This is a genomic window from Antarctobacter heliothermus (assembly GCF_002237555.1).
Lineage (GTDB): Bacteria > Pseudomonadota > Alphaproteobacteria > Rhodobacterales > Rhodobacteraceae > Antarctobacter > Antarctobacter heliothermus_B.
On record NZ_CP022540.1, the window covers coordinates 2381206 to 2435355 of the forward strand.

Consider the following 54150-nt stretch of genomic DNA (forward strand, 5'->3'; position numbering starts at 1 on the left):
CATCTGGTTGGCAGAATAGGTCTTTTCGAGTCACGCCCAGACCACTGTTGCAAGGACGTGCTTGCAACTGACCATAACAGTAGAGGCACAATAGCAAATAACTGCGTGACTTGTTCCGCATTGGACCTGTCGCGCTTTCGTGCCGCCCCAAAAGCTCGTTAGGGGGCACAAGACGCTGTGCTGGAGGTCGGGAGCGGGAATTCACGCTGGTTAGCGCAGGCGCGACATGTCGCCCTTGATGCGCCGGATCGGGATTGAGGATTCAAGCGAGGCGACACCGGGGATCTTGGTCAGGCGAACCGTCAGGAACTGTTCGAACTCTTCCAGATCCCGCACAGAGATTCGTAGCAAGTAATCCCTGTTTCCGGTCATCAGCCAGCAATCTACGACCTCGGGACATATTGCGATTGCACGCTCGAAATGCACCAGACGGCTGTCGATCTGGCGGTCGAGCTTGACCGACACAAAGATGCTCATCGAGAAGCCCAGCTTCCTTTCGTCCACATGGGCGCTGTACCCCTTGATGATGCCGCTAGCCTCCATGATGCGGATGCGCCGGGAGCAGGGCGATGGCGACAGGCCGACCTGTTCGCTAAGTTCCTGATGCGAGATTCGGGCATCGGTCTGCAACGCGTGCAGGATCTTCAGGTCTGTTTCATCCAGTGTCTGTCTCATCCACAATCCCCTTAGCTGATTTCTCGAAAAATCATTGAATTTTTAGCGGATGCAACCAAAGAATCTACTTTTTCTGGCCAGTTTGTCATTTTCAGTCAAGCGCCTTGTGGCATCCTGCGCGCTGGCAAGGAGGACCACATGACCAAGATCAGCACCTTTCAGGACGAGGACGCCATTGAAACCGCCGAGTGGGTCGAGGCGCTCGACTCCCTGATGCAGGTCTCGGGCCCGGACCGTGCTCAGTTCGTTCTGAACAAGGTGCAGGACCATGCGCGTAGGTTGGGTGTCACCACTGCGGGGCTGCCCTACTCGTCATACCGCAACACCATTCCGCTGGCACGTCAGCCCGCCTATCCCGGCGATATGGCGATGGAAGAGCGCATCACTTCGATCATCCGGTGGAATGCGCTGGCCATGGTGATGCGCGCCAACAAGGCGTATGGCGAGCTTGGTGGGCATATTGCCTCTTTTGCATCCGCGGCCGAGATCTTCGAAGTGGGTTTTAACCATTTCTTTCGCGCCAAATCGGACGAATTCGGCGGCGACCTTGTCTACTTTCAGCCCCACTCTGCGCCGGGGGTCTATGCCCGCGCCTTCCTCGAAGGACGGCTGAGCGAGACGGATATCTCCAACTATCGGCAGGAGGTGCCTGGCAAGGGGCTGTGTTCCTATCCGCATCCCTGGCTGATGGACGAGTTCTGGCAATTGCCAACCGGCTCCATGGGGATCGGCCCGCTGTCGGCGGTATACCAGGCGCGTTTCATGCGATACCTGCAGGCGCGGGGGATGGCAGAGACGCAGGACAGGCATGTCTGGGGCGTGTTCGGTGACGGCGAAATGGATGAACCCGAGTCCATTGCGGGGCTTACTCTCGCCGCGCGCGAGGGGCTCGACAATCTGACCTTCATCGTGAACTGCAATCTGCAGCGTCTGGACGGTCCCGTGCGCGGCAACGGCCAGATCATACAAGAGCTGGAATCGCTGTTCATCGGCGCAGGCTGGAACGTGATCAAGGTGCTCTGGGGGTCCGAATGGGACAACCTTTTTGCTCGCGACACAGACCACGCCCTGCTGCGTCGTTTCGCGGAGACCGTTGACGGCGAGTATCAGAATCTCGGGTCCAAAAACGGCGACTACAACCGCACGAAATTCTTCGACGCCGATCCGGCCACTGCGCGCCTGGTCGCGCATATGTCGGACGAAGAGATCCACAAGCTGAAGCGTGGCGGACACGACCTGAAAAAGCTCTACGCCGCCTTTGCTGCCGCGAAGGCACATAAGGGGCGTCCGACGGTCATCCTCACCAAGACCAAGAAAGGCTACGGCATGGGGGGCGCGGGGGAATCGCGGATGATCGCGCACCAAGCCAAGAAGCTCGATATTGAGGCGCTGAAGGCGTTCCGCGACCGGTTTGCCCTGCCGCTGACGGATCAGGCGGTCGAGAGCCTTGCGTTCTTCCATCCCGGTGAAGACAGCCCCGAGATCGCCTATCTGAAGGACCGCCGTGCGGCGCTTGGCGGCTATCTGCCACGGCGACCGGACCGTGCGGATTCCATGGCACCGCCGCGCCCGCCGCTTGAGAAATACGCGAAGTTCGCCATCTCGGCGGATGGCAAAGAGATGTCCACCACCATGGCCGCGGTGCGGATGATGAGCGGGCTGCTGAGGGACAAGGCCTTTGGCCCGCGCGTGGTCCCGATCGTCGCGGACGAGGCCCGCACCTTTGGCATGGACAATCTGTTCCGACAGATCGGTATCTATGCGCCGGGTGGACAGGCTTATGAGCCCGAAGATGCGGGTTCCATGCTCTACTACAAGGAGTCTGCCGATGGACAGCTGCTGGAAGAAGGGATCACCGAGGCCGGCGCAATCAGCTCTTGGACCGCTGCGGCCACCGCCTATTCGACCCACGGAACGGAAATGCTGCCGATCTACATCTACTACTCGATGTTCGGTTTCCAGCGGGTCGGCGACCTGATCTGGGCGGCGGCGGACCAGCGTGCTCGCGGCTTTCTACTGGGCGCCACGGCGGGTCGCACGACCCTTTCGGGAGAAGGGCTGCAGCACCAAGACGGCTCCAGCCATCTCTGGGCGGCGGCGGTCCCGAACTGCCGCGCCTATGACCCATGTTTTGCCGGTGAACTGGCAGTGATCATGGACCACGGCATGACCCGGATGCTGGACGAAAAGCGCGATGAATTCTTTTACATCACGGTCATGAACGAAAATTATGCCCAGCCCAACCTGCCGGACGGGGCCGCAGAGGGCATCGTCAAGGGGATGTACAGGCTGGAGAGCCGTGCCGGCGACGGGCCGCGCGTGCGGCTGCTTGGCTCCGGCACCATCTTGCGTGAGGTGATCGCGGCTGCCGGAATCTTGGAGGGGTATGGCATTGCCGCTGACATCTTTTCCGTTACGTCGTTCAGCGAGCTAGCCCGCGACGCGGCGGAGGCTGATCGGAACACGCGGCTTGGCACGCCCGCGACATCTCACCTAGAGACCTTGTTGCCCGGACGAGCGCCTGTGGTTGCGGCCAGCGACTATGTGCGCGCCGTGCCAGGGCAGATCGCGCCCTATCTAGATATGCGGATGACGATACTTGGCACAGATGGGTTTGGTCGCTCTGCCAGTCGTGCAGCGCTGCGCCGGTTCTTTGAGGTCGACCGCCAGCATGTGGCGCTGGCTGCCATCGACGCGTTGGTCCGCACCGGAGAGGTCGAGGCGGCGTTGCTTCAGAAAGCATCTGCCGACCTGGAGATCGATCTGTCGGCCTCCGCCCCCTGGCAGTTGTGAGGGAGGCAAAGATGACCCGAATGATAGACATTCAAGTACCCGATATCGGCGACGTTGCCGATGTTCCCGTGGTTGAGATCGCAGTGTCCGTGGGCGATGAAGTCGCGGCCGATGACACGCTGCTGGTGGTGGAAACCGACAAGGCGACGCTTGATATTCCCAGCCCGGAGGGGGGGCGGATCGCCGCGCTGAAGGTTGTGCCGGGGGATCGCGTCAGTCGAGGAACATTGATCGCGGTAATGGAAGTCAGTAGCGCCGCCGCTGAGGCGTTGCCCGAACCGCCCGAGGCGGAAGCAAAACCTGAGACGCCAAAACCGATTTCGACACAACCGGAAGGGTCGCGGCCTGTCGTTGCATCGCTGCAGACTGAAGCAGCTGCTATGCCAACCGGTCTGGGTAAGCAGTCCCATGCGACGCCGTCGACTCGTAAATTTGCACGCTCTCTGGGGGTGGACGTTGCCTCGGTGCCCGGCACCGGCCCAAAGGGGCGGATCCTGCGCGAGGACGTGGAACGCTATGTAAAGATGCGCATGCAGAACGTCGCCACCGGTCAGACCGGCGCAGGAAATCTGCCGCTGTCCGAGCTTCCAGAGTGGCCCCGGGTCGACTTTGCCCGGTTCGGACCGGTGGAACGCCAACCGCTCTCACGCATTGCCCGGTTCTCTGGTCCAGCGCTTGCGCGGAATTCGCTGGTAATTCCGCATGTCTGCAACTTCGACAAGGCCGATGTCACCGAGCTGGAGCAGTTCCGCAAGGAGTTGAACGCCGAGGCGGGATCGACTGATGCGAAGATTACTATGCTGGCTTTCACGGTGAAGGCGGTGGTCGCCGCGCTGAAAGCTTTTCCGCGTTTCAACGCTTCGCTGGATGGCGATGAGTTGGTGGTCAAATCCTACTGGAATATCGGGGTCGCCGCCGACACGCCTGACGGTCTTGTCGTGCCGGTCGTCAAACAGGCCGATCAAAAGGGGCTGCGCGATGTCGCCGCAGAGATGTCGGAACTGGCAGGCGCGGCCCGCGTCGGAAAACTGAAGCCCGCCGACATGCAGGGGGCCACCTTCACCATCTCGTCACTGGGTGGGGTCGGCGGCACCGGGTTCACGCCGATTATCAACGCCCCGGAGGTCGCCATCCTCGGCATGACTCGTGCCGAGATCCAGCCGGTCTGGGATGGCGAGTCATTCCGGCCGCGTCTTGTTCAGCCGCTGAGCCTGAGTTGGGATCACCGCGTCGTCGATGGCGTTCTCGCCGCGCGATTCCTGGCCCATGTCTCTCGCAGTCTGGGTGACTTTCGACGCCTCTCGGTCTGAGCGGTCACCCGAGCCGGGTTACCGTCACAGTCGCACGATCAACGGAAAGATATCCCCCTTGCGTGTCGCCGAAACGGGCCGCGCCGGGGTCACGTCGCCGGACTGCGGTAGCTTTCGAAGTTGCCGCACACGCCGATAGACTGCCCAGAGACATGCCGGGCGCGATCAGAGGCAAGAAACGCCGCCATATCGGCGATCTCTTCCATTTCAACCATGCTATGCATCGAGATGTTGTGCAGGAACTTCTGCATATAGGCTTCCGGCTCCATGCCTTTGGCAAGAGCTTGTTCGGAGATCACGCGCAGCCCGCGCGGGCCGTTGACGAAGCCGGGCAGAATGGAATTCACCCTTACACCGACCTCACCCAGTTCCATCGCCAGGGTTTCGGTCAGGCCGCGCACGGCATGTTTTGTGACCGAGTATGGCAGGCGCAGGGGCATCCCCATCCGTCCGGCAGTCGATGACATGTTGATGACGGCGCCGCTGTTCTGCTTTCGGAAATAGGGGGCGGCGGCGCGCGCCATGTGGAACATACCACTGATGTTGACCCCCATCACGTCCGCCCATTCGCTATCTGCGATCTCGTCGAAGGCTTTCGTGGGCCCCGAGACGCCGGCATTGTTGACGAGAACATCCAGACGGTCAAAAGCCGCGCCAAAATCCTCAAATGCCTGGGCCACATCGTCCGGCCGGGACACGTCGGCACGGACGAGGATCGCGCCAGGCAGCAGATTGTGCACGTCATCCAGTGCCGCCTGCGATACATCGCAGAGGCACAGATCGGCACCGAGTTCCGAAAAACGCTTTGCGATGGCCAGTCCGATGCCGGAGGCACCGCCGGTGATAATCGCCGTCTTGCCGGTCAGATTCATTTTCAGTCTTTCCGTGATTTGCTTCGTTTTGGCGTCTTTGTTTTCTTGGCTGTGCCCGTGTTCACCAGTTCCATGTTTCGGCGGAAGTAGCGGGCGGAATACCAAATATCACCGGCCATGGCACGCGCAGCGGTTCGGTGGTCATTGACGAGACAGGCCTCGATCAGCCTTTCGTGGAACAGGGTGCCGGCCCGGAAGAAGGGAAGGGGGTCTTCCAGATTCCGATGCGCATTCATCAGATAGGGGCTGGCCCGTAACCATAGACCGTTGATGATATCCATAAGCTGGGGCATCTGGGCTATTTCGTAGAGTGCGAAATGGAACCTGAAGTTCGATTTCATGATCGCGTCCGAATCGTTTTTCTCGATACCCCGAATCATCGTCTTATTCAGTTTTTGCAGTGTCCGGACATCTTCAGAACGGGTCCGGCGGGCGGCTTCTCCGGCGGCTAAACCCTCGACCGACATGCGGACGCGGGTCAACTCGCGAAACATCTCGGTGGTGAAGGGCGTGACCTGAAATGTGCGATTGGGAAGTTGCACGAGCGCGCGCTCTGCAACCAGTCTTTGCAGGGCTTCCCGCACGGGCATCGGGCTGGTGCCCAAGCCTGCGGCAAGGTTGCGGATTGTCAGGCTTTGCCCCGGTGAAAAAGCGCCATCGAACAGCCCCTCGCGAAGACGCTGATACACCTGCGTCTGGATAGTTGCAGACTCAATCTGTCCCAGATTCGCCATAGGTCAAAACTCCTCGAACATCAGTGTGCACCACCAACTCACGAAATCACTAGCACGATTTTTCGCGCTGTAAAATCGTGATCACGGATCACAAATATCTTGACGGCATTTGCTCGGCGCGGCTAGTCATGAAGCAATTCGAGGCACCACGTTCGGGAGGAGAATCATGGAGCCGCTTGCCATAATCGGCTGTGGATTGATCGGTCGGGGTTGGGCTGTCTGCTTTGCTCGCGCTGGGGTTTCGGTGCGTCTTTGGGACCCTACGCCGGGTGTGGCCGACGCGGCCATCGACTGGATCTCCACAACTCTGGCGAACATGGCTGATGCGGGTTTAACCGACGCCCAGGATGTCGCCGCGATCGCCAAGAAAGTCACCGTTTGCCAAACATTGGCAGAGGCTGTGGACGGCGTGCGCCACGTCCAGGAATGCGCGCCGGAAAAGATTGAGATGAAGCGGTCGCTTTTCGCTGAACTCGATCGGCTGACGCCCCGGGGCGCGGTGATTGCAAGCTCTGCCTCTGCGCTCATGGCCTCTTCTTTCACTGAGGAATTGCCGGGCCGCGGACGGTGTCTGGTGGCACATCCAGTCAATCCGCCACATCTGGTTCCGTTGGTCGAGGTCGTTCCGGCCCCTTGGACAGAGCCGGAGGTGGTTGAACGCACAGTCGCGCTGATGGCGGACATCGGACAAAAGCCGATCCGGCTGGACCGGGAGATCGACGGCTTTGTCCTGAACCGACTTCAGGCCGCAATCTTGGACGAGGCCTTCCGCCTCGTCGATGATGGGTACGCCGATGCCGAAGGTGTGGATGCCTGCATTCGTGACGGGCTGGCGATGCGGTGGGTCTTTATGGGCCCGTTCGAGACCATCGACCTGAACTCTCCCAAGGGGGTGCGGGAATATGTCGAGCGCTATCAGCCCATGTTTCGCGGTCTGACCAGCACCATGGGCACCAGCGCCGACTGGTCCGGTCCGGTTCTGGACCGGATCGAAGCTCAGCGACGCGAGAGACTAGAAGAATCCGAACTGCCGGAACGGCAGGCGTGGCGTGACAGGCAGCTTATGGCGCTGGCCGCGTTCCGACGCCAGCAGGCCGACGCCGGGAAACCCAAAGTCAGGACAGAGCTATGAGCCGCGACCCAGTTATCATCACCTGCGCCGTAACCGGTGGGATTCACACGCCGACGATGTCGCCACACCTGCCGGTAACACCGCAAGAGATTATCGACGACGCCCTGGGTGCCGCAGGGGCAGGGGCATCGGTGCTGCACCTTCACGCCCGCGACCCCGAGAACGGTCGCCCGGATCAGAGCATCGAAGGCTTCATGCGCTTTCTGCCGCAGCTCAAGCAGGCGACCGGGGCGGTCATCAATCTGACGTCGGGCGGCTCACCGCATATGTCTCTGGAAGAGCGCGTGCAGCCTGCGAAGCAGCTCAAGCCGGAAGTGGCCTCGTTGAACATGGGGTCGATCAATTTCGGTCTGTTCCCGCTGGTCGACAAATATCCAGAGTTTAAACACGACTGGGAGCGGGAGCATCTGGAGGCCACCCGCGATGTCGTGTTCAAGAACACGTTCAAGGACATCGAATATATCCTGAAGAGCTGCGGTGCCAACGGCACCCGGTTTGAGTTCGAGTGTTACGACATCTCACACCTCTACAACCTCGCCCATTTTGTTGACCGGGGTCTCGTGAAGCCGCCTTTCTTCGTGCAGTCGGTGTTCGGGATTCTCGGCGGAATCGGTGCGCATCCTGAGGATGTCTCGCATATGAAACGCACGGCGGATCGCCTGTTCGGTGACGATTACCGATGGTCGGTGCTGGGCGCGGGTGCAAGCCAACTGCGTGTCGTGGCCCAGGCCGCGGCCATGGGCGGCAATGTACGGGTGGGGCTTGAGGATTCGCTTTGGGCCGGTCCCGGCCGCATGGCGACATCCAGCGCCGAACAAGTCCGGCTGGCCCGGCAGATCATCGAGGGTCTCGGGCTCACCATCGCAAGCCCGGACGAGGCGCGCAAACTTCTGGACCTCAAGGGGGGCGCGGAAGTCGGTTTTTGAAACCAACTACAACCCGGGTCGAATGATCGGCCCGTCATCTCGGGGAGGAGAAAACATGAAAAGAAGAACAGTGCTAAAAGGCATGGCCGCAAGCGCAGGTGCTGCGCTGGGTATGAATGCCACCTATTTGCGCGCGCAATCCGGACCGATCCGTGTTGGCGTGTCCTACGCCCTGACCGGCGTCGGTGCGCCCGTGGGCACGCAGTTCCTGCAAGGAACCGAAATCGCCGCCATGCAGGTCAACCGGGCTGGCGGCATCAACGGTCGCGAGATCGAACTGATCGTGCGCGATGACAAGTACAACAGCGCCGAATCCGTGGCCGTCACCCGCGAATTGGCTGGTGATGGGGTGAACCTGATCATCGGCGGCTCGCAGACCGTGACGGCCCTTGGCATCGCGCCGCTGGCGCCGGAACTGGGTGCTCTGATCGTGATCGCGGGCGCCGCCGGGATGCCGGTGACGCACCAGTTGTTCAACAAGAACATCTTCCGCACCGTGTCTAATAACTACACCCAGTACGGTTCTTTCGGTCGGTCTCTGATCGAAAGCCATCCGGATGTGAAAACCTGGATTTCGATGGCGCCTGACGGCGACTTTGGCCGCGATTCCGCTTTGTTCTTCGGCAACGCTGTCAAGAAATACTCCGTCGAAGCCGCCGGAGAAGAGGCGACCGTTCTCGATACGATCTACACGCAGGGGACGGCGACGGACTTCCGTACGCAGATCAACGCGCTGATGTCTTCGGACGCCGAGGGGCTGTATATCGGGGTCGCGGGCGCGGCGCAGATCAGCTTCTTCCAACAGGCACGCTCGGTCGGCCTGTACGACAAGTTCAAGGTCATCGGCGAGGTCGGCAACGGTGAAGTCACTGGCAAGGCGATGGGGCGGAACACCTATCCCAACCTCTGGTCTGTGTCCTATTGGAACCACGGGCTAGAACCTTTTAAGAGCAACCCGCTCAGCCAGCAGCTATACGACGACTATGTCGATCTGACCGGGGATCCGTTCCCACCGGCACTGATCATGGCCGGGCAGCGCAGTGCGATGGGCCTGTTCGATGGCATCCGCAAGGCGGGTTCTACTGAGACCGAAGAGGTCGTCGCGGCCATGGAGGGCATGACCTTCGACACCCCCGCTGGCCCCTGTTACTTCCGTCCCGAAGATCACCAGATGCTTTGCACCAACTATTACTCGCAGATGGGGCCCTCTAGGGAAGAACCCTACTATGATGTGATGCAGATGGCACAGATCGACGCCGCCGAAATGGTCGAACCCGCCAATCCGGGGAAGCCTTTCTCTCTCGGCGAGATCGAATGATGCTTTCCCAGGCTGTATTTGTCCTGTTCAACGGTCTGGCATCCGGGATGGCTTTCTTCCTGGTTGCCGCAGGCCTGACATGGGTTTTCGGAATCCTCAAACTCCTGAACCTCGCGCATGGTGCCTTTTTCATGCTGGGGGCATATATCGCCTACACGATCGGGGGGTCCTGGCCGGAATCGGTCTGGGCCTTCCTCGGCGTGGCGCTGCTTTCGGCCATGGCCGTCGGAGCCCTCGGGTATCTGACCGATCTGATTGTTCTGAAACGATTGAGAGGTGTGGATTACCACTATGCCCTCATCGCGACGTTCGGTCTGATGCTGTTTTGCGAAGGGGTCGCCAAGGCGATCTGGGGCACTGACTATTTTGCCGTCATGCCGCCGCCCGAGGTCGACCGCGCCATCGTTATCGGCGGGTCTTATATCTCGCTCTACACGATTTTCGTGATCGGGCTGGGCATCCTGACGTTCTTGGTGCTTGAAATCATCATGCACCGGACCTGGGCGGGCAAGATCATGCGCGCGGTGTCCAATGATCCCTGGATGTCGGGGACCGTCGGTATCAACGTGCCAATGGTGCTGATGCTGTCCGTGATCGCAAGCTTCGCGCTTGCAGGCTTTGCCGGCGGCATTCTTGTTCCCAACCAGGCCTTGTCGACCCATGTCGGCGCGTCCTTCGTGCTCTTTGCGTTCCTGGCAGTCGTGATCGGTGGCTTGGGCAGCATTCGCGGCACGTTCATCGCCTGCATCATGCTGGGCATCGTCGAAAGCGCCAACGCGACCTTCCTTTCACAATATGGCGGCATCGCAATCTATGTGCTGTTGGCCGTTTTCCTCGTCTGGAAGCCGAACGGCCTTTTCCCCGCACAAGGAGCCACCTGAAATGGGTCAGAGGACTTTAAACATCGGCGCCACAACTGGCACGCCGATAACCGTATGGCTTGGCCCAGTCGCGCTGACCATTCTGGTTGTACTACTGTACTTCGCCCCGCATCTGGTCAATCCCGGCATACTCTTCGTCGTCGGGATGACCCTGATCCAGTCGGTCTTTGCACTGTCATGGAATCTGCTGTTCGGATATACCGGACTGCCGTCCTTTGGTCATGCCGGGTTCTACGCCATCGGTGCCTATTTCACCGGTGCCGCGCTACGCTACGATTTCCAACTGCACTTTCTGGTGACGCTGGTAATCGCTGGTTTGCTGGGCGCGCTTGTCGCGCTGGCAATTGGCGTCGTCGCGCTGAAGCGGCTGACGGGCATATTCCTTGCGGTTCTCACGGTGGCGTTGACCGAGGCCTTGGGCAAGATCATCGGGTTCTCGCCAGCGCTGGGTGAGCAGGACGGGTTGGGCAACATCCCGCGTCCTATCATGGACTTCGGACTGTTCACTGTCGACCTGACCCACGGGGACGATTACTACCGTTTCCTTGTGGTGGCAGTGGTGGCGATCGTTGCCGGACTCTGGTGGGTGGTGCATTCGCGATTGGGCCGGGCGTTCAGAGCGGTGCGCGACGACGCGGATCGCGCGCGTTTTGTCGGCATCGACGTGCTGCGCTACCGGGTTTACTCCTTCATGATCTCGGGCGGTACAGCGGCGCTCGCGGGTGCTCTGTCCGCCCCATTGACCCGCATCGTGACGCTGGATCAGGTCAACTGGCTGGCGTCCACGCAACCAATCCTGAATTCACTGCTTGGTGGCTTCACCTCCTTCTGGGGGCCGATTGTTGGGTCCGTCGCCTTTTCCACCATCAACTACTGGACACGGAGCTTCCCGGGTCTGTCGGAAATGATGGTCGGTGGCATTCTCGTGGTGGTCATCCTGGTGGCGCCCACCGGCATCGTTGGCATGCTGGGCAAGCTGCGAGACCGGTTCACAAAGAACGGAGACAAGGCATGACTGCGACACCGCTGCTCGAAGCCCGTGACCTTTGCGTGTCCTACGGCGCATTCGATGTGATCAAGAGCGTCAGCTTTTCGGTTCCTGAACAGGAGGCAATGGCGATCATCGGGCCCAACGGTGCCGGCAAGACGACGCTGTTCAAGGCGCTGACCGGAGAAATCTCGTGCAAGTCCGGCACGGTCGCCTTCCGCGGCAGTGAGGTCACCGGCATGCCGGCCCACAAGCGGACGGCGGTCGGGATGGGGCGCACCTTTCAGGTGTCCCGCGTCTTCCTCGACATGACTGCGACCGAAAACCTGATCGTCGCCCTCGAATCCCGGCACCGCAACAAGCGAGAGCGGGTCGGCGGTTGGTGGCGGACCAGCCCCGCTGACCAGTTGCGGAATGAGGCAGAAGACCTGCTTGACCAACTCAATATCGGATATTTGCGCAACGAGGTCGCGGCGACGATCTCTCACGGTGACAAGAAGAGGCTGGAACTTGCCCTCGCGCTCGCCCTTGAACCGACCATCCTGATGCTGGACGAGCCGACAGCCGGGATGGCCCCTGCTGACCGGATGCAGATCGTCGACATGATCCTGGATATCCGCAAGCAGAAAGGCGTGGCGGTGGTCATGACGGAACACGACATGGACGTGATCTTTGCGATTGCCGACTCCGTCATGGTCATGAACTACGGCGAGGTCATCGCCTCTGGCACCGTCGACGAGGTGCGCAACAGTCCGACGGTTCGCAAGGTTTATCTCGGGGAGGATATGTACAATGCTGCAGGTTGAGAACCTGAATGCCTTCTACGGGCAAAGCCACATCCTGCACGGCATCAGCCTGGAAGTTCCGGATTGCGGTCGGACCACTGTGCTGGGCCGCAATGGTGCCGGCAAGACAACCTTGCTGAAATCCATCGCGAACTCTGGTCCGCGGGTTGATGGCAAGGTCGCAATCGGCAACGCGCCGACTGGCCGGACCGCTTGGTTCAAACGCGCCAAGCACGGGCTCGCTCTGGTGCCAGAGGATCGTCGGATCTTCACTCATATCTCGGTTGAAGAGAATATCGAATTGGGGCGTTTTGGCGCCTCGGCGGACCGGCCGATGGTGAAGCTCGATCAGATATACGAATGGTTCCCGATGTTGGGGCCTTTGCGCGCCCGGTTGGGCGGACAGCTCAGCGGCGGACAGCAACAGATGCTAGCGGTCGCCCGTGCGGTCGCCTCGCGTCCACGGCTCTTGTTGCTGGACGAGCCGACAGAGGGGCTTGCCCCCGTCATTGTCGAGGAACTGGCCGCCATTGTTGCGAAGATTTGCAACGAGCTCGACATCACCTTGTTGCTGGTGGAGCAGAACATCTGGTTCAGCCGGCAGACCACGGATCACGTCTATGTCCTCGACACGGGCACGGTGGCCTTCTCCGGCAGCTGGCAGCAGTTCGACGCAGACGAGTCCGTGCGCAATCGACATCTGGCAATCGCCTAAAGACATTCTGGGAGGAAAATCATGACACAACGCTTTGAAGGGCGGACCGCGCTCGTCACCGGTGGCGCGAACGGTATCGGCCGCGCCAGCGCCATCCGTTTCGCGGAACAGGGCGCAAAGGTCGCCATCCTCGACATCGAGGACGGGCCGCTGGAAGAAACCGCAGAGGCGATCCGCAAGGCAGGCGGCACAGTTTGCCCGATCGTAACCGATATGCGCAACCGTGAGACCGTCAAGGAAGCGATCGACAAAGCCACAGCAGAACTAGGCCCAATCGACCTGCTTCTGAACAATGTGGGCCAGACCGCACGCAAGAACTCGTCAGAATTCCTCGACTCCGTACCGGAAACCTGGGATTTCGTCATCGATCTGAACCTGATGGTCACCTTCTATGTGACTTGGCTGATTGCTCCGGGAATGCGCGATCGCGGCTTTGGCAAGATCGTCAACATCTCTTCTGACTCCACTCTGATCGGTGACCGGACCATCGTCGATTACGCGGCGGCGAAATCCGGCGTGACCGGCTTCACCCGTGGTCTTGCCCGCGAACTTGCCCCGCATGGCATCAACGTGAATGCTGTCGCGCCCGGCGTTACCAACACGCGCGGCCCCAAGCAGCTTGCGAAAGAGGTCTACGAGGCGGCGCTGCGCGAGATCCCCATTGGCCATTTCGCGGAACCCGAAGACATCGCCAACGCAATCACCTTCCTTGCCAGTGACGAGGCGCGCTGCATCACCGGGCAACTTCTGGTGGTCAACGGCGGCCGAATTTTCCACTGAGGAGAAAACAGATATGATGCACAACACAGGAAAAAGCTGGATCAACTACGATCTTGTCGGGCCGGACGACGCGCCGGTGGTCTGCATGTCGCATTCGCTGACCTCGGATTACGGGATGTGGGCCGAACAGGTCCCCATCCTGCTCAAGGAAGGGTTTCAGGTCCTGCGCATCGACACTCGGGGTCATGGTGGCAGCACGGCGACTCCCGGCGAATATACCATCGACGAGCTGTCGGGCGACATTATCAGCGTGCTGGATGCGTTGGGCTTCACAAGCGGCGTCCACATGATCGGCCTGTCCATGGGCGGCATGATCGGTCAGGTCATCGCTGCGGACAGACCTGGTCGTTTTGCCTCGCTCATGGCGTGTTGCACGGCGGCAAGCTGGACCGGCGATACCGAACTGATGCAAGGGCGGATCAAGGCGGTCCGGGAATCCGGCTCGCTGGAAAGCATCGTGGCCGCCAACATGGAACGCCGCTACGGTCCTGGCTTTCAAAAGCAGCGCCCGCTGCGCTGGAATGCTCTGCGGGATACGTTTCTGGGCACGTCTCTCGACGGCTACTTTGGCTGTATGAATGCCTGCTTGACACATAACGTGCTGCCGCGGTTGGGGCAGGTGGATGTGCCGACGCTGGTCCTTGCGGGGTCCCAGGACCCGACGACACCACCTGCGGACAACAAGATTATCGCCGACGCCATCCCCGGGGCGCGCTACGCCGAGATCGAGGGCGGGTATCACTTTCCGAACGTCGAGTTCGCGGATGAATTCAACCGCATCATGGTCGACTGGCTGAGAGAGGTGCGCGGCTGATGCCGCGCACGTCGCTTCAATGGTAGGTGCGTCCGTTGTCTATGGCGAGCGCGATACCGGTGACGGCAGAGGCTTCTTGCGACATGAGGAACAGAATGCCGTTGGCAATCTGGTCCGGCTCGCAGAGCCGCTTCATCGCGTAGACCGAGGCCAACGCCGCACGTCCCTCCACATCGTCGGGAGAGACCCCCGCATCGGTCATCGGGGTCACCGTGGCGCCCGGGCAGATCACATTGACGCGGATCTCCGGAGCCAGCTCTTTGGCGATGCTCTTCGAGAACATCATCGCAGCAGCCTTGGACGCTGCATAGGCGGAACCTGTCAACGACGGCGACAGCGCCTGCGCCGAGGCGATGTTGACGATTGCCGCATCGCCTGTCTTGCCCGCCTCGCGCAGATAGGGCAGCGCGGCTTTGCAGATGTTGAACGTGCCCAGCACGTTCACGTCCAGAACCTTGCGGAATTCCTCCGTCCCCAGGTCGTCGATGCTGGCCATTGTCAGGATACCGGCGGAGTTCACGATTCCGTCGAGCCCTCCAAGATCCGCAGCCGCCTGGGCAACCACCTTTTCAGCCGCAGCCGCATCAGTGACATCCAACCCATAGGATGTGCCGCCGGCGGCTTTTGCTGTCGCTTCAGCCGCCGCAACGTCAAGGTCGACCAGCGCCAGCGCCGCGCCTTCGCGTGCGAAAATCTCGGCGGTTTCGCGGCCGATCCCAGATCCCGCACCAGTGATCAAGATCTTTCGACCTTTCAATCTTTCGGACATCTCTCCTCCTTCAGAATGTTCTCGTTGCGTTGTCGCATTACTCTGCCCCGATCTCAGGGCCGGGTTCCAATACCTTCGGGGGCCGGGTTCGATACCCGGCTGGCATCATGAACCTGCAGACCCGGCATATGCGCTATTTCGTGGCGGTCGCGGAAGAGTTGAATTTCCACCGCGCCGCCGACCGTTTGCACATGTCGCAGCCCGCCTTGTGGCGCCAGATACGCGACTTGGAAATCACGCTTGGCGCCACCCTGTTGAACCGCGATCCGCGCGGGATCTCTCTTACCGCTTCAGGCGCGGCCTTTCTGGAGGACTGCGGTGACATCCTTGAACGGATGGAGCACAGCTGCCAGCGCGCCCGCAGGATTGCGAACGGGCAGGGTGGCACGCTCAACATCGCCTTCAACGAGATCGCAGGACGGCGGGCGGAATTGCCCCGGTTCCTGCACGCCTTTCGCGAATCCTTTCCCGGCGTAGACCTGCAGCTTCATGTTCTGATGTCGCAAGCTCAGGTCGACGCGCTCAGGTCAGGAGAGGTTGATGCCGGATTTCTGTTCCGGCAGCGCAGCGATCGCTCGGAATTTCAGTCCTGCCGCATCGCAGAAGACGGCTACGCGCTGGCCATGCCACGTGGGCATCCACTGGCGCGCACGCCGACGCTGATGCTTGCTGACTTGGCAGGCACGCCACTGATCATGCCGAATCCGCGGTCCAACGGAGCAGTGCATGACCGCGTGCAATCGGCCTTTCGCAAGGCAGGCGTGTCGCCGAAGGTTTCCCAGTACGCGGATAACGAGAACACAATCGTCAACTTGGTCTCTGCCGGGATCGGGTTGGCCTTTCTCAACACATCGTTCCGGCCGAGTGAACGGAACGGCGTGGTGTTGCGCCCGCTGGACGACCTATGCATGTCAGTGGATCTCGAATTGGCCTGGAAGGCGACCAACAGTAATCCGGCGCTGGCGCGATTCGTAGAGCTTGTCGGTTCTCTTGCTGGTGATCTCGAACTGATGGCGTCGCTGATGGAGACAGGAATGGGTTGAGGGCTTGATGCCCGCCGGGTATCGCCACCGGTCGCAGACGGTATTTGTGCAGTGTCGGGAACTCGGTAGCCTCTGGAGAAACGGGATCAGGCGGTCCGCCCAAGGGATCGCTGAAAGGGAGGAAATGATGAACGTGCAGAACACCATAGAAAACACCAATACGGAAACCATGCAGGAGCGGGCCAAGCGTATCGCGCCAATTATCCGCGCCGAGGCCGAGGAATCCGAGCGCATCGGCACCATGACAGCCAAGTCCGTGGCCGCGATGAAAGAGGCGGGTCTTTTCTGGATGCTGGTGCCCGAAAGCGTCGGCGGCTACGGCGCGCCCATGACCGATTGCATGCAGGCCTGGGAAGAGATTGGCGCGGCGGACGGATCCGCCGGATGGTCGCTGATGGCCAATTCCAGCGGAACAGCTGCCGCCTACGCCTATTGCAGCGACGAGGCCGTGGTCGAAATGTTCGGAACGGCGCAAAACCCCAAACGACCGATTATGGCCGGAATGCTTGGACCGGGCGGCGCTGGCAAAGAGACCGACACCGGAATCGACGGCAGTGGCAACTACAAGTTCGGCAGCGGTTCGCTGCACGCCGACTGGTTGGGTGCCGGCATGTTCCTGATGGACGAAAAAATCATGCGCAAGCTGCCCGACGGCTCACCCGCCGTGCGTGTTTGCTGGCTGCCGCGCGATCAGGTGGAATTCGACACCAACTGGGACGTGCTGGGCCTGAAGGGCACTGGCAGCGTTGACTACCGCTTGACCGACGTGACCATCCCGCACGGGTTCCACCACGAACGGACGGATGCGAACTCGCCGCGCAGCTGGCGGCTTTATGACATCGGCATCGCGGGGCTGGCGTGCGCGGGTCATACCGGTTTCGTTCTTGGTGTGATGAAGCGCGCGCTGGAAGAGGTTACGCGCATCGGCTTTGGCAAGAAACGCCCGGCCTATCAAACCGTTCTGGGCGAACAGCAAGTTTTCCGCCATGACTTCGCTTTTCACGAGGCGTCCTACCATGCGGCGCGCGACTACACGCTCCGCTTTTATGCCGAGACGCAGGCCTATCTGGAAAACGGTGGGGAACTGACCCCGGCGATGCGCGCCCGCTTTCGCCAGAACTGTATTTATGTGCACAAAGTGGCCGAAGAGGTTGTTCGGTTCTGCTACAAGATGGGCGGCTCGGAAGCGCTGCGCAACCCAAGCGACCTTGGCCGCTGCATGCGCGACATGTATGCCGCGACCCAGCACATTTTCGTCGATACGATCGCGTTGCAGGACATCGCGGTGCCGATCCTCGATGAATGGCGGGCGCTGGTCGAAGAAAATCGGCAGGCCTAAACACCATGGCCGAAGAATTGGTGAACATGCAGAACCGGCGCGTCCTAGTGACAGGCGCCGGGTCGGGTATCGGCGCGGCGGTGGCACGGCAGTTGGCCCGGTTGGGGGCCCGTGTCGCCTGTCTCGACCGAGACGGGGCAGCGGTCACGGCGCTGGCGGAGACTTTGCAGGCGGACGCGATCGCGATTGCCGCCGACGTCTCGGACGGGGCGGTGGTGGCCCGTGCGCTGGCCGAGGCGGACGAAAAACTGGGCGGGATCGACGGGGTGGTGAACTCTGCCGGGATCGTGTCGGTGAAGCCGGTCACGGAGCTGTCGCTTGACGCGTGGCGGGCCGTGATCGACGTCAACCTGACCGGCACCTTTATTGTCAGCCAGGCGGCAATTCCCTATCTCCGCAGGGCGACCAATCCCGCCATCGTCAATATTTCCTCGGCGCAGGCTCTGTCGCCTATCGCGGGCACATCGGCCTATTCCGCTTCCAAGGGCGGGGTGCTGAGCCTGACCCGCGCGCTTGCCGCCGAGCTGGGGCCGCAGATCCGGGTAAATTCTATCTGTCCCGGGCTGATCGACACACCAATGAACGAGTCGCTGAAGACCAAGGCAGACGACGGTCCGCCAGTGCCACTGGACCGCTACGCGCTGCGCCGTTGGGGCGATCCTGACGAAGTGGCAGCAACGATCGTGTTCCTCCTGTCTTCCGCCGCCAGCTATATGACCGGCGCGTCTTTGGCCGTCGATGGCGGGCGCACCTATCATTGAGGACGACATGAGCGGAATTTTCGATCTGACGGGCAAGATCGCCGTCGTGACTGGCGCGGGCCGGGGCTTGGGGGCCGAGATGGCCAAGGCCCTCGCCGCGGCAGGCGCACGGGTCACATTGGCGGGTCGCAGTCCCGAGCCGCTGGAATGTGTGGCCACCATAATCCGCGACGCTGGCGGTCACGCCGATTGCATGCCCTGCGACATCACCCGCGCCGACGACGTTCAGGCCCTTATCGAGGGGGTGCTGGCGCGCAACGGTCGGATCGACATCCTCGTGAACAACGCCGGCATCAACAGCTGGGCGCCTCTGACAGATGTCACCGACAGCGACTGGCACAGGATGTTGGACACACATATGACCGGCCCCTTCCTCGCCTGCCGTGAGGTGCTTCCGGGCATGATTGCGCAGGGCGGCGGCAAGATCGTAAACACCGTCTCCGTGGCAGCGCAGTTGGGACGGCCGAACGTGGTGCCCTATTCGGCGGCCAAGGGCGGGCTGGCGATGATGACACGCGGACTCGCTGCCGAGGTTGCTGGAAAAAACATTCAGGTCAACGGTATCGGCCCGGGTTATTTCCTGACCGAGATGAATCGACAGATCATGGACGACCAAGCCGCCTATGAGGCGCGCGTCGCGCGCATACCTGCCGGACGATGGGGCGATCCCGACGAACTGCACGGAACAATTGTTTTCCTGGCATCTCGCGCTTCGGATTATGTCTCTGGCCAGGTCATCTTTGTCGATGGCGGTCTGTCGACGTCATTTTGAAAGGAGTACTTTGTGCCGTCTGAAGAGATAACTATGACCGACAGCCAGACCTTCGTCGAGGGCATGAGCCGCCTTGCCGCTGGCGTCTCGTTGGTGACAACTATCGGGGAGGATGGCGCACCCCTTGGCATGCTTGCCACGGCCGTCACCTCCGTATCCGCGGATCCGCCTACGCTGCTTGTCTGCGTGAACCAGAGCGCCACCATGCATGCGGATCTGATCCGGTCGGGCACGTTTTGCGTCAACGTTCTGGGCGAGGCGAATGCCGAGATCGCCCGACGCTTTTCGTCTGGAGCCGACCGTGCTGCGCGTTTCGCCACCGGTGACTGGCGGCGCGTGGGAAGGGAGGCGCCGGTGCTTGCCGACAGTCTCGTCTCATTCAACTGTCGGATAGAGACGACGGTTCCGGGTGGAACCCATACAGTGGTTATTGGTCGCGTCGTGGACTTGGCCACGCCGCCTGTCACCGGCGGCCCCCTGGTCTATTTCGGCCGTGGATACCTACACGGCTGACGGCTGGACCGCGCCGCTGATCATGCCGTCACGGCCTTGTTCAATGTCTTGACGATCTCATTGATCTATTGCGCCCGATCGCTGTTAATCACGCCCGCGATACCTTTGTCGGTGAAATCGGTGAAGGGACGTCCGCAAATTGTTGCTGACTCTTCTCAACTAAATCTGCGGATTCGATTTGATCAGCAGCAAACCGAGACCGACCCAACTCCTTGAAACCAACGCGGCCCTTCGCAATTTTATGGGTGTGCGGGTGACTGGCAGTCGCAGCGCGTGCCGCCAGTCACCCATAGGTTTTTGAACAAAGAAGTAATTACAGGCCGGATCAGGCTGGCAGATCGTCTTCGAGGAAATAACGGATGTTGTCCTCAAAGCTTGCGTCGGCCTCCAACCCCAGACGAGCGGCCTTTTGTGGCCGGATGTCGTTGCGCCAGCCCTTGAGAATGGGCTCAATCTCGGGCTGCGGATCCCATGTGATCAATTTGGCCGGTTCCGGACCCGCGACGGCGGTCAGGGCATCGATCATCTGGCCGATGGTCCAGACCCTGCCCGGCATGGTCATGGTCTGGTTGAGGCCCAGAGCATCGCGCGGGATCTCTGCGCCTTTGATCAGGTTTTCGACGCATTTGCGCGGGCTGAGGTAGAAGTGGGGAAAATCTTTGTCGACCGGGCAGTTGGCGGTTTGCCCCTGCAGCGGTTCGCGAAAGATCGACGACATGAAACCAGAGGCCGCACGGTTGGGTTTTCCGGGGCGCACAGAGATCGTTGGCAGGCGAAAGCCGCGCCCGTCGATAAAGCCCTTGCGCGCATAGTCATTGACCAGAATTTCACCAATGGCCTTTTGCGCACCATAGCTGATCTGCGGGTTGGGCAGGGAGGAATCGGTGAAGGGCTGCGGCACCTCGCCGCCGAACACCGCGATGGACGAGGTGAAGACAAGGGCAGGGCAGGTGCCCAATGCGCGGGCGCGTTCCAGCACGTTGAGCGTGCCCATCATGTTGACCTTGTAGCCAAAGTCAAAGTCCTGTTCCGCATGCGCCGAAACTACCGCCGCCAGCAGGTAGATCACGTCGGTGCCATCGGGTATTGCCTGCGCGACCGACGCGGGGTCCGTGATGTCGCAGGTCAGCGTCTCGACGGTAAAGCGGGCCTCGACCGGCGCGGGATCGGTGATGTCGGCCAGCGTCAGCCGAGAGATCTCTGCATCGCGCAGCGTACCGCGTTTGGCGAGCGCACGGGCGAGTTTCTGGCCTACAAGGCCGGCCCCGCCAAGGATGACGATGTTCATGAGGATTCTCCTATCTCGAAGATCTGTGGCGCCAGCGCGCCGGGATGTTGGATGACCTCTGCGGCCAACTGGGCGGCGCGGGTCATGGCGGTGCCAAGACTGGCGCCGGTGGCGCGGGCGGCAAGAAAGCCCGCGCCAAAGCTGTCGCCTGCGGCGGTGCTGTCGACCACGCGCGCCACATCGGGCGGGGTACATGTGACGGTGCCATCGGTCTGGGACCAGCCGTGGCAGGGGGCCTCACCGTTCTTGATCACCACGCAAGACGCCCCAGCGGCGCGGTAGCGTTGCACGGTCTCTTCTGGTGTGGCGTCCTGAAAGGCCAGTTGTTCTTCGTCAAAGCTGGGCAGCACGGTGTCTGACACCGCCGCGCCCTGCAACAGGCCAGAGCGCATCGCCTCTGCACTGTCCCACAGGAGCGGGCGCAGGTTGGTGTCAAAGGCGATGTGGCTGCCTGCCGCGCGCGCGCGGGCAAGGGCGGCGCACAGTGACTTGCGCGCCTCGGGCGCCAGGATCGCAAGTGTGATGCCGGAAAACTGGATCACGGCCCGGTTGGCAAAGATGCTGTCGAGCCAGTCGGGATCATCGGCCAGTGTCCGTGCCGCCGCTTGGCCGCGCCAGTAGGAAAAGCTGCGCTCTCCTTCGCGGGTCTGGATCATGTAGAGGCCCACGGTGCGGTCCGGAATGCGGCGCAACGTGTCGGTGGCCACGCCCTGGCGTTCGATGAACTGTGCCAAATCGGTGGACATCGGGTCGTCACCGATCACGGTGCCATAGCTGACCGTCCAGGACGCGGGCAGCAGGCGGCGCGCGTACCACGCGGTGTTGAAGGTATCGCCGGCATAGCCAAGGCGGAACAGTCCGGGGCTGTCAGGGGCAGGGGCCATTTCGACCATGATTTCGCCAAGGGTCAGGAAACGCGTCATTCTGCGGCCTCTTGTTGGGTCACTGGAGGCAAGAGCTTGCCCGGGTTGAGGATGCCTTGCGGGTCGAACGCATGTTTGATGGCGCGCATGTAGGTCAGGGCAGGCCCGTGTTCCGTGGCCATCAAATCTTGCTTGCCAATGCCGATGCCGTGTTCGCCCGAAACCGTCCCGCCAAGGCGCAGCGCGGTTTCCGCTAATGTGTGGGTAAAGGTGTGGGCGCGGGCCATTTCATCGACGTCGTTTGGGTCAACCGACAGACCGGCATGGAAATTTCCATCGCCCACATGGCCAACGATAGTGGCGGTTAGGTTCAGGCGCAGGGCGTCGGCCTGTGATTGCGCAATGGCCTCTGCCAAATGGGAAATCGGGACGCAGACATCCGTCGGCCATATATGCTTGCCCTGTCCCAGCGCGGCAGAGGCATAGTGTGCATTGTGGCGCATGGCCCAAAGGGCGTTGCGGTCCTCTGTCGTGGTTGCGGCCTTCCAGCCGCGCGCGCCGCTGTCCTGCGCGATCTCCTCAAAGCTGGCCATCTGTTCGGCCACAGTTGCGGGCGCGCCGTGGAATTCCAGAAACAGGTGCGGTTCCTCGGGCAAGCCCGCGTCAGCATAGGCGTTGAATCCGCGCACCATCATATGGTCCAGCAGTTCGATGCGCGCCATCGGGATGCCGCACTGAATAGTGGCGATCACACAGGCAACGGCCTGTTGGACGTCTTCGAACCGGCAAGTGGCGGCGGTGATGCATTCGGGCTGACCGTGTAGGCGCAGGGTCAGTTCGGTGATGATCCCCAGCGTGCCCTCAGATCCGATCATCAGATGCGTCAGGTCATAGCCCGTCGCCGACTTGCGCGCGCGACTGCCGGACCGGATCACAGTCCCGTCGGCCATGACGACCTCGACCGCCAGCACGTTGTCGCGGATCGTGCCATAGCGGACGGCGGTGGTGCCAGAGGCTCGCGTTGCCGCCATGCCGCCGATACTGGCATCCGCGCCGGGATCGACGGAGAAAAACAAGCCCGTGGCGCGCAGGTTCTCGTTCAGTTGCTTGCGGGTCAGGCCGGGCTGCACGACGCAGGTCAGATCCTCGGACTGGACGCCAAGAACACGGTTCATTCGGCTCATGTCCAGACTGATGCCACCGTGCAGCGCAAGGTGCTGGCCCTCCAGCGAACTGGCCGCGCCATAGGCCGTCACCGGACAGCTGTGCTCGTGGCAGATCTTTAGGATCGCCGACACCTCGGCGGTGGTCTCAGGATAAGCCACCGCGTCGGGCGGGGTGTTAGGATAATAGGTCTCATTCTGGCCGTGTAGGCGGCGGTCGGCCTCCGATGTGGTCAGGCGGTCGCCTAGCAGATGCGCCAGTGCGGCGATGGCGATGTCATTTGGCATCCAGAGCACCTCCGGCAGAAAATATGGCAAGGGCGACGACCGCTAGCATAGAGGCCGCCATGGAATAATTGACGCCGCGATGAGCGGCTTGTGACAGGTTCAGCCGGTGCAGCGATGCCCCGGCGTAGAGCCAGGCAAGGTGGACGGAAATCCAAATAGCGTTTGCGATCAGCAGCTTGGCAGTGGTCTCAAAGGCAAGGTTGTCCGGCGCAAACGGAAAGCCCGCAAACAGCGTGGTGTTGACGACGTAGGCCTTGGGGTTGATCGCCTGCAACAGCAGGCCAGACAGGACGGCGGGCGGGGCCTTGGCCTCGACAAAGGCGATCTTGCTGCCAGCAAAGGCGATGCGCGCGGCCAAGTACAGCAGATAGACGATAGAGGCGGCCATCAGCACGGTGCGGATGACCGGGACTGACAGGACGATCGCCGCCACGCCCGAGATCACGGCCAGCGCCACAAGGTTGGTGCCAATGAACAACCCCAAGACATAGGCCAGACCCGGACGAAATCCGTAGGCCGCGCCCAGACCGGCAGTGGACAGCACGCCGGGACCGGGGGTGATGATCAGGAAAAACACCGCAAGCGCAAAGGTCAGCATGGGGCAGGCCCCCGTGGTGCCGGCATAGTCTTCCTCCCGAGACGTGCTGGTGGGGTCCGCTTGCATGACGGCCCATTTGGTATACCATCTACACTCAAAACCAGCCGGGGCGGGAAGTCAACGGCGTGCGGGGGAGGCTGACGCCACTCGTGGCTATGAGCCACATCGCCCCGCCCACTGTCCCTCCTTTGGCGCGCAACAGGGGAGGTCGCGCATGTCTAGCAAGGTCAAGGTGGGGTTCATTGGTGTGGGGCTGATGGGCCACGGGATGGCGAAGAACCTGTTGGAAAAAGGGCATCCGCTGGTGGTCAAGGGAAACCGCAACCGTGCACCGGTTGACGATCTGCTGGCGCGCGGCGCGACAGAGGTGTCGACCCCGCGCGAGATGGCGGCGAACAGCGATGTCATCCACATTTGTCTGTCCAACGCGCCGCAGGTCGAAAGCGTCTTTCGCGGCCCCGACGGTATTCTTAAGGGGATGCGCGACGGTCTGATCGTGGTGGACTGCTCGACCTCCGATCCCAACGTGACACTGGCCTTGGCCGCGGAACTGGCCGAGCGCGGTGGACACATGGTGGATGCCCCGCTGGGCCGCACACCGAAAGAGGCCGAGGCAGGCACGCTGGACGCGATGGTCGGCGCAGACACAGAAGTTTTCCAGCGCATCTTGCCGGTGATGGAATGCTGGGCGGGCAACATCAACCACGTCGGCCCGGTCGGCGCGGGCCACAAGATGAAGCTGATCATGAACACCATCGCCATGAGCTATGCGGCCTTGTATTCCGAGGTGACGGCGCTGGGTGCCAAGGTGGGCATTCCGCCGGCAACGATCCAGCGGGTGATCGGGTCGTCTCGTCTGGGCAACGGGTTCTTCGACACCTTCATGAGCTACGCGGTGGACCGGGACCGGGACGCGCATAAATTCTCGATCGCCAATGCATCCAAGGACGTGCGCTATGCGCTGGCCATGGCGGCAGAGGCGGGGGCGCTGTCACCCATGGCCTCTGCCACGCGGCAGTATTTCGCACAGGTCGAGGCGCAGGGCTTTGCCGAGGACTATGTCCCTTTCCTGTCTGATCATGTGGCGCGGATGAACGGGCTTGATCTGGAAGAAGAGGCCAAAAAAGGTCGCGACTAGCCAGTCGCCCGCCGCACCAGAGTATAGCCAAGGTCGATGATCCGGTCGGCCAGCGGCTCTCCGGCGGTGGCCGCCAGCGTCAGGCGGGCGGCCTCGCGTCCGATGGCCTCTCCGTCGATGCGGATGGTGGTCAGCGCAAGGCCAGCGTCCCCCGCCACGTCGATATCGCCAAAGCCAGTGATCGCCAACGCGCCCGGCACGTCCAGCCCGCGCCGCATCGCCTCACACCATGCACCGACGGCCAACCCGTCGCTAACGCAGATCACCGCATCGGTATCGGGCCAGCAGGCCAGGGCCTGCGCCAAACCCCGCGCGCCAAAATCCGGCCCGCTCTGGCTGTCATCCGCAGGCAGGGACAGAATGCGCGGCTCCAACCCATCCAATGCGCCGCAATAGCCTGCTTCGCGCAGATCGGCGCGGGTGTCGTTGGCATTGGCGACCCGCAAAAAGACCGGATGCTTGCGGCCCGCGTCGATCAGGTGGCGTGTCATGTCGCGCCCCGCCGCCCGGTTTGAAAATCCCACGGCGGCAAAAATCGGATCGTCGGGCAACTCCCAAAGCTCGATCACCGGCAGGCCAGCGTTTCCCAGCAATCGCCGGGTCTGCGGTGTGTGGTCGGTGCTGGTTAGAACCAGCGCATCGGGGCGGCGCCCCAGCAGGGTCGAGACCATGCGCGCCTCCTTGTCCGGGGCATAGCGTGTGCTGCCCAACAACAGTTGCAGGCCTCCTGCGCTCAACCCTTCTTCCAGCCCGCGGATCGTGGTGGCAAAGACCGGACGATCCAACGTCGACACCAGCGCCCCCACCACGCGTGAGCGCTGTGACGACAGGGCCCCTGCAGTTTCGTCCCGAACATAGCCCAACGCGTCCACGGCCTTTTGCACCTTGGCAAGCGTATCCGGGCTGACCTTGGCAGGTGTGCGCAAGGCCCGGCTGACGGTGATCTTGCCCACCCCGGCTGCGCGGGCCACATCCCCCATCGTCACCCATTTTCGCGGATCGCTCATGATGCCCCCTTTGACAGGTGCCAGAATGCCGTGGTATCGATGCCATGGAAAGCATGGTATCGATACCATAAAGCGGGAGGAAATTACAGATGCTCAGCCAGAAACAACGGGAATTTTACGAAACAAATGGCTATCTGAAGGTCGAACAGGTTGTGACGCCATCAGAACTGGACGAATTGCAGGCGGTGACAGACCAATTGATCGACGAGTCGCGGCAGGTGACGCAAAGCAACGAGGTCTACGATCTGGACCGTGGCCACGCCCCCCAAGATCCGCGCCTGACCCGGATCAAACTGCCGCACAAACGGCATGCGATTTACGACCGGATCTTGAAACAATCAAAAGTGACCGAGGTGCTGACCGATCTGTTGGGGCCGAATACCTTTCTCAATACCTCCAAGCTGAACACCAAGGCACCAGGCGGCGGGGCAGCTGTGGAATGGCATCAGGATTGGGCGTTCTACCCGGCCACCAATGACTCGCTGCTGGCCTTTGGCCTGATGCTGCGGGATGTCACTCCGGACAATGGCCCGCTGTTGGTAATCCCCGGTTCGCACAAAGGGCCGGTGCTAAGCCACCATGCGTCCGGCGTGTTTTGCGGCGCGGTCAACCCAGAGGACCCGCAGTTCGAACGCGACAAGGCGGTGACCCTGACCGGACGCGCCGGGGATATGACAGTACATCATGTCCGCACCCTGCACGGATCGGCTCCCAATGTGTCGGACCGGGCGCGGCAAATCCTGTTCTACGAATGCGCCAGCGCAGACGCCTGGCCACTGTTGGGGGCGTCAAGCTATATCCACTCGCTAGGGCAGCGGATGTTCTGGGAGGACTTGCAAGACCGCATGATCACCGGCACGCCATGCCTGCAACCGCGCCTTGCGCAGGTGCCGGTGCGGATGCCGCTGCCACCTGCGCCGGACAACAGTTCCATCTTCAAAACGCAGGAAAGCGGCGGGGCCAAAAGCGCCTTCGCCTGATTTCGAGCAGGGAAAGGGGCGCTGCCCCTCTGCGCTGCGCGCATTCACCCCGGGATATTTCAAGACAGAAGAAGCCACTCCCCTGCGTTTCTTCTGTCCTGAAATATCCCGGGGGAGTCGACCGAAGGAAGACGGGGGCAGCGCCCCCTTGTTTACCCGACCTCCACCGCGCTGCCATCGGCCAGCATGGCCTCAATGTCCATGGGCGTGCGGAAACCGTCCTTGACCTTGGCTTCTAGCTCGGCCTCCAGCCGGGCGACGTCTTCGAGCTTGCTGATCACCGTGTCGATCTGGGCGAAGGGGATCACCACCACGCCGTTTCGGTCGGCAACAATCATGTCGCCCGTGGCCACATGACGCCCGCCCACATTTGCCGAACCGCCCAGCGTGCCGGGGCCCGAAACGCAAGGAGAGTTCGGGTTCAGGCCGGTACACCAAGACGGAAGGCCAGCGGCGACAATGCCTTCGTAGTCGCGCATCGGCCCGTCGGTGACAAAGCCCGCAGCGCCCGCATTCTTGAGCATCCCTGACAACTGGTCACCGATTGTGGCGCCGCCCTGATACCCGTGGCCCGCGTGGACCAGAACGTCGCCCGGGGTCAGCAAGTTGACCGCTGCCAGCGTTGCGATGATGTCGCCGGGCCCACTGTCGGCGACCAGGGCGGGTCCGGCGACAGCGCAGTCAAGGTCCCGGCCAAACCCCAGTGGTGCGATGTTTGTGTCCATCGCGCCAAGTCCGCCCATCGCGTCGCAAAGAAAGGCGGTTTCTACCCCCTGAAAGGCGGCGATCTGTTCGGGGGTCGGGCGCGGCGCGCCTTTGATCAGTGTCAGCTTGGGCGGTTCTTCGATCATGGTTGGTTGTCCTCCGGGGTGATCGGGTCGGGGTCGGGCAGCCGCCAAAGCAGACGGATATAGGCCAGTCCCGACGCGGTGGCGGTGCAGCGGCTTTTCTGTGTGCGGATCTCTTCGGCGGGGATGTCGCGCAGGATGGCCAGTTCCTCCATCCGGTCGCACTGCACCAGAGAGGACAGGAGATCGTACTTCAATTCGATCCCGGCCAGTGCGGCAATACGGTCTGGTGCGGCTTTGCTCAGGTGGTCCATGCGCGCCGCGATGGCAGCGGACCATTGAGCGCGGGCGTCCTCAAAGCAAAGGGTCGCCACCGCCGGAGTTTCTGTCGTGCCTTGCATACAGGCGGCATGAGCGGCATCGACGCAGCCGGTTGGCTTCGTGCCCAGGTCGATGGCTGTTGAAATGCAGGCGCGTACCGCATCGAGGTCCAGCGGGTCTTCGGCTTTGGCGGGTGTTGTGCAGGTCAAGACCAGCGCCAGTGACGCCGCGCCGCGTGCGGCGGGGGTCCATACCATGATGTTTCCTCCCGGGGCAGGGCGTTCTATGTCCTTGCCGTCTTTTGCGCTCTCGTGCGAGGTTGCTTGCAATTGGTATACCAAATTGAAATGCTCGCACAAGAGTTGAGACCCGTCAGAATCGGTGGGTGCCAGAGGGGGAGAATGGTCATGTCCGATACCCGCGCCAACAAGCGCTTTCGCTCACAAGAGTGGTTCGACAACCCGAACAACCCAGGGATGACCGCGCTTTACGTTGAACGGTATCAGAACAGCACGTTCACCCGCGAGGAATTGCAGGGTGAACGGCCCATCATCGGCATCGCCAACACCGGAAGTGATCTGGCCCCCTGCAACAAGATCCATGTCTTTCTGATGGACCGGATCAAGGCGGGCATCCGTGAGGCGGGTGGCGTGCCGATGGAATTTCCCGTGCATCCGATTCAGGAAACCGGCAAGCGGCCGACCGCAGCGCTGGACCGTAACCTTGCCTATCTGTCGTTGGTCGAGGTGCTGCACGGCTATCCGATCGACGGGGTGGTGCTGACGACGGGATGTGACAAGACCACGCCTGCCATGCTGATGGGGGCGGCCACGGTGGACCTGCCGGCCATCGCACTGAACGGTGGTCCGATGCTGGACGGCTGGTGGCAGGGTAAACGCGCCGGGTCCGGCACCATCGTCTGGGAAAGCCGCCGCCTGCTGGCTGAGGGCAAGATCGACTATGAGGAATTCATGGCGCGGGTCTGTTCATCGGCTCCGTCTCTGGGCCATTGCAATACAATGGGTACCGCCAGCACTATGAACGCCATGGCAGAGGCGCTGGGCATGTCCCTGACCGGCAACAGCGCGATCCCCGCGCCCTTCCGAGAGCGGATGGCCATGGCCTATGAGACCGGCCAACGGATTGTCGAGATGGTTCACGAGGATCTGAAACCCTCGGATATTCTGACCCGCGAGGCGTTCGAGAACGCCATCGTGGTGAACACCGCAATCGGCGGCTCGACCAATGCGCCTCCCCATCTGCAGGCGGTGGCCCGTCATGCCGGGGTTGATCTGCACGTCAAGGACTGGGAGACGGTTGGCTTTGACGTGCCGCTGCTGGTCAACATGCAGCCAGCGGGCGAATATCTGGGCGAAAGCTTTTTCCGCGCGGGCGGGGTGCCTGCGGTTATGGGCGAATTGATGAGTGCGGGGCGTCTGCACGTTAAGGCGATGACGGCCACGGGCAACACTATGGGCGCCAACCTTGCCGGGGTCGATAGTCTGGATACGGATGTGATCCGCCGCTACGACGCGCCGATGCGCGAAAAGGCGGGGTTCAAGGTGCTGTCCGGCAATCTGTTTGACAGCGCCTTGATGAAAACCAGCGTGATCTCACCGGATTTCCGAGCGCGTTTCCTGTCGACGCCGGGTCAGGAGGGGATCTTCGAGGCCAAAGCCGTGGTGTTTGAGGGACCGGAAGATTACCACGACCGGATCAACGATGCGTCGCTGGATATCGATGAAAAGACCATCCTGTTCATTCGTGGCGTGGGGTGCGTGGGCTATCCCGGCTCTGCCGAGGTGGTGAACATGCAGCCGCCGGACGCGCTGATCCGCGCTGGGATCAATCACCTTCCGACTGTGGGAGACGGACGGCAATCGGGCACGTCGGAGTCGCCGTCGATCCTGAACGCCTCCCCGGAGTCGGTGGTGGGCGGCGGACTGGCGCATCTGAAGACCGGCGACCGGGTGCGGCTGGACCTGACTGCGGGACGTCTGGACGCCCAAGTGGACGATGACGTATGGCAGGCCCGTATTGACGCTTGGGAAGCACCGGAAATCGTTCATCAGACGCCGTGGGAAGAGATCTATCGCACGCATGTGGGGCAGTTGGCCGAGGGCGGCTGTCTGGAGCTGGCCACTGCCTATCAGCGGATTGCCAAGGATCTGCCGCGCGACAATCACTGAGGGATGCGGGAGGTGAGGTTCGAGGGGGGCGCTGCCCCCCGCCTTCGGCACCCCCCGGGATATTTTCGGACAGAAGAAAACCAAGGAGGGCAAATGTCCAAAACGATAATCATTACCGGGGGCGCGCGCGGGATCGGCAAGGCTTGTGCGGAGGTTTTTCTGGATGCGGGTTGGCGCGTCGGGATTGTGGGCCGGACAGCGGACACTGTGCAGGATATGGCCGACCGTCATGAGAACGCGCTCGCGCTGCCCTGTGATGTTGTAGATGAGGCGGGGGTGGATGCCGCCTTTGACAAGGCTGTGGCCGAGTGGGGGCGGATCGATGCGCTGTTCAATAATGCCGGTGTATCGGTATTGGGGGGAACGATTGACGAGACCTCTGTCGCGGATTTCCGGCGGGCGATCGACATCAACCTGACCGGCTCTTTTATTTGCGCACAGGCGGCTTTTGCCCGGATGCGGGCGCAGGACCCACAGGGGGGCCGGATCATCAACAATGGGTCGGTGTCGGCCCATGTGCCGCGCTGGGGGTCGACCCCTTATACGTCGTCGAAACACGCGATCACCGGGTTGACGCGGTCGATTTCTCTGGACGGGCGGCCATATGGGATTGCTTGTGGGCAGATCGACATCGGTAACACGCTGACCGACATGGCCGAGAGGATGACCAAGGGTGTGCCGCAGGCGGATGGCTCCATCGCGGTGGAGCCGGTGATGGATGTGTCGAATGTCGCGTCCAGCGTGTTGCACATGGCGTCGCTTCCGCTGGATGCGAACGTGCAGTTCATGACCGTTATGGCGACGACGATGCCCTTTATCGGGCGCGGGTGAACCGAGGCTAGCGGGTGTTGGGGACGGGGCGGCGGACGCGGCCCCGGACCTTGCGCTCCCGCTGCCAGATATAAAGGCCGGAGGCGATGATGATCGCGCCTCCGCCCAGCGTCCAGATCGTGGGCCAGGTGTCGAACAGAAAGATGCCAGCGGCGGCTGCCAGAACGATTTGGATATAGATCACCGGCGCGAGGATCGAGGCATCCGCCAGACGGTGAGCAGTTACGGCGGCAATGTGGCCGGCCGCGCCGAAGATGCCGATCGCGAAGAAGGCGATCCATGCGCTGCCCTGCGGCCAGACCCAGCCGTCCAGCATAAAGGGGAACAGGGCCAGCATGGCCACGCCGCTGGACCAGATCTGTTGGGTCGCATTGCCTTCGATCCCCGCCAGCAGCCGCGTCATGATGAAGTAGAAGGCTGCCATGGTCAGCGCGGTAAGAGACAGGAACATCGCGGGGTGGAACGAGACGCCCCATGGCTGCATCACCACGATCACGCCAAGAAAACCGACACAGACCGCCGCGATCCTTCGGATGCCGACCTTTTCGCCGAGGATGGGGATGGCCAGCAGGGTGACGACGATGGGGCCGGCGAACATGATGGTCGTGGTGACGGTGATTGGCAGGTATTTCAGCGCGGTGAAATTGCACACGGTGCTGCCGAGCAGGAAAAAGCTGCGCAGGAGTTGGCGGAGCGGCGCGTTGGAGACGAAGGCCTGGCGGCCCTCTTTTGATCCATAGAGCGCCACGGCGACGATGAAGTGCCCGGCATAGCGGGCAAAGACGACCTGAAGGGCGGGCATGCCCGCGAGGATCAGCCACTTGGCGGAGCTATCGATACAGGTGAAACCGACCACGGCCAGCATCATCATCATGACGCCGGAGGCGGTTCGATCTTCGCGGGGTTTTGCTTCGGACATGGGGGCTACTTGCGCCGCCGACAACGTGGCGTCAATGGGGTGTCCACGCGTGGACAGGTTTCAGGGTATGTAAAATCAATGAGTTACAGGGACGATTTTACGAAGTATTAGGACTTGCGTCGGGCGGCGGAGGCCCGCCCTCGCCGCGCGGGGCGCGTCAGCCAGTGGCCCAGCCGCCGTCGATCACATGCGCCTGGCCGGTGGTAAAGGCGGCCTCATCAGAGCCCAGATAGACCGCCAGATGGGCGATTTCCTGCGGCGTGCCGATGCGGCCCATGGGCTGACGCGCGTTGAAGGCCTGTAGCGCGGCCTCGTAGTCGCCCATCGCGCGCAGGCGGTCATGCAGAGAGGGGCTGTCGACGGTGCCGGGGCAGATACAGTTCACCCGGATGCCTTTGGTCACATAATCCAGCGCCACGGATTTGGTCAGGCCGATCACCGCCGCCTTGGACGCGCCGTAGATGCAGCGGTTCGGCGCGGCGACGATGCTGCCCGCGATGCTGGCGATATTGACGATGGACCCGCCGCCGCGATTGATCATGCCGGGCAGGGCCGCCTGCATGGTGTGAAACTGCGAGCGGACATTCAGCGTCATGGCAAAGTCAAAGTCATCGTCCGTCGCGTCCAGCAGCGCCCCCGCATGAACAAACCCGGCGCAGTTCACGAGGATGTCCGGGGCGGCGGCCTCTACCGCGCGGGTCAGCGCGGGTTTGTCGGTCACGTCCAGCGCAAAACTGGTGCCCAGAAGACCCTGCAACAGGTCGGCATTCAGGTCCGTAGCGGTCACATCCGCGCCCTCGCGGGCATAGGCCTCGGCGATGGCGCGGCCGATGCCCTGACCGGCGGCGGTGATGAAGGCGCGTTTGCCCGCAAGTCTCATGTCAGAACTCCTGTGAAATCGCCCGGCACCTCACCGCGTTTGACGGGGCGGTGGGTCTGGCCGGACAGGGCGGTGGCCAGTGTCATTTCCAGCGCGGCGAAACCGTTTTCGGGTCGGCAAAGAACGTCATCTGTAGCGCCGTCCAGAAGGGCGGCAAAGCGGTCGATCTGAGCGCGGATCGGGTCGATCTTGTCGAAATGTGGCCCCGGTGTTTGTGCCAGTGGTTTGGACCATTCGACCTCACCCGGCCCGCTTGCCCCCCAGAGGGTCAGCGAGGGGAAGGCCAGCGCGCCCAAAGTGCCGGTAAAGCGCAGGTAATCCTGATCCGATCCGGCGATCTCGGGGTTCTCTGCCGATGTCGCCTCGAACGACCAAGGGGAGGCTCCGGCATCCGACATCAGGAAAGAGCCAAGTGCGCCGTTTTCAAAGCGGAAGGCCAGTGCGGCTGTATCCTCGATCACCAAGCCGCGCGTGGCGGAGGAGGTGAGGGCCGTCACCTCTGTCGGGATGCCGGTCATAAAGCCCAGCAGGTCAATTTCGTGGCTGAGGTTGCTGGCCAGCGGTCCGGCACCCGGCAGACGACGCCACGGCACATCGTAGTAGGTGTCGTGTTTGCGCACCGACCAAAAGCCCTGAAGGCCGACAAGCTGCCCGATGGCGGGCAGGGCGTCACGCATGGCCATTGCATAGGGATGACAGCGGCGGTGGTGACCGACGATGAGCGGCAGGCCAGCCGCCTCTGCGGCCTGCATCATGGCGCGGGCATTGTCGAGCGATTCAGCAAAGGGTTTTTCCACCAGCACCGCCCAGCCGCGCGACAGCGCAGCGAGGGTCGAGGGCAGGTGATCCGGTGTCGGCGTGGCGATCACGCAGGCGCGGGTTTCCTTTGGCACCTCGTCAAGACTGTCAACCACAGGCAGGCCCTGTCGCGCCAGTTTCGCACGGGTTTCGGCATGGGGTTCGACCACGGCGGTCAGGGTGATGTTGGGGGAGTCGATGGCGACCTCTATATGGCGGCGTCCGATGCTGCCTGCGCCGATTACGCAAAGGGGAAGGGGCGTTTTCATCACATCACCGCCCCGATTTGCCATGGTACAAATTCATAATCACCCAATCCCTGCAGTTCCGATTTGCTGTGTTCGCCAGAGGCCATGTGCAGCCACATCTCATAGATTTCGCGGCCCACTTCCTCAACCGAGCGGCCCTCTGTGAGGATGCTGCCCGCGTTGATGTCCATATCCTCTGTCATGCGATTGTACATCTGTGTGTTGGTGGCCACCTTCATCGAAGGGCTGGGTTTTGCGCCAAAGGCCGATCCGCGCCCGGTGGTGAAACAGACAAGGTTGCAGCCCGATGCGATCTGGCCTGTGACACTGGCCGGGTCGTAACCGGGGCTGTCCATGAAGGTAAACCCCTTGGCGGTGACAGGTTCGGCATATTTGTAGACGCCGGTCAGGGGCGTTGTGCCGCCTTTGGCCGCCGCGCCCAGCGATTTCTCAAGGATGGTGGTCAGCCCGCCCTTCTTGTTGCCCGGCGAGGGGTTGTTGTCCATGCTGCCCTTGTTGCGTTCTGTGTAATCCTCCCACCAGCGGATCAGGTCGATGAGTTTTTCACCGGTGGCGCGGTCCACGGCGCGGGCGGTCAGCAGGTGTTCGGCGCCGTAGATTTCCGGTGTTTCGGCAAGGACGCCGGTGCCGCCTTGCGCGACCAGCAGGTCACAGGCGTAGCCCACTGCCGGGTTGGCGGTGATGCCGGACCACGCGTCAGAGCCGCCACATTGCAGGGCCACCATCAGCTCTGATGCCGGGCATTCGGTGCGGGTGGATTGGTTGACCACGGGCAGCATCTTTTCAATCTTGGCGATGCCCAGTTCGATGGATTTGCGCAGCCCGCCCACGTCCTGAATGTTCATGCTCTGGAACAGGGGGCCGGGTTTGAGGCCGTATGCCTCGACCAACCAGTCGATCTGGTTCATCTCACAGCCAAGGCCCGCCATCAGCACGCCGCCGACGTTGGGGTTGCGGGCATAGCCCCACATCACCCGTTGCAGCGCCTCAAACCCCTCAGACCCCTGTCCGGCCATGCCGCAGCCGGTGCCGTGGACAAAGGCGACCACGCCGTCGACATTGGGATAGTCGGCGAGTTTGTCATCGGTGAAATGGGCGGCGATCTTGCGCGCGGCGGTGGCGGAACAGTTCACCGATGTGAGGACGGCGATGTAGTTGCGGGTGCCGGTGCGGCCGGTGTCGCGGCGGTAGCCTTGAAAGGTGTCTTGGGTGGCGGCGGGGGCCACGGGGCGCAGGTTGGTGCCGAACTCATAGGCCGTGTCGACGTTGCGAAAATCCAGATTGTGGGTGTGGACATGGGCGCCGGGGGCGATGTCCTCTGCCGCGTAGCCGATGACTTGGGCGTATTTGATCACCGGCGCGCCTTTGGGGATGGCGGTGGTGGCCAGCTTGTGCCCGCGCGGGATCAGTTGGGTGGCGCCCTCTTGCCCGATTTCAAGCGGGGTGACGGCGGTGACGACATTGTCGGCGTCGGACAGGCGGACGGTGTTGGTCATTGTGAATCTCGGCTGTTGAGGGGGGCGCTGCCCCCCGCCTGCGGCCCCCCCGGGATATTTCAGGACAGAAGAAACGGGGGCGCGCGGGCAGGATTGACGGGTCAGGCGCAGACCGGGCTGTCGGCGCTCCAGCGGTGGATCGGGATATGCGGCTGCTCTGACAGGCGCGCGCGGGTGTCTTGCCACATCGCCTGCCAGATGCGCCAGTCGCGCAGTTCGGTATCGGGGTTTGTGCGAGAGCGGGCGATGAAGTCGGGGAAATGTGACCGCCCTGTGGGCTGGCCGGTCACATTGAAGCGGATGTCAAAGCTCCACCGGAATTGGTCAGACTGGTTGGCGAGCGAGGCATGGGGTGTGAGCGGGTGGAACAGGACGGCGCCGCCTGCGCGGACGGGCAGGGGGCGGGCCTTTGTCTCATCCAGCAGGCCGGGGGCGATGGCGGTTTGTTTCTGCGGGCAATGCGGATACATCTGGGGCTTGCCCGGTACGACCTGCAGGCAGCCGTTGTCGACCGTGGCGTCGGTGATCGCCAGCCAGACGGTCACCATCTGCGTGGCGTCGCCGGTTTCATGCGCGACGGCGCGGTCCTGATGCCAGTCGGTGGTGGTGACATGGGCGCGCAATTCGTCTGATTTCAGCGTTACGGCGGGCGGTTTCAGGCGGACGTGCTGGATCGGGTTCGAGGTCAGCTCTGCCCCGATGAGGTCCTCGACCATGTCCAGCAGGCGGGGGTTGGTCAGCATGTCAAAGACGGCAGGACCAAAATGAAACGGTGTGTCGGCGGCAATGTCGCCGCCGGGCAGCGAGATGTCCATCGGCTGAAACCAGTCGCAGCCCGCCTTGTAGCTGGTCAGCAGCTTTTGCCAGAAATTGAGGCCGGTGCCGTCGGGCACAAGCCCCCGAGCCTGCCAGCGCGCGTAGAGCCGGTCGAGAAGGTCGCTGTATTCCGCCTTCACCGCGTCAAGCGTGGCGGTGTCCAGCACGTCGTCGATGACGAGGTAGCCTTGGGAATTGAAGTGGTCGATCTGGTCCGGGGTCAACATGCGAGGCATGGACACAGCTCCGTCAAAGGGATTGTTGAGGCAGGAGAGGCCGGACCGAGGCGCACCCGGTCCGGCCAAGGATCATACCGTCACAGGAAGATCGTGACGATGGGCGGCCAAGCAAGCAGCACCGTCAGCGCCAACAGTTGCAGGGCGATGAAGGGCAGGAAACCGCGGAAGATGTCGGTCAGCGAGATATGCGCCGGGGCCACCGATTTGAGGTAGAACGCCGCCGGGCCAAAGGGTGGTGACAGGAAACTGACCTGCATGTTCATACAGAACACCACGCCGAACCAGATCGGGACATAGCGCGCGTCGACGCTGCCCAGCCAGCCGATTTCCTCTGCCGGAAGGCGCACCACGATGGGCAGGAACACGGGCATGATCAGCAGCACGATGCCGACCCAGTCCATGAACATCCCCATGATCAGGAACACCACCATCATCACAAGAATGATGCCCATGGTCGGCATGTCCGCGCCCACGATCAGGTTGGCCACATAGGTCGGCCCGCCTGCCAGCGTATAGGCCGCCGCAAGGGCCGCCGCACCGATGGTGACCCAGATGATCGTGCCGGTGGATTTCAGCGTGCGCAGGAGCGCGTCCCAGACAATCTCGAACGTCATCTCTCGGCGGATCATGCCGATGGTAAAGACCGCGACAACGCCCATGCCGGCCGCCTCTGTGATGCCGGTGATGCCGCCATAGATCGACCCGAGAACCACGCCGATCACGACAATGGGGGCGATCAGGCCATAGCCCATTTCCCAGCCCTTGGCGGTCCGTTCCATCCCGACGATGAAATACATGATCACACCGAACAGAACAAAGGTGCCGATCAGCCACGGAATGTCCGCGACCATGCCAAGAAAGATCGGATCGACGCCTTCGGTGATCACGTTGTTGCCGGTCACGGTGAAGAACAGCGCCCGCAGCGTCAGAACCCCGGTGATCCACATGCCAAAGCGTGACACGAAGCCGAGGAACATTAGCCGCTTTTCATTGCCTTCGGGTGCGCCCGGTTCCTGCGGTGGCAGGGGGGCCTGATCCGGGTCAAGCTGGGTGCGTATGATGATGTAGACGATAAAGAAGGTCGCCAGCATGAAACCGGGCAGGAAGGACGCGGTGAACAGCGCCTTGATCGAGGTTTCTGTCACCAGCCCGTAGAAGATCAGCACGATCGACGGAGGGATCATGGTGCCAAGACTGCCCGAGGCGCAGATGGTGCCGATGGCAAGGTTCTGATTATAGCCCAGCCGCAGCATCTGGGGCAGGGCGATCAGGCCCAGCAGGACCACCTCACCGCCGATGATGCCGGACATGGCGGCCATGATGACGGCCATGATCGAGGTCACGATGGCGATGCCGCCACGGGTGCGCGACAGCCAGACGTTCAGCGACGAATACATGTCGCGCGCGATGCCCGATCGTTCCAGCAGCGCCGCCATGAAGATGAACAACGGTACTGATATCAGGACGTAATTGACCATCTGTCGATAGACCGCCTGACCCAGCACGTTGAACGGCCCTTGGCCGAAGCTGCGGAACAGGATGTCGTCACCGAATTTCAGGTACAGCGTGACCACGGCCAGAAAGGCCGAGGCAAAGCCCAGCGGCATACCGATGGCCAGAAGCACGAACATCAGCAGTAGTACAACGAGGGAGAGTGTGCCGATGTCGACCATCAGTTCTTGTCCACTTCCAGAGTTTTGCGGATGTTCTCGATCTCTGTTTCGTCGATCTCATCGGCGGGATTGTGGTGTTCGGGGGCTTTGTTCCAGTCGGCGATCAGGTTTGACAGCGCCTGCAGCGCAACCAGTACGACAATCACCAGAATGGCGGTTTTGACGGTGCCCGGAATGGGCGGATCCCATGCAGAGCCGTAACCTTCGAGGCGCAGAAGGCGGCGTTTCGCGTCCGCGTAGCCGCCCCAGACAAGGCAGAAGGCAAAGACCCAGATCAGCGAGACAGAAATCACATCAGACAGTTTTTGCATCCAGCGGGGCATCATGTCGTAGATCACATAGATGCGGATGTGGCTGCGCTGCTGCATGGCGTAGAGGCCGGCAAACAGAAAGACGATGGCCGCAATCCACAGCGACAGTTCGTTGGCCCAGAGGGTGCCACCGCTAAAGACGTAGCGGGCGACCACCTCATAGAACATCACCAGCACGATAAAGGTGATGCCGATCATCGACAGCCGACCCAGCACAAGGCTGAGGATGTCAAAGGGGCCGGTGCGTTCCACCTCGATCGTGCCGCGGATGTCCGAGGTAAAGATCGCGGCAAAGAGCAGTGCCAGCGCCAGGGTGGTCATCATCAGAATGACGGTCATCCGGCCCTCTGGGCGGATCATTTCATGTACGCCAAGCGGTTCGTCGGTGATGAACAGGCTGAGGATCAGCCATGCGTAGATCACCAGCGCCAGCGCGGTAAAGACGATCATGGCCCATCGCACGGGTGTTCTGAGTGGCCCCAGCCACACGCTTTCGGAATTCATGCCCTGCCTCCTTGTTGTGATGGCCTTGTTTGTGGTCATGGCTTGCCTGCGAGACGAAAAGCGGGGGACCCTGTACAGAGTCCGCCGCTGTGTCACTCGTCCGTCAGATCAGGCGATCAGTCGGCTAGAAGGCCAAGCTGGCCCAGGTAGGCGCGGTGGCTGGCGACAAGCGCGGCGGCCTCGGGCGTCTTTTCGGCCCAACGGTCCCACGCAACCTGCGCGGCCGCACGGAAGTCGGCGCGGTCCTTGGCGGACCATTCATGCAGCGTCACGCCTTTGGCGGTCAGCATGGCGGCGGCCTCTGCGTTCTTTTTCTCATTCGACAGTGCGGTGTGCAGGGCAAGTTTCTGCATGGCGGTGTCGATGATACGCTTGTGCTGGTCGCTCAACCCGTTCCAGACGTCGAGGTTACAGGCAAGGTGGTCCGACGGCATCGAGTGGAAGCCGGGGTAGGTGGCATGGTTGACGATGTCATACAGACCAAGGCCCACGTTGTTGTTCAGGCCCGATGCGTCAGCACCGTCGATGATGCCGGTTTCCAGCGCGGTAAAGATCTCGGTGAAGTCCATCACGATGGGCTGTGCGCCCAGTTCCTCGAAGATCTCGGTTTCCAGACCCGGAGGCGAACGGAATTTCCAGCCTTTCAGATCCTCGGGACCGGCGAGCGGCTTGGACGAGGACAGCGATTCCTGACCATAGATCCACCAGCCAACCAGCTGCATGTTCTCGGCGTTGTAAAGTTCCTGCGCGGCGTCGTAGCCACCGCCGTAATACAGCCAGCTCAGCTGCTGCCAGGGGGTGTCGTAGCCGCCCATGATGTCGCCGACAAACTGGAACGCCGGGTTCTTGCCGGTCTGGTAAGCGCCGCCGGTCATGTCGCAGTCGAGGATGCCGTTGATGGCTGCGTCAAAGGTTTCCGTCGTGGCGACGACGGACGAGCTGTAGAAGATCTCGATGTCGATTTCGCCACCGGACATGACCTCGATGTCATCGGCGAACTGGGCGGCAAGAATGCCTGACGGATGCTCGGTCGCATAGTGGGACTGGATGCGTAGGGTGACGTCCTGCGCGGTGGCCGCGGATGCGGCAATGGCAACGGCCGCAGCCGTCGTCAGAAGATTCTTCATGTGTTCCTCCCTGCGGCGGGCTCCCCCCCGCCTGTTTTCGCTTTGGGGGCTTGCCCCTACCGGAATGGTATACCATCCAGTATTGGCACGCTAACCAAAGCCTAGTGTACAGGCAAGGAATTTTGGTATACCAAATCTCGGTCAAGCAAGGGTGCCTGTAGAGGCGCGAAAAAAAGGTGCGGATTCAGGGAGGTGGGCTGCGCCATGGTCGACGGGACACTGCCGGAACAGATCGCGACGCGATTGCGCAGGGACATCTTGCGGGGCAAGTTGCCCCCCGGGACGCCTGTCAAGGAGCGTGACCATGCGGCGGAACTCGGCGTGAGCCGGACTCCCATGCGTGAAGCGATTCGAATGCTGGCGAAAGAGGGGCTGGTGCAGTTGCGCCCCGCAAGGTCGCCCATCGTCGCCAAACCCAGCTTTGAGGAAGTGGCCCACAACATCGAGGTGATGGCCGCGTTGGAGGTGTTGTCGGTCCGGCTGACCTGTCAACGCGCCAGCGATCCCGAGATCGACGAGATCGCCGACGTGGCGAACCACATGCAGCGTGACTATGACAGCCTTGATCGGGTGGATCTGTTCGAGCTGGACATGAGAGCTTTCACCGGGCAATTGCGCGGGCGGCTGGCAATCCGGTTCTGGACGAGACCCACGGCGCGCTGCTGGCGCGGCTTTGGCGTGTGCGCTATCTGTCGGCCAGCCGGAAACGATCCCGCGACAGGGTGTTGCGCCAACATGCGGATATCGTCACGGCCCTGCGCGCCCGCGACGTAGTTGCAGCACAGACCTGTGTGCAGGCGCACCTTGACCATCTGCTGGTCAATGTTGTGGATGTGTTCGATGCCGACGAGACAGAGGACGCCCCGGTGGAGGAGTGACCTTGGATCAGTTAATAGCGGACCCTAGGAACAAGGATTGGGAAAGACATGAAACTATTGCGATTTGGCCCCGTGGGCAGCGAAAAGCCCGGCATGCTGGACAGCGACGGACAGGTGCGCGATCTGTCGGCCCATGTGGCGGATTTCGCAGGGGACGCCGTGTCGCTGGAGGCATTGGACAAGCTGCGCGCCATTGACCCCGCCAGCCTGCCGGTGGTGGCAGAGCCGGGCCGGATCGGGGCCTGCCTCGCCTCGGTTCCGAACTTTTTCTGCATTGGGCTGAACTATGCCAAACACGCCGCAGAAACCGGGGCAGAACCGCCCAAAGAGCCGATCATCTTTTCCAAGGCGACCTCGGCCCTGTCGGGCCCGAACGATGCGGTGGTGATCCCGCGCAATTCGGTCAAGGGCGACTGGGAAGTCGAACTGGGCGTGGTGATCGGTAAGGCCGCCTCTTACGTCTCTGAGGCGGATGCGCTGTCCTATGTGGCGGGCTACTGCGTCATCAATGACGTCAGCGAGCGCTCTTTTCAGGCCGAGCGGGGCGGCCAGTGGATCAAGGGCAAGTCCGCGCCGACCTTTGGCCCGACCGGGCCTTGGCTGGTGACGGCCGATGAGGTCGCCGATCCGCAGAACCTGAAGGTGAGTTTGGATCTGAACGGCGAAACGGTACAAGACAGCGACACCTCGGACATGATCTTTACCGTGGCCGAGATCATCAGCTACATGTCGCAGTTCATGCTGCTGCAACCCGGCGACATCATCGCCACCGGCACGCCGTCGGGCGTTGGACTGGGCATGAAGCCGCAGCGGTTCCTGCGTCCGGGCGACGAGATGGTTGTACGGGTCGAGGGGCTGGGCGAGCAGCGGCAGACCACGGTCGCCGCCGACTGAAACCCGCGACTAGAACTGCTTGGTTTCGCGACAGGAAAGGCCCTCCACGCGGGGGCCTTTGCACGTCGGGGTGAATGTGAAAGGTTTCTAGGGTCGGAGCACAATGGCCGCTCCGAGCCCATCTTTACCGAATGCTGCACCATCAACGAAGGTCCGGTTAACTCAAAGCTTCACGTCACCATGATGCAGCACGATATTGAATCCTTCCTTTGGAGAGGGAGCAACGAAGTACTTTGAAATCTGTCGAAATTGCTCTTCGGTTGCAGCAAACGGATGATCACCTTGCGCATTGCGAGCGTGAAGTCGTGCGATACAGACTTCGTCAGGGACATCTAATACGTGAAGTTGATGTGCAGCCGTTGTTTGTTCCAAGATGCTCCGCATCCAGTCACGCGACGCAATCGTGTTCGCCTGGAAGTCCAAAACGACAGAAACTCCCTCATTCAGCAATGATACGACGTGCGGCCCCATGACCTCACGATATTTCGACATGCACCGCATGTAGTCTGACATCGAAGACATTTCTTCAGAATAGAGACCATTCAGCCAATCGTCTTCAGCAATCGTCACAGTTCCAGCCGCACGGCTAAGTTCGGCAGCCAGTGTGGATTTGCCAGAAGCAATTTTTCCGCACATCAGGTGCAGGGTTGGTGTTGTCGAGGACATTTGAATAACCTTATTCGGCGCGGCGCGCGCAATTGACGTTCAGAGATGAGTTACCCGGTCCGGTCTTCAGACCGGGGTGGTAATTCGATTTTGGCCCAGACGGCCAAATTTCTGAACGAAGGTTTTCATGCTCATTTACTGGCACGTGGGCTTGTCAATGTCTATCGGTAGAGCGGACATTCAACGGTATTTTCCTAAAGCGGCTTTGTCCCGCTGAGCGGGCATTAAGCCCGCAAGGCTCCCAAGAATTTTTCGGGAGCCTTGGCCCGACATGCCTTCGCGGTCGCAAGCGGTTGCGCCGAATGCTGCACTGCGAAGGGTAGGGGCTGGCCCACGTGGGGGACTCTTCGCGTCAGTGGATCAGAGAGCCGCCGTTTACGTCCACCTCGGAGCCGGTGACATAGGTCGAAAGATCAGAGGCAAGGAACAGGCAGCACCCCGCCACATCGCTGGCCGCGCCCGCCCGGGCCATGGGTATGCCGGCGAGGATCTGTTCCATCATCTCGTCGGTCAGCTTGCCTTCGGTGATGTCGGTGGCGATGAACCCCGGGCAGACCGCATTGGCACGGATGCCTTCGGGGGCCAGTTCGCGCGCCATGGCCTTGGTCAGGCCCAGCACGCCGGCCTTGGCCGCTGAATAATGTGGCCCGCCAAAGATGCCGCCGCCGCGCTGGGCGGATACCGACGAGATGTTTACGATGGTCCCGGTCTTGCGGTCGCGCATGTGCGGGATCAGCGCTTGAGCCATGTAGAGCGTGCCGCGCAGGTTGACGTCTGTCACCGCCTCATAGTTCTGCGGCTCGATCTGCATCAGTTTCAGCGGCTGGGTGATGCCGGCGTTGTTGACGAGGATATCGATGTGCCCGAAGGCGTCGATGGCCGTCTTTGCAGCGGCGTCACACTGCGGTTTGCTGGTGACATCGCAGGGCAGGCCGATGTGGCCCTCGCCCGGAAGATCAGCGGCGGCGGCGCGGGCGGCCTCGTCATTCAGGTCCAGAATGGCGATGCGCGCGCCGTGGTCGGCAAAGAGTTTGGCAGTCGCCTTGCCAAGGCCGCGCGCGCTGGCGGCACCGGTGATCAGAGCGGTCTTGTGTTTCAGAAGCATTGTTTTTCCTGTGGTTGGCCGGGGAGGGGGCATCATGCCAGAGGCATGCTTTCAGCATGGCCCCCGCCGCCTATTGGGCGACTCCCCCGGGATATTTCTGGACAGAAGAAGCACAGGTCAGAGCCAGGATTTGACCCGGGTGGTGATGGCGTTGACCGACAGTCCGTATTGATCGTGCAGCGTGGGAAGGGCGCCCGCGTCTAGGAATTCATCCGGCAGCGCGATGGTGCGGAACGTGGGGTGGATGTCCGCGCGCATGAGGTCTGCGGCCACCGCTTCTCCCAGCCCGCCGACGATGGTGTGGTTTTCCAGCGTGACGACGAGGCGGCCGGTCTTGGCGGCCTCGGCGCGGATGGTTTGGGTGTCCAGCGGTTTGATCGTGGGGACGTGCAGGACAGCGCAATCGGTGCCGTCCTTTTTCAAGGCTTTGGCCGCATCCAGGGCGCGCATGGTCATGAAGCCGGTGGAGATAAACAGCACGTCCGACCCGCCGTGGATGACCTGCGCCTTGCCCAGTTGGAATTTGTAGCCGTATTCACCCAGCACGTCCGGCACCTGCCCGCGCAGGAGGCGCATGTAGACCGGGCCGGGATGATCGGCGATGGCGTGTGTGGCCTGCGTGATTTCCGTGGCGTCGCAGGGATCGACGATGGTCAGGTTGGGCATACCGCGAAAGATGGCGAGGTCTTCGGTCGCTTGGTGGCTGGGGCCGTAGCCGGTGGTCAGGCCGGGCAGGGCGCAGACGATCTTGACCGGCAGGTTCTCCTCGGCAATCGCCATGATGATAAAGTCATAGGCGCGGCGTGAGGCGAAGACCGCGTAGGTGGTGGCGAAGGGGGTGAACCCCTCACGCGCCAGCCCGGCGGCGGTCGAGATCATGACCTGTTCGGCCATGCCCATCTGGTAGAAGCGGTCGGGGTATTCTTTGGCGAAGACATGCAGGTCGGTGTATTTTGACAGGTCCGCTGTCAGGCCGACGATGTCGTTGCGGGTTTTCGCCAGATCGCAGAGCGCATGGCCAAAGGGGGCCGCGACGGTATTGCGACCCTCGGCATCCAGCGAGGCGATCATGGCGGAGGTGGTCAGGCGCTCACCCGTGGCTGAGACGGGCATGGTGCGGGGCGTGGATTTGGGTTTACGGCGGGAGTGCGCGCCGATGGGGGCGTTGGTCATGGCGGTGCTCCTGTTCAGGCCGGGATTTGCGCGTCGAGATGGGCAATGGCGCGGGCCCATTCGTCAGGATCGACCCGCACGAAATGGGTGATTTCGCGCTCTTCAAGAAAGGGCACGCCTTTGCACATCTGGGTGCGGCAGATGATGACGCGGGGGCGCGGTTCGGACAGGTTGCGAGCGGTGTCGAAGGCCGCGACCAGCGCGTCCATGTCGTTGCCGTCGACCTCTTGCGCGTGCCAGCCGAAGGCAGCCCATTTCGGGGCCTCGTCGCCCTTGGCCAGTGCCTGTGTCGTTGGCCCGTCGGCCTGCTGGTCGTTGAAATCGACCACGCAGATCAGGTTGTCCAACTGGTGGGACCGGGCGGCCATGACCGCCTCCCAGGTCGAGCCTTCGCCCAGTTCGCCGTCCGACATGAGGTTGTAGACAAAGGCAGGGTTGTTCTTGCGCTTCAGACCCAGCGCCGCGCCCACGGCGATGCCAAGGCCGTGGCCCAGAGAGCCGCCGGTGATCTCCATCCCCGGTGTGTAGGCGGCCATGCCGGACATGGGCATGCGGCTGTCGTCCATGCCGTAGGTTTCCAGCTCATCCTCGGGCAGGATGCAGGCCTCGATCATCGCGGAATAGAGCGCGATGGCGTAGTGGCCGATGGAGAGATAGAAACGGTCTCGCCCTTCCCACTCCGGGTCTTCGGGGCGGTAGGTCAGCGCGTGGAAATAGTTGACCGCCAGCACGTCGGCGACGCCAAGCGCCTGTCCGATGTAACCCTGTCCCTGAACTTGAGCCATGCGCAGCGCCAGCCGCCGGATCGACCAGGCACGCCGCATCAGGCTCGTATTCGAGCCGTCGTGGAGCGTCGTCATGCGCCTCCTCCCCTGTTCGTCTTTTTGTTGGATCGGACTGTGACAGCTAGCAGTCGACGGGGCAAGGGTCTTGGCGGTCAGTCCCGTTGGCGCAGGGTCCGAGGCGTTGCGCCGAAGGTCGCGTGAAAGGCGCGGGCCAGGGCCGAGGCATCCTCGTACCCGCAGCGGGTGGCGATTTCGCTGACCGAGAGGGTGGTCTGTTCCACCAGCCGCCGCGCCGCGTTCAGACGCAGGGCGCGGTAGGTGGCGCCGGGACCGCGGCCCAGAACGGTGCGAAAGCGGCGTTCCAAAGCGCGCGAGGTGACGTTTAGGCGGCGGGCGACGGCAGCCACCGGCAGCGGCGCCTCGACGTTGCGGCGCATGATCGACACTGCCGCCTCGACCAGCTGGTCGTCGCTGAGGCGCGGGGGCAGATCGGCGGGGGCGGGGCGTTCGCCATGCATGAACAGGGCCGCCACCTCTAGCCGCAGCATTGGGCCGTGGTGTTGTCCGATAAGGTCCAGCATCAGTTCAAAAGCGGTGGTGCCGCCGCCGCAACTGAGGATGTCGCCGTCGTTGACGACCCGTTCCGGGCGCGCCTCGACCTCTGGGAACGTCTCTGCGAAATTGTCCAGCTCATCCCAGTGCAGGGTGGCGCGCCGCTCGTCCAGCAGGCCCGCCGCAGCAAGCAGCCAGCTGCCCATGTCCAGCCCCGCCAGCGTGCCGAAGCGCCGCCGCGCCGCGCGCAGGGCGCGCAGGGTGTCCGGCCCTGCCTGCGCCTGAAAATCGTAGCTGGGCAAAAGCAGCAGGTAGTCGCCGCCGGGATGGCGGGCGAGGCTGTCCTCTGGCGTGACCGGCAGGCCGGAGGATGACGTCAGCGTTTCCCGTGTCAGGCCAAGGAATTGCCAACGGTAGAGCGGCCTGCGCGCCAGTGTGTTGGCAGCCCGCAATGGCTCGATCGCGTTGGCAAGGCACAGGTTGGAGAAGTTCGGAAACAGCAGCACGCCCACGGTGCGTGTCGCATTCTGCGGAGTATCGGGGGCGTTCTGCATATCCATCCCCGCCGATCTACTCTCTAGTAACACCATCACGCAAGCGGAGGGTGCCATGCAGTTCGGATTGAGCGATGAGCAGGAGATGATCGTCTCTACCGTGCGGAGTTTTGTCGAGAACGAGATTTACCCTCATGAGGCCGAGGTGGAGCGCACCGGAGAGGTGCCGCCGGGACTGGGCGAAGAGATCAAGCGCAAGGTGCTGGATCTGGGGTTCTACGCCTGCAATTTCCCCGAGGAGGTTGGCGGCGCGGGTCTGAGCCATCTGGATTTCACGCTGGTCGAACGGGAGTTGGGGCGCGGCAGCATGGCGCTGACGCATTTCTTTGGCCGCCCGCAGAACATCCTGATGGCCTGCGAAGGTGAGCAGAAGGAACGCTATCTGCTGCCCGCCGTGCGGGGCGAGCGGATGGATGCGCTGGCGATGACCGAACCGGATGCCGGGTCGGACGTGCGAGGCATGAAATGCGCGGCGGTGCGGAACGGCGGTGACTGGGTGGTGAACGGCACCAAGCACTTTATCTCTGGTGCGGAACATGCCGATTTCTTTATCGTTTTCATCGCGACCGGCGTGGATGAGACGCCGAAAGGTCCGAAGAAGAGGATCACCTGTTTCCTCGTGGATCGCGGCCATCCGGGCTTTGCCGTGCGCGATGGCTATAACTCGGTCTCGCACCGGGGCTACAAGAACTGCATCCTCGAATTCACCGATTGCCGCCTGCCGGATGCGCAAGTTCTGGGCGCGGTCGATGGTGGTTTTGAGGTGATGAACGAATGGCTTTATGCCACGCGGCTGACGGTTGCCGCCTTCAGCGTGGGGCGCGCGCGGCGGTGTTTCGATTACGCGGTGGACTATGCCGCGCAGCGCAAACAGTTCGGGCAGGCGATTGCCAAGTTTCAGGGCGTGAGCTTTCAGGTTGCTGACATGATCTCTGAAATCGACGCTGCCGATTGGCTGACGCTGGCGGGGGCCTGGCGGCTGGATCAGGGCCTGCCCGCGAACCGCGAGATCGCCTCGGCCAAGGTCTATGCGACGGAAATGCTGGCGCGGGTGACGGACACAACCCTGCAGATTTTTGGCGGCATGGGGCTGATGGATGATTTCCCGATCGAGCGGTTCTGGCGCGATGCGCGGGTGGAGCGGATCTGGGACGGGACCAGTGAGATTCAGCGTCATATCATCGGCCGGGAGATTTTCCGGCCGCTGGGGGCGTGACGTTGGCGGGGATGGTGGGTTGGAACCCCACCCTACGCGCGTTGGGAGGGTTGGGTCATGCCTGACATGTCGCGCCTGTTGCACCCACGCTCCATCGCCGTGATTGGCGGCGGGGCGTGGTGTGCCAACGTGATCCGCGAGTGCCGCAAGCTGGGCTTTGACGGGCCGGTCTGGCCGGTGCATCCCACGCGGGCCGAGGTGGGCGGATTGCCCGCCTTTGCCCGGATCGAGGATCTGCCCGGCGTGCCAGACGCGGTCTATATCGGCATCAACCGCGCGGCGACGGTGGAGGCGGTGGGGGTCCTGTCCGCGATTGGCGCGGGCGGGGCGATCTGCTTTGCCTCCGGCTTTGCCGAGGCGCAGGCGGAACTGACCGATGGCGGCGAAGTGCAGGCGGCGCTGTTGGCGGCGGCGGGGGATATGCCGGTGCTGGGGCCGAACTGTTACGGGTTTTTGAACGCACTGGACCGCGTGGCCCTGTGGCCGGACCAGCACGGGATGGTCCCGGTGGAACGGGGCGTGGCGATCCTGTCGCAAAGCTCGAACGTGGCGCTGAACCTGACCATGCAGAGGCGGGGCCTGCCGATCGGGTTTCTGGGCACCGTGGGCAACCAGGCGCAGGTCGATCTGAGCGCGCTGGGCATGGCGCTGCTGGAAGATCCGCGTATCACGGCGCTGGGCCTGTATATCGAAGGCATCAAGGATGTCCGGGGCTTCGAGACGCTGGCAGCGCGGGCGTGGGCGCTGGGCAAACGCATTGTGGCGCTGAAGCTGGGTGCGTCCGAGCAGGCCAATGCGGCGGCGGTGTCGCATACGGCGTCGCTGACCGGCACCGATGCGGGCGCGCGGGCGTTTTTGCGGCGGATCGGGGTGGCGCAGGTCACGTCGCTGTCAGCGCTGCTGGAGGTGTTGAAGATCCTGCACGTGGCCGGGCCGTTGTCGTCGAACCGGGTGGTGTCCGCCTCCTGTTCGGGCGGCGAGGCGAGCCTGATGGCGGACAGCGGGTTGAGGTATGATGTGGTGTTCCCCCCGTTGGGGGCGGTGCAGCGTGAGAGGTTGCGCGCGGCGTTGGGGCCCAAGGTGGCGCTGGCCAACCCCTTGGATTATCACACCTATATCTGGGGCGACGTGCCCGCGATGCGGGCCTGTTTCGGCGCGATGATGGCCGGGGTGGATCTGGGCCTTGGGGTTGTGGTGTTGGATTTTCCGCGTGGGGATCGCTGTTCGGCGGCGGATTGGGATCTGGTGATCGAGGCCTTGGACGGGCTGGGCGGGCCGGTGCCGATGGCGATCCTGTCGAGCCTTGTGGAAACTATGCCAGAGGCGGTGGCAGAAAAGCTGGTGGGTTTGGGCATCGTGCCGTTGTGTGATGTGCCTTCGGCGTTGGAGGCGGTCGCAGCAGCGGCGTTTCTGGGCCAGGAAATAGAGCCCGTGCCGGTGCTTTGGGAGAATAGGGAGGGGGCGCTGCCCCCGTCGCCTGCGGCGTCTCCCCCGGGATATTTTCGGACAGAAGAAGCGCAAGGTGGCGTGTTGAGTGAGGGTGTCGCAAAGCAGGCTTTGGCGCAGGTGGGCGTGCCGGTGCCGGGGGGCGCGCGGGCATTGACACCTGTGGCGGCGGGGGAGGCGGCGGCGCGGATCGGGTTGCCGGTTGTGTTGAAGGGAGAGGGGTTTGCCCACAAGAGCGAGGCCGGGGCAGTCCGGTTGAATTTGGCGTCTGTGCCCGAGGTTGAGGAGGCGGCTTTGGCGATGCGCGCCTCTGGCTATCTGGTCGAGGAGATGATCACCGGGGCGGTTGTTGAACTGCTGATCGGTGTCATGCGCGACCCGGCGCACGGGTTCGTGCTGACGTTGGGCGCGGGCGGTGTCTGGACCGAGATCCTGGGCGATACGCAGAGCCTGCTGTTGCCGGTGACGGCAGAGGACGTGCGGGGCGCGCTGGGACAGTTGAAGATTGCGCCGCTGCTGGCGGGCTATCGCGGTGCGGCGGCGGACATGGACGCCATTGCCGGGGCTATTCTGGCGGTGCAGGCTTTTGTCGTGGCCCATGCCGACCGGATCGAGGAAGTGGAGATCAACCCGCTGCTGTGTACGCCTGACCGGGCGGTGGCGGCGGATGCGCTGATCCGTTTGCGGAATATCGAGATAGAGGGAGGCGAAGATGCCGCTTGAGATGAACAAAGAGGTCTTTATCACCTGCGCGGTGACCGGGTCGGGTGGCACGCAGGACCGCAGCCCGTATGTGCCGCGTTCCCCGCAGCAGATTGCCGAGAGTGCGATTGACGCCGCCAAGGCGGGCGCGGCGGTGGTGCATTGCCACGTGCGCGATCCGGAAAGCGGCGCGCCCTCGCGCGATCTGGCCTATTACCGCGAGGTGACGGACCGCATCCGCGACGCCGAAGTGGACGTGGTGCTGAACCTGACCGCCGGGATGGGCGGCGACATCACCTTTGGGTCGACCGATGCGCCGTTGCCGGTGAACGCGGCTGGCACCGACATGGTGGGTGCAGCAGAGCGTGTGGCGCATGTCGCCGCATGCCTGCCGGAGATCTGCACGCTGGACTGCGGCACGATGAACTTTGCCGAGGCCGATTACGTCATGACCAACACGCCCGGCATGCTGCGCGACATGGGCGCGCGGATGACGGCGCTGGGGGTCAAGCCGGAGATCGAGGCCTTTGACACCGGCCACCTGTGGTTCGCCAAGGAGCTGGTGAAAGAGGGGGTGCTGGAAGGGCCCGCGCTGGTGCAACTGTGCATGGGGGTGCCTTGGGGCGCGCCGGATGACCTGAACACCTTCATGGCGATGGTCAACAACGTGCCGGATGACTGGTGCTTCAGCGCCTTCGGTCTGGGGCGCAACCAGATGGCCTATGTGGCGGCAAGCGTGCTGGCGGGGGGCAATGTGCGTGTCGGGTTGGAGGATAACCTGTGGCTGGACAAGGGGGTGCTGGCGACCAACGCTCAACTGGTCGAGCGCGCCGTCGGCATCATTGAAAACATGGGCGCGCGCGTGATTGGTCCCTCAGCGGTGAGAGAAAAGCTGGGGTTGGTGAAGCGCGCGCCGAAATAGGTCCTGTCCCCCTGCTGGCGCCCCGGCAAGGCTTGTCGGGCGCTAACGGGGGAGGGGTTCGCATGGCTCGGATCGGGATAGGCATTGTCGGTGGCGGCTATATGGGCAAGGCCCATTCCGCCGCTTTTGCCGCCGTTGGTACGGTGTTCGAGACACGGCTGAAGCCGCGACTGGTGTCTATTGCCGGGGCGTCGTCGGAAAGTGGCGCGCGCTATGCCGAGGCTTACGGGTTTGAGCGCGGCGCGCGTGACTGGCGGGCCATGGTCGATGATCCCGAGGTTGAGGCGGTGGTGATCGCGTCACCGCAATCGACGCATCTTGAGATAGCAACGGCGGCCTTTGAAGCGGGCAAGCCGGTGCTGTGTGAAAAACCGATGGGACTGGACGCGGCAGAGGCGCGGGCCATGCTGGCGGCGGCAGAGCGGGCCGGCGTGGTGCATTCGGTGGCGTACAATTACAGCCGGACTCCTGCGACGCAGTTCGCGCGGAAGTTGATTGGTGAGGGCGCGCTGGGCCGGGTGCATCATCTGCGGATTGAACACACAGAGGACTTTCACCTGACCTCGATCCTGCCGCCGTGGCGCTCGCAGGGCGAGGCGAATGGCTGTTTGGGGGATTTGGCCCCGCACCCAATCAACGCGGCGCTGGCACTTGGCGGACCGATAGCGCAGGTCTTTGCAGTGATCGAGACGGTATTCCCCGAACGCAACGGCGTGACGGTCACCAATGACGATCAGGTTCTGATGACGCTGCGGTTTGCCAGTGGGGCGACTGGGCATCTGTTTGCCAGCCGTGTCGCGACCGGCAAGAAGATGGGCTATGCCTATGAGGTGACTGGGGAAAAGGGCGCAGTACGGTTTGATCAGGAGGATCAGAACGCGCTGTGGGTCTGTGATGGCGAGGCCCCGGCAGAACGGGCAGGGTTCACCAAGGTCCTGACCGGCCCGGCGCATCCGGATTACAAACCCTTCTGCCTCGGCCCCGGACATGGCACCGGCTATCAGGATCAGATCATTATCGAGGCGAAGGATTTCCTGACCGCCATCGACAGTTGTGCGCCGGTCTGGCCAACCTTTGCTGACGGGGTGGAGGTGCACCGGGTCATTGCGGCGGCGCGGGCCTCTGCTGCGTCCGGCGGATGGGCGCGGGTCAGCAATTTTTGAGAAACACGAGCCATGCGGGCGGCGTGGTGGGAGGAGAGAGTATGGCGAAACTGTTGTGGGGCATGATTGGCGGCGGTGAAGGCAGCCAGATCGGTCCGGCGCACCGGTTGGGCGCGGGATTGGACGGGGCTTTCGACTTTGTCGCGGGCGCGCTGGACCACCGGCCCGAGGCGGGGCGGGAGTACGGACAACGGCTGGGGCTGGCGGCGGACCGCGCCTATGGCGACTGGCGAGAGATGTTAGAGGGCGAGCAGGGGCGCGACGACCGGATTGATCTGGTGACGGTGGCCACGCCCAATGCCACGCATTTCGAGATTACCAAGGCCTATTTGGAGGCGGGGTTTCATGTGCTGTGCGAAAAGCCCATGACCATGACCGTGGAAGAGGGCGAGGAAATCGTCGGCCTGGCCCGTGAGACGGGGCGCATCTGCGCGGTGAACTACGGCTACACCGGCTATGCGCTGGTGCGGCACATGCGGGCGATGGTGGCGCGTGGCGATTTGGGCAAGGTTCGCATGGTGGTGGCGGAGTTTGCCCACGGCCATCACGCAGATGCGGCGGACGCGGACAACCCGCGGGTGCGCTGGCGCTATGATCCGGCGCAGGCGGGGGTGTCGGCGCAGTTTGCCGATTGCGGCATCCACGCGCTGCACATGGCAAGCTTTGTGATCGGGCAAGAGCTGGACCGGCTGTCGGCGGATACGGTGTCCTGTATCGAGAGTCGCGTGCTTGAAGATGATGCACAGGTGAACCTGCGCTTTGACGGAGGTGCTGCGGGGCGTTTGTGGACCTCAAGCATTGCGCTTGGGCGTCAGCACGGGCTGACCTTGCAGGTCTTTGGTGAAAAGGGCGGGCTGCGCTGGGCGCAGGAGCAGCCTAATCAGCTTTACTGGATGCCTCTGGGCGGTCGGCTGGAGGTGATGGAACGGGGTGGGCCGGGTCTGTCGCCCGAGGCGGATCGCGCGAGCCGGGTGACTATGGGGCATGCGGAGGGGATGCCGTTGGCCTTTGCCAATATTTACGCCGATCTGGCCGAGGCGATCCGTGCCCGCAAGGAAGGGCGCGATATGGACCCGGCCGCGGATCTGTATCCGCGCGCAGAGGACGGGCTGCGGTCGATGGCTGCCGTCTTTGCGGTGGCTGAAAGTGGCCAAGGTCAGGGCGTCTGGATGGACGCCCGTCCGCCGATGTTCCGGTAAGGGCGAGGGGTGGCCCCGGGCCAGGCCCGGGGCGGGATGGTCCTGCGGCGCGGTTTACGCTCAGGCGACTTGTTCGAAGTTCACTTCGGGTGTGACACCCAGCGCGAAACAGACATCGCGGGTCAGTTCCGGGCGGTTCAGGGTGTAGAAGTGCAGCTTGTCCACGCCGCCTTCGATCAGGTCGGTGCAGAGCTCTGAACAGATCGCGGTGGCCAGCAGATCCTCACGCCCGTCACGTTTGGCCTTTTCGAACGCGTCCGAGACCCACGCCGGGATATAGGTGCCGCAGCTTTCGGCAAAGCGGCGCGCGCCATTCCAGTTTTCGATCGGCAGGATGCCGGGGACCAGTTTGGAGGTGTCGATGCCCGCCTTGGCGCAATCGTCGCGGAAGCGGAAAAACGTGTCCGCCTCAAAGAAGAACTGGGTCAGGGCCTCTGTCGCGCCGGCGTCCAGCTTGCGCTTGAGCCATTCGATGCTGGCCTGCTGGCT

General features: G+C 62.4%; 52 protein-coding genes and 1 pseudogene (1 of these 53 only partly in view). 28 read left to right on the top strand and 25 right to left on the bottom strand.

Annotated elements, in window-relative coordinates:
* Positions 1–210: 210 nt before the first annotated feature.
* A complete protein-coding gene (locus tag ANTHELSMS3_RS11375; protein WP_094034964.1) occupies positions 211–675 on the bottom strand; it encodes an Lrp/AsnC family transcriptional regulator in 465 nt (154 codons plus the stop codon).
* 138 nt (positions 676–813) lie between these two features.
* On the opposite strand from ANTHELSMS3_RS11375, the gene mdeB reads away from it, so the two are divergent.
* Both mdeB and ANTHELSMS3_RS11385 read left to right on the top strand, forming a co-directional pair.
* Positions 814–3468, top strand: coding sequence for an alpha-ketoglutarate dehydrogenase (mdeB, locus tag ANTHELSMS3_RS11380; protein ID WP_094034965.1), 2655 nt, complete (start codon positions 814–816; stop codon positions 3466–3468).
* A gap of 11 nt (positions 3469–3479) precedes the next feature.
* Positions 3480–4778 (top strand): 2-oxo acid dehydrogenase subunit E2, encoded by a 1299-nt coding sequence (locus ANTHELSMS3_RS11385; protein WP_094034966.1) that lies wholly within the window; start codon positions 3480–3482, stop codon positions 4776–4778.
* 89 nt (positions 4779–4867) lie between these two features.
* On the opposite strand, the gene ANTHELSMS3_RS11390 is transcribed toward ANTHELSMS3_RS11385, so the two are convergent.
* Both ANTHELSMS3_RS11390 and ANTHELSMS3_RS11395 read right to left on the bottom strand, forming a co-directional pair.
* Complete coding sequence (locus tag ANTHELSMS3_RS11390) at positions 4868–5650, bottom strand: SDR family oxidoreductase (RefSeq protein WP_094034967.1); 783 nt, start codon at positions 5648–5650, stop codon at positions 4868–4870.
* A gap of 2 nt (positions 5651–5652) precedes the next feature.
* Positions 5653–6384, bottom strand: coding sequence for a GntR family transcriptional regulator (locus ANTHELSMS3_RS11395; protein WP_094034968.1), 732 nt, complete (start codon positions 6382–6384; stop codon positions 5653–5655).
* A 166-nt stretch (positions 6385–6550) separates the two neighbouring features.
* Here ANTHELSMS3_RS11395 and ANTHELSMS3_RS11400 point away from each other — a divergent pair, with 166 nt between their 5' ends.
* From ANTHELSMS3_RS11400 to ANTHELSMS3_RS11440, 9 genes are read left to right on the top strand one after another with little or no spacing between them, the layout of a single operon-like run.
* Positions 6551–7516, top strand: a complete 966-nt coding sequence (locus ANTHELSMS3_RS11400) for a 3-hydroxyacyl-CoA dehydrogenase (protein WP_094034969.1) — start codon at positions 6551–6553, stop codon at positions 7514–7516.
* Complete coding sequence (locus ANTHELSMS3_RS11405; protein WP_094034970.1) at positions 7513–8442, top strand: 3-keto-5-aminohexanoate cleavage protein; 930 nt, start codon at positions 7513–7515, stop codon at positions 8440–8442. The genes ANTHELSMS3_RS11400 and ANTHELSMS3_RS11405 overlap by 4 nt, the downstream gene beginning before the upstream one ends.
* A gap of 55 nt (positions 8443–8497) precedes the next feature.
* On the top strand, positions 8498–9760 hold the full coding sequence (locus ANTHELSMS3_RS11410; protein ID WP_094034971.1) for an ABC transporter substrate-binding protein: 1263 nt from the start codon (positions 8498–8500) through the stop codon (positions 9758–9760).
* Positions 9757–10641 carry a branched-chain amino acid ABC transporter permease gene (locus tag ANTHELSMS3_RS11415; RefSeq protein ID WP_254694717.1) on the top strand — a complete coding sequence of 295 codons (885 nt, stop codon included), beginning with the start codon at positions 9757–9759 and terminating at the stop codon, positions 10639–10641. The genes ANTHELSMS3_RS11410 and ANTHELSMS3_RS11415 overlap by 4 nt, the downstream gene beginning before the upstream one ends.
* Before the next feature lies 1 nt (position 10642).
* Positions 10643–11656, top strand: coding sequence for a branched-chain amino acid ABC transporter permease (locus ANTHELSMS3_RS11420; protein ID WP_094034972.1), 1014 nt, complete (start codon positions 10643–10645; stop codon positions 11654–11656).
* Positions 11653–12435: an ABC transporter ATP-binding protein gene (locus ANTHELSMS3_RS11425; protein WP_094034973.1), complete on the top strand. Its 783-nt coding sequence runs from the start codon at positions 11653–11655 to the stop codon at positions 12433–12435. The genes ANTHELSMS3_RS11420 and ANTHELSMS3_RS11425 overlap by 4 nt, the downstream gene beginning before the upstream one ends.
* Positions 12422–13129 (top strand): ABC transporter ATP-binding protein, encoded by a 708-nt coding sequence (locus tag ANTHELSMS3_RS11430; RefSeq protein WP_094034974.1) that lies wholly within the window; start codon positions 12422–12424, stop codon positions 13127–13129. Before ANTHELSMS3_RS11425 ends, ANTHELSMS3_RS11430 begins: the two co-directional genes overlap by 14 nt.
* Before the next feature lie 21 nt (positions 13130–13150).
* A complete protein-coding gene (locus ANTHELSMS3_RS11435) occupies positions 13151–13909 on the top strand; it encodes an SDR family NAD(P)-dependent oxidoreductase (protein ID WP_094034975.1) in 759 nt (252 codons plus the stop codon).
* A 13-nt stretch (positions 13910–13922) separates the two neighbouring features.
* Positions 13923–14723 (top strand): alpha/beta fold hydrolase, encoded by an 801-nt coding sequence (locus tag ANTHELSMS3_RS11440; protein ID WP_094034976.1) that lies wholly within the window; start codon positions 13923–13925, stop codon positions 14721–14723.
* 16 nt (positions 14724–14739) lie between these two features.
* On the opposite strand, the gene ANTHELSMS3_RS11445 is transcribed toward ANTHELSMS3_RS11440, so the two are convergent.
* Complete coding sequence (locus tag ANTHELSMS3_RS11445; protein ID WP_094034977.1) at positions 14740–15492, bottom strand: SDR family NAD(P)-dependent oxidoreductase; 753 nt, start codon at positions 15490–15492, stop codon at positions 14740–14742.
* A gap of 107 nt (positions 15493–15599) precedes the next feature.
* Between ANTHELSMS3_RS11445 and ANTHELSMS3_RS11450 the strand changes: the two genes are divergently transcribed.
* The 5 genes from ANTHELSMS3_RS11450 to ANTHELSMS3_RS11470 all read left to right on the top strand — a co-directional run bounded on the left by ANTHELSMS3_RS11450 (position 15600) and on the right by ANTHELSMS3_RS11470 (position 19920).
* Positions 15600–16535, top strand: a complete 936-nt coding sequence (locus ANTHELSMS3_RS11450; protein WP_094034978.1) for a LysR substrate-binding domain-containing protein — start codon at positions 15600–15602, stop codon at positions 16533–16535.
* 127 nt (positions 16536–16662) lie between these two features.
* The gene (locus ANTHELSMS3_RS11455; RefSeq protein ID WP_094037074.1) at positions 16663–17874 is read left to right on the top strand and encodes an acyl-CoA dehydrogenase family protein; all 1212 of its coding nucleotides are present in this window, start codon (positions 16663–16665) and stop codon (positions 17872–17874) included.
* A 5-nt stretch (positions 17875–17879) separates the two neighbouring features.
* A complete protein-coding gene (locus tag ANTHELSMS3_RS11460; protein ID WP_094034979.1) occupies positions 17880–18635 on the top strand; it encodes an SDR family NAD(P)-dependent oxidoreductase in 756 nt (251 codons plus the stop codon).
* Between the two features lie 7 nt (positions 18636–18642).
* Positions 18643–19407, top strand: a complete 765-nt coding sequence (locus ANTHELSMS3_RS11465) for an SDR family NAD(P)-dependent oxidoreductase (RefSeq protein WP_094037075.1) — start codon at positions 18643–18645, stop codon at positions 19405–19407.
* 33 nt (positions 19408–19440) lie between these two features.
* Positions 19441–19920 (top strand): flavin reductase family protein, encoded by a 480-nt coding sequence (locus ANTHELSMS3_RS11470; protein ID WP_254694718.1) that lies wholly within the window; start codon positions 19441–19443, stop codon positions 19918–19920.
* Between the two features lie 325 nt (positions 19921–20245).
* Here ANTHELSMS3_RS11470 and denD read toward each other — a convergent pair whose 3' ends face one another.
* The 4 genes from denD to ANTHELSMS3_RS11490 are packed head-to-tail and all read right to left on the bottom strand — an operon-like array spanning position 20246 to position 24120.
* Complete coding sequence (denD, locus tag ANTHELSMS3_RS11475; RefSeq protein ID WP_094034980.1) at positions 20246–21208, bottom strand: D-erythronate dehydrogenase; 963 nt, start codon at positions 21206–21208, stop codon at positions 20246–20248.
* Positions 21205–22131, bottom strand: coding sequence for a sugar kinase (locus ANTHELSMS3_RS11480; protein ID WP_094034981.1), 927 nt, complete (start codon positions 22129–22131; stop codon positions 21205–21207). The genes denD and ANTHELSMS3_RS11480 overlap by 4 nt, the downstream gene beginning before the upstream one ends.
* Complete coding sequence (locus ANTHELSMS3_RS11485; protein WP_094034982.1) at positions 22128–23522, bottom strand: FAD-binding oxidoreductase; 1395 nt, start codon at positions 23520–23522, stop codon at positions 22128–22130. Before ANTHELSMS3_RS11485 ends, ANTHELSMS3_RS11480 begins: the two co-directional genes overlap by 4 nt.
* On the bottom strand, positions 23512–24120 hold the full coding sequence (locus tag ANTHELSMS3_RS11490) for a LysE family translocator (protein ID WP_094037077.1): 609 nt from the start codon (positions 24118–24120) through the stop codon (positions 23512–23514). The genes ANTHELSMS3_RS11485 and ANTHELSMS3_RS11490 overlap by 11 nt, the downstream gene beginning before the upstream one ends.
* A 214-nt stretch (positions 24121–24334) precedes the next feature.
* Between ANTHELSMS3_RS11490 and ANTHELSMS3_RS11495 the strand changes: the two genes are divergently transcribed.
* Entirely contained in the window at positions 24335–25258 is a 924-nt protein-coding gene (locus ANTHELSMS3_RS11495) for an NAD(P)-dependent oxidoreductase (protein WP_094034983.1), read from the top strand.
* On the opposite strand, the gene ANTHELSMS3_RS11500 is transcribed toward ANTHELSMS3_RS11495, so the two are convergent.
* Positions 25255–26265, bottom strand: coding sequence for a LacI family DNA-binding transcriptional regulator (locus ANTHELSMS3_RS11500; protein ID WP_198319796.1), 1011 nt, complete (start codon positions 26263–26265; stop codon positions 25255–25257). The two genes, ANTHELSMS3_RS11495 and ANTHELSMS3_RS11500, sit on opposite strands and share 4 nt — an antisense overlap.
* 89 nt (positions 26266–26354) lie before the next feature.
* Here ANTHELSMS3_RS11500 and ANTHELSMS3_RS11505 point away from each other — a divergent pair, with 89 nt between their 5' ends.
* Positions 26355–27245 (top strand): phytanoyl-CoA dioxygenase family protein, encoded by an 891-nt coding sequence (locus ANTHELSMS3_RS11505; protein ID WP_094034985.1) that lies wholly within the window; start codon positions 26355–26357, stop codon positions 27243–27245.
* A 152-nt stretch (positions 27246–27397) separates the two neighbouring features.
* Here the strand turns inward: ANTHELSMS3_RS11505 and ANTHELSMS3_RS11510 are convergent, their stop codons facing one another.
* Together ANTHELSMS3_RS11510 and ANTHELSMS3_RS11515 are read right to left on the bottom strand one after the other, a co-directional pair.
* Positions 27398–28096, bottom strand: coding sequence for an RraA family protein (locus tag ANTHELSMS3_RS11510; RefSeq protein ID WP_094034986.1), 699 nt, complete (start codon positions 28094–28096; stop codon positions 27398–27400).
* Positions 28093–28611 (bottom strand): hypothetical protein, encoded by a 519-nt coding sequence (locus ANTHELSMS3_RS11515; protein WP_157733486.1) that lies wholly within the window; start codon positions 28609–28611, stop codon positions 28093–28095. The genes ANTHELSMS3_RS11510 and ANTHELSMS3_RS11515 overlap by 4 nt, the downstream gene beginning before the upstream one ends.
* 150 nt (positions 28612–28761) lie before the next feature.
* Here ANTHELSMS3_RS11515 and ANTHELSMS3_RS11520 point away from each other — a divergent pair, with 150 nt between their 5' ends.
* Positions 28762–30543: an IlvD/Edd family dehydratase gene (locus ANTHELSMS3_RS11520; protein WP_094037078.1), complete on the top strand. Its 1782-nt coding sequence runs from the start codon at positions 28762–28764 to the stop codon at positions 30541–30543.
* Between the two features lie 93 nt (positions 30544–30636).
* Positions 30637–31374: an SDR family oxidoreductase gene (locus ANTHELSMS3_RS11525; protein ID WP_094034988.1), complete on the top strand. Its 738-nt coding sequence runs from the start codon at positions 30637–30639 to the stop codon at positions 31372–31374.
* A 7-nt stretch (positions 31375–31381) separates the two neighbouring features.
* On the opposite strand, the gene ANTHELSMS3_RS11530 is transcribed toward ANTHELSMS3_RS11525, so the two are convergent.
* The 8 genes from ANTHELSMS3_RS11530 to ANTHELSMS3_RS11565 all read right to left on the bottom strand — a co-directional run bounded on the left by ANTHELSMS3_RS11530 (position 31382) and on the right by ANTHELSMS3_RS11565 (position 40406).
* Entirely contained in the window at positions 31382–32293 is a 912-nt protein-coding gene (locus ANTHELSMS3_RS11530) for a DMT family transporter (protein ID WP_094034989.1), read from the bottom strand.
* 157 nt (positions 32294–32450) lie between these two features.
* Positions 32451–33173, bottom strand: coding sequence for an SDR family oxidoreductase (locus tag ANTHELSMS3_RS11535; RefSeq protein WP_094034990.1), 723 nt, complete (start codon positions 33171–33173; stop codon positions 32451–32453).
* Positions 33170–34240 carry a Gfo/Idh/MocA family protein gene (locus tag ANTHELSMS3_RS11540; protein ID WP_094034991.1) on the bottom strand — a complete coding sequence of 357 codons (1071 nt, stop codon included), beginning with the start codon at positions 34238–34240 and terminating at the stop codon, positions 33170–33172. The genes ANTHELSMS3_RS11535 and ANTHELSMS3_RS11540 overlap by 4 nt, the downstream gene beginning before the upstream one ends.
* Positions 34240–35736, bottom strand: a complete 1497-nt coding sequence (locus ANTHELSMS3_RS11545; RefSeq protein ID WP_094034992.1) for a UxaA family hydrolase — start codon at positions 35734–35736, stop codon at positions 34240–34242. Before ANTHELSMS3_RS11545 ends, ANTHELSMS3_RS11540 begins: the two co-directional genes overlap by 1 nt.
* Before the next feature lie 101 nt (positions 35737–35837).
* Positions 35838–36788: a phytanoyl-CoA dioxygenase family protein gene (locus tag ANTHELSMS3_RS11550; RefSeq protein WP_254694719.1), complete on the bottom strand. Its 951-nt coding sequence runs from the start codon at positions 36786–36788 to the stop codon at positions 35838–35840.
* Between the two features lie 80 nt (positions 36789–36868).
* A complete protein-coding gene (locus ANTHELSMS3_RS11555) occupies positions 36869–38464 on the bottom strand; it encodes a TRAP transporter large permease (protein WP_094034994.1) in 1596 nt (531 codons plus the stop codon).
* Positions 38464–39279, bottom strand: coding sequence for a TRAP transporter small permease subunit (locus tag ANTHELSMS3_RS11560; RefSeq protein WP_094037079.1), 816 nt, complete (start codon positions 39277–39279; stop codon positions 38464–38466). Before ANTHELSMS3_RS11560 ends, ANTHELSMS3_RS11555 begins: the two co-directional genes overlap by 1 nt.
* 116 nt (positions 39280–39395) lie before the next feature.
* Positions 39396–40406, bottom strand: coding sequence for a TRAP transporter substrate-binding protein (locus tag ANTHELSMS3_RS11565; RefSeq protein ID WP_094034995.1), 1011 nt, complete (start codon positions 40404–40406; stop codon positions 39396–39398).
* A 204-nt stretch (positions 40407–40610) separates the two neighbouring features.
* On the opposite strand from ANTHELSMS3_RS11565, the pseudogene ANTHELSMS3_RS25980 reads away from it, so the two are divergent.
* The 3 genes and pseudogenes from ANTHELSMS3_RS25980 to ANTHELSMS3_RS11575 all read left to right on the top strand — a co-directional run.
* Positions 40611–40928: pseudogene (locus ANTHELSMS3_RS25980) on the top strand (GntR family transcriptional regulator); the annotation flags it as partial.
* A gap of 116 nt (positions 40929–41044) precedes the next feature.
* Positions 41045–41284 carry an FCD domain-containing protein gene (locus ANTHELSMS3_RS25985; RefSeq protein ID WP_254694925.1) on the top strand — a complete coding sequence of 80 codons (240 nt, stop codon included), beginning with the start codon at positions 41045–41047 and terminating at the stop codon, positions 41282–41284.
* A gap of 48 nt (positions 41285–41332) precedes the next feature.
* The gene (locus ANTHELSMS3_RS11575) at positions 41333–42178 is read left to right on the top strand and encodes a fumarylacetoacetate hydrolase family protein (RefSeq protein WP_094034996.1); all 846 of its coding nucleotides are present in this window, start codon (positions 41333–41335) and stop codon (positions 42176–42178) included.
* A 162-nt stretch (positions 42179–42340) separates the two neighbouring features.
* On the opposite strand, the gene ANTHELSMS3_RS11580 is transcribed toward ANTHELSMS3_RS11575, so the two are convergent.
* The 5 genes from ANTHELSMS3_RS11580 to ANTHELSMS3_RS11600 form a co-directional block, all read right to left on the bottom strand.
* Entirely contained in the window at positions 42341–42844 is a 504-nt protein-coding gene (locus ANTHELSMS3_RS11580) for an AAA family ATPase (RefSeq protein WP_094034997.1), read from the bottom strand.
* A 352-nt stretch (positions 42845–43196) separates the two neighbouring features.
* Complete coding sequence (locus ANTHELSMS3_RS11585; RefSeq protein WP_094034998.1) at positions 43197–43949, bottom strand: SDR family NAD(P)-dependent oxidoreductase; 753 nt, start codon at positions 43947–43949, stop codon at positions 43197–43199.
* 117 nt (positions 43950–44066) lie between these two features.
* On the bottom strand, positions 44067–45122 hold the full coding sequence (locus ANTHELSMS3_RS11590; RefSeq protein ID WP_094034999.1) for a transketolase family protein: 1056 nt from the start codon (positions 45120–45122) through the stop codon (positions 44067–44069).
* A gap of 14 nt (positions 45123–45136) precedes the next feature.
* A complete protein-coding gene (locus tag ANTHELSMS3_RS11595) occupies positions 45137–45982 on the bottom strand; it encodes a transketolase (RefSeq protein ID WP_094035000.1) in 846 nt (281 codons plus the stop codon).
* 77 nt (positions 45983–46059) lie between these two features.
* Entirely contained in the window at positions 46060–47013 is a 954-nt protein-coding gene (locus tag ANTHELSMS3_RS11600) for a GlxA family transcriptional regulator (RefSeq protein WP_094037080.1), read from the bottom strand.
* Positions 47014–47068: 55 nt separating this feature from the next.
* Between ANTHELSMS3_RS11600 and ANTHELSMS3_RS11605 the strand changes: the two genes are divergently transcribed.
* The 5 genes from ANTHELSMS3_RS11605 (at position 47069) to ANTHELSMS3_RS11625 (ending at position 53661) form a co-directional block, all read left to right on the top strand.
* Positions 47069–48229 (top strand): acyl-CoA dehydrogenase family protein, encoded by a 1161-nt coding sequence (locus tag ANTHELSMS3_RS11605; protein WP_094035001.1) that lies wholly within the window; start codon positions 47069–47071, stop codon positions 48227–48229.
* A 57-nt stretch (positions 48230–48286) separates the two neighbouring features.
* Complete coding sequence (locus ANTHELSMS3_RS11610) at positions 48287–50398, top strand: acetate--CoA ligase family protein (protein ID WP_094035002.1); 2112 nt, start codon at positions 48287–48289, stop codon at positions 50396–50398.
* A complete protein-coding gene (locus ANTHELSMS3_RS11615) occupies positions 50388–51299 on the top strand; it encodes a 3-keto-5-aminohexanoate cleavage protein (RefSeq protein WP_094035003.1) in 912 nt (303 codons plus the stop codon). Before ANTHELSMS3_RS11610 ends, ANTHELSMS3_RS11615 begins: the two co-directional genes overlap by 11 nt.
* A gap of 62 nt (positions 51300–51361) precedes the next feature.
* Positions 51362–52462, top strand: coding sequence for a Gfo/Idh/MocA family protein (locus ANTHELSMS3_RS11620; RefSeq protein WP_094035004.1), 1101 nt, complete (start codon positions 51362–51364; stop codon positions 52460–52462).
* Between the two features lie 41 nt (positions 52463–52503).
* Positions 52504–53661 (top strand): Gfo/Idh/MocA family protein, encoded by a 1158-nt coding sequence (locus tag ANTHELSMS3_RS11625; protein ID WP_094035005.1) that lies wholly within the window; start codon positions 52504–52506, stop codon positions 53659–53661.
* A gap of 60 nt (positions 53662–53721) precedes the next feature.
* Here the strand turns inward: ANTHELSMS3_RS11625 and ANTHELSMS3_RS11630 are convergent, their stop codons facing one another.
* On the bottom strand, positions 53722–54150 hold the final stretch of the coding sequence (locus ANTHELSMS3_RS11630) for a methylenetetrahydrofolate reductase (protein WP_094037081.1). Its footprint extends 441 nt past the window's final position; only the last 429 of its 870 coding nucleotides appear in the window; the start codon falls outside the window, past its right edge; its stop codon occupies positions 53722–53724.

What these genes read in the sequence shown, in the direction of transcription:
- ANTHELSMS3_RS11375 (WP_094034964.1), bottom strand. Translation starts at nt 675, where the DNA reads ATGAGACAGACACTGGATGAAACAGACCTGAAGATCCTGCACGCGTTG.
- mdeB (WP_094034965.1), top strand. Translation starts at nt 814, where the DNA reads ATGACCAAGATCAGCACCTTTCAGGACGAGGACGCCATTGAAACCGCC.
- ANTHELSMS3_RS11385 (WP_094034966.1), top strand. Translation starts at nt 3,480, where the DNA reads ATGACCCGAATGATAGACATTCAAGTACCCGATATCGGCGACGTTGCC.
- ANTHELSMS3_RS11390 (WP_094034967.1), bottom strand. Translation starts at nt 5,650, where the DNA reads ATGAATCTGACCGGCAAGACGGCGATTATCACCGGCGGTGCCTCCGGC.
- ANTHELSMS3_RS11395 (WP_094034968.1), bottom strand. Translation starts at nt 6,384, where the DNA reads ATGGCGAATCTGGGACAGATTGAGTCTGCAACTATCCAGACGCAGGTG.
- ANTHELSMS3_RS11400 (WP_094034969.1), top strand. Translation starts at nt 6,551, where the DNA reads ATGGAGCCGCTTGCCATAATCGGCTGTGGATTGATCGGTCGGGGTTGG.
- ANTHELSMS3_RS11405 (WP_094034970.1), top strand. Translation starts at nt 7,513, where the DNA reads ATGAGCCGCGACCCAGTTATCATCACCTGCGCCGTAACCGGTGGGATT.
- ANTHELSMS3_RS11410 (WP_094034971.1), top strand. Translation starts at nt 8,498, where the DNA reads ATGAAAAGAAGAACAGTGCTAAAAGGCATGGCCGCAAGCGCAGGTGCT.
- ANTHELSMS3_RS11415 (WP_254694717.1), top strand. Translation starts at nt 9,757, where the DNA reads ATGATGCTTTCCCAGGCTGTATTTGTCCTGTTCAACGGTCTGGCATCC.
- ANTHELSMS3_RS11420 (WP_094034972.1), top strand. Translation starts at nt 10,643, where the DNA reads ATGGGTCAGAGGACTTTAAACATCGGCGCCACAACTGGCACGCCGATA.
- ANTHELSMS3_RS11425 (WP_094034973.1), top strand. Translation starts at nt 11,653, where the DNA reads ATGACTGCGACACCGCTGCTCGAAGCCCGTGACCTTTGCGTGTCCTAC.
- ANTHELSMS3_RS11430 (WP_094034974.1), top strand. Translation starts at nt 12,422, where the DNA reads ATGCTGCAGGTTGAGAACCTGAATGCCTTCTACGGGCAAAGCCACATC.
- ANTHELSMS3_RS11435 (WP_094034975.1), top strand. Translation starts at nt 13,151, where the DNA reads ATGACACAACGCTTTGAAGGGCGGACCGCGCTCGTCACCGGTGGCGCG.
- ANTHELSMS3_RS11440 (WP_094034976.1), top strand. Translation starts at nt 13,923, where the DNA reads ATGATGCACAACACAGGAAAAAGCTGGATCAACTACGATCTTGTCGGG.
- ANTHELSMS3_RS11445 (WP_094034977.1), bottom strand. Translation starts at nt 15,492, where the DNA reads ATGTCCGAAAGATTGAAAGGTCGAAAGATCTTGATCACTGGTGCGGGA.
- ANTHELSMS3_RS11450 (WP_094034978.1), top strand. Translation starts at nt 15,600, where the DNA reads ATGAACCTGCAGACCCGGCATATGCGCTATTTCGTGGCGGTCGCGGAA.
- ANTHELSMS3_RS11455 (WP_094037074.1), top strand. Translation starts at nt 16,663, where the DNA reads ATGAACGTGCAGAACACCATAGAAAACACCAATACGGAAACCATGCAG.
- ANTHELSMS3_RS11460 (WP_094034979.1), top strand. Translation starts at nt 17,880, where the DNA reads ATGGCCGAAGAATTGGTGAACATGCAGAACCGGCGCGTCCTAGTGACA.
- ANTHELSMS3_RS11465 (WP_094037075.1), top strand. Translation starts at nt 18,643, where the DNA reads ATGAGCGGAATTTTCGATCTGACGGGCAAGATCGCCGTCGTGACTGGC.
- ANTHELSMS3_RS11470 (WP_254694718.1), top strand. Translation starts at nt 19,441, where the DNA reads ATGACCGACAGCCAGACCTTCGTCGAGGGCATGAGCCGCCTTGCCGCT.
- denD (WP_094034980.1), bottom strand. Translation starts at nt 21,208, where the DNA reads ATGAACATCGTCATCCTTGGCGGGGCCGGCCTTGTAGGCCAGAAACTC.
- ANTHELSMS3_RS11480 (WP_094034981.1), bottom strand. Translation starts at nt 22,131, where the DNA reads ATGACGCGTTTCCTGACCCTTGGCGAAATCATGGTCGAAATGGCCCCT.
- ANTHELSMS3_RS11485 (WP_094034982.1), bottom strand. Translation starts at nt 23,522, where the DNA reads ATGCCAAATGACATCGCCATCGCCGCACTGGCGCATCTGCTAGGCGAC.
- ANTHELSMS3_RS11490 (WP_094037077.1), bottom strand. Translation starts at nt 24,120, where the DNA reads ATGCTGACCTTTGCGCTTGCGGTGTTTTTCCTGATCATCACCCCCGGT.
- ANTHELSMS3_RS11495 (WP_094034983.1), top strand. Translation starts at nt 24,335, where the DNA reads ATGTCTAGCAAGGTCAAGGTGGGGTTCATTGGTGTGGGGCTGATGGGC.
- ANTHELSMS3_RS11500 (WP_198319796.1), bottom strand. Translation starts at nt 26,265, where the DNA reads ATGAGCGATCCGCGAAAATGGGTGACGATGGGGGATGTGGCCCGCGCA.
- ANTHELSMS3_RS11505 (WP_094034985.1), top strand. Translation starts at nt 26,355, where the DNA reads ATGCTCAGCCAGAAACAACGGGAATTTTACGAAACAAATGGCTATCTG.
- ANTHELSMS3_RS11510 (WP_094034986.1), bottom strand. Translation starts at nt 28,096, where the DNA reads ATGATCGAAGAACCGCCCAAGCTGACACTGATCAAAGGCGCGCCGCGC.
- ANTHELSMS3_RS11515 (WP_157733486.1), bottom strand. Translation starts at nt 28,611, where the DNA reads ATGGTATGGACCCCCGCCGCACGCGGCGCGGCGTCACTGGCGCTGGTC.
- ANTHELSMS3_RS11520 (WP_094037078.1), top strand. Translation starts at nt 28,762, where the DNA reads ATGTCCGATACCCGCGCCAACAAGCGCTTTCGCTCACAAGAGTGGTTC.
- ANTHELSMS3_RS11525 (WP_094034988.1), top strand. Translation starts at nt 30,637, where the DNA reads ATGTCCAAAACGATAATCATTACCGGGGGCGCGCGCGGGATCGGCAAG.
- ANTHELSMS3_RS11530 (WP_094034989.1), bottom strand. Translation starts at nt 32,293, where the DNA reads ATGTCCGAAGCAAAACCCCGCGAAGATCGAACCGCCTCCGGCGTCATG.
- ANTHELSMS3_RS11535 (WP_094034990.1), bottom strand. Translation starts at nt 33,173, where the DNA reads ATGAGACTTGCGGGCAAACGCGCCTTCATCACCGCCGCCGGTCAGGGC.
- ANTHELSMS3_RS11540 (WP_094034991.1), bottom strand. Translation starts at nt 34,240, where the DNA reads ATGAAAACGCCCCTTCCCCTTTGCGTAATCGGCGCAGGCAGCATCGGA.
- ANTHELSMS3_RS11545 (WP_094034992.1), bottom strand. Translation starts at nt 35,736, where the DNA reads ATGACCAACACCGTCCGCCTGTCCGACGCCGACAATGTCGTCACCGCC.
- ANTHELSMS3_RS11550 (WP_254694719.1), bottom strand. Translation starts at nt 36,788, where the DNA reads ATGCCTCGCATGTTGACCCCGGACCAGATCGACCACTTCAATTCCCAA.
- ANTHELSMS3_RS11555 (WP_094034994.1), bottom strand. Translation starts at nt 38,464, where the DNA reads ATGGTCGACATCGGCACACTCTCCCTCGTTGTACTACTGCTGATGTTC.
- ANTHELSMS3_RS11560 (WP_094037079.1), bottom strand. Translation starts at nt 39,279, where the DNA reads ATGAATTCCGAAAGCGTGTGGCTGGGGCCACTCAGAACACCCGTGCGA.
- ANTHELSMS3_RS11565 (WP_094034995.1), bottom strand. Translation starts at nt 40,406, where the DNA reads ATGAAGAATCTTCTGACGACGGCTGCGGCCGTTGCCATTGCCGCATCC.
- ANTHELSMS3_RS11575 (WP_094034996.1), top strand. Translation starts at nt 41,333, where the DNA reads ATGAAACTATTGCGATTTGGCCCCGTGGGCAGCGAAAAGCCCGGCATG.
- ANTHELSMS3_RS11580 (WP_094034997.1), bottom strand. Translation starts at nt 42,844, where the DNA reads ATGTCCTCGACAACACCAACCCTGCACCTGATGTGCGGAAAAATTGCT.
- ANTHELSMS3_RS11585 (WP_094034998.1), bottom strand. Translation starts at nt 43,949, where the DNA reads ATGCTTCTGAAACACAAGACCGCTCTGATCACCGGTGCCGCCAGCGCG.
- ANTHELSMS3_RS11590 (WP_094034999.1), bottom strand. Translation starts at nt 45,122, where the DNA reads ATGACCAACGCCCCCATCGGCGCGCACTCCCGCCGTAAACCCAAATCC.
- ANTHELSMS3_RS11595 (WP_094035000.1), bottom strand. Translation starts at nt 45,982, where the DNA reads ATGACGACGCTCCACGACGGCTCGAATACGAGCCTGATGCGGCGTGCC.
- ANTHELSMS3_RS11600 (WP_094037080.1), bottom strand. Translation starts at nt 47,013, where the DNA reads ATGCAGAACGCCCCCGATACTCCGCAGAATGCGACACGCACCGTGGGC.
- ANTHELSMS3_RS11605 (WP_094035001.1), top strand. Translation starts at nt 47,069, where the DNA reads ATGCAGTTCGGATTGAGCGATGAGCAGGAGATGATCGTCTCTACCGTG.
- ANTHELSMS3_RS11610 (WP_094035002.1), top strand. Translation starts at nt 48,287, where the DNA reads ATGCCTGACATGTCGCGCCTGTTGCACCCACGCTCCATCGCCGTGATT.
- ANTHELSMS3_RS11615 (WP_094035003.1), top strand. Translation starts at nt 50,388, where the DNA reads ATGCCGCTTGAGATGAACAAAGAGGTCTTTATCACCTGCGCGGTGACC.
- ANTHELSMS3_RS11620 (WP_094035004.1), top strand. Translation starts at nt 51,362, where the DNA reads ATGGCTCGGATCGGGATAGGCATTGTCGGTGGCGGCTATATGGGCAAG.
- ANTHELSMS3_RS11625 (WP_094035005.1), top strand. Translation starts at nt 52,504, where the DNA reads ATGGCGAAACTGTTGTGGGGCATGATTGGCGGCGGTGAAGGCAGCCAG.